The sequence below is a fragment of the Cohnella caldifontis genome (genome assembly GCF_029360585.1).
Lineage (GTDB): Bacteria > Bacillota > Bacilli > Paenibacillales > Paenibacillaceae > Cohnella > Cohnella caldifontis.
This window is the reverse complement of the sequence record NZ_JAQZSJ010000020.1, coordinates 1-57,671: the sequence shown is the minus strand read 5'-3', so window position 1 is coordinate 57,671 and position 57,671 is coordinate 1. Positions and strand designations below refer to the sequence as shown.

The following is a 57,671-nucleotide window of genomic DNA, read 5'->3' as shown; positions in this document are numbered from 1 at the left end:
AACCGTTCCGATTCTCGGTCAATTTTTGGATCAGAACAGGGTGTCCGTGAAATCTCTGCGTGATTTTAAACGGACTGCGCGCGATCTGATTAACGCGTGCAAGATCAAAAGCATCATTCACCCCCTCCTCGCGGATCATGTCTTTCGTGAAGCGGAAAGATTCCTTTTCATTATCGACATGTTCGAGCAGCATTTAACAGGCACTCCGGTTTCCATGCGTGATTTGGAGGAGCATTGAAAAAGCGATCTAAAAGTAAGTTGGCAACATCCTGAACAAAGGATGTTGCCTTTTTATGATCCATGAACGGAAGATTTGCTTAATCTCGCGATCGGCCGCCTGTTTACTTCTTCCCAAAAAATTCGAAAACCACCTGTGCGTTAGTCCTGTCCGTGCAAGTATCCTTGCCATATAGTGATGACGTGATGACAAATCACAATTCTTTGAAGGCGGTGATCTCATGGGCTTCGGAGTTGGCGGCGCTGGGTTTTCCTGTGCGGGTTTTGGCAGCGCATTTGCATTCGTGCTGGTTCTCTTCATACTGTTGGTCATCATTCTGTCCGCAGGGTTCTTTATCTAAAGCAGACGTGGGATCGAGTCGTGTAAATAGAGATAATCGTTCGATGGATTTTACAAATATCCTGAAATGGCGGTTAATACAACCGTCATTTTTTTATTGGAATTACACCCCGGTAATCCGGCAAATATTTGCCGCAGGTGCTTGGTTTAGTACATTTCCTGCCCCATCGATTTCGCGACCCTCCTTCGAACCTCATAAGCCAATTCCGAGGCACGTACGGTCGCCTCCCAGACATACGCATCTACAGCCGATTGGCTGATGGCTAAGGCTTGCCGCGTCGACGGCACCATATGCCGCAGCGTTTGTTCCGCTTGATCGACGGCAGCCGCGTAACGAGGACCCGCTGCTCTCCGCAGATTGGCTATGGCTTCGGGGAAGGTTTGCCAAAGCCGAATGATCGAGAGCATGCAGCCCACTGCCAATGGAAAATGGGGATATCGGCCCCGTCCGGCTGCGAGCAGCTCCGCCGCTCCCAAGGCGGAATAAAGATGGTAGCTCAAGGGGGTGAGATAACGGGAATGTACGATGTGCAATTCGGGAAGTCCCCAGGCTTCGGGAAGGTACCGAAATTCGGAGCTCATCCCGCAACCCAGGGCGAGCGCTCTGCTCACGACGTGAAGGTGTTGAAGGACGGTACCCATGGCTTGTCGAAAAGCGGGCGAAGTTAAGGGGATCCGTTGCAGAATGGGTTGCAATTTGCGCATTTCCGCGTTTTCGTCGCTTAAGTCAGGTTGAGGTCTGGTTTCCAATATATCGCGAACTTGCGAATCATTCCGTTGAGAAACGGTCATTTCGCCGCTCCTTTCCAAAAATTGTTTACCTCAGGATATGCGCCTACCCATTGATCAGGTGTCATACGTATGCGCATTTACTCAGAGGTGATTAAACGTTCGATTTTTTCATCAAGTACGTCCGGAACCACTGCAATATATGGTCGAAACGGACGACCCGGTGCCAAGGTTTTCCTTCGCGGGACAGCTCGTGCGTTTCGGTAAGAAACCGTAACATGCGAACGTCGCGCCGCAGAAACTTTAACGCGGTGTAGAACTGTTCCCCCTGTTCGATCGGCACGCGGAAGTCGCGGTCGCTATGAATGAGCAGCAACGGGGTTTGCACGTTGTCAACGAAGCTGATCGGGGATCGCTTCAGATAGCGTTGCGGATGCTCCCATGGCGGGCCGCCGAACTCTTCGGCATGCAAATATCCTCCGTCCGACGTTCCGAAAAAACTATACAAGTTACTGATCCCCCGCATGGAAACAGCCGCCTTGAATCTGTTGTTCTGGGTGATCATCCAGTCGGTCATGTACCCCCCATAGCTCCCCCCAGCGACACCCAATCGTTGCGGATCCAAAGCTCCCAGTTGCAAGGAGGCGTCCACGGCCGCCATCAGATCGGCATAATCATGGTTGCCCCAATCCCCCCGGATCGCGGCGGCAAACGGCTCGCCGTAACCCATGCTGCCGCGAGGATTCGTATAAATGACGGAAAAACCGTTCGATGCGAGCAGTTGAAACTCGAAGAAAAACACGTATCCGTACATGACCGTAGGACCGCCGTGAATTTGCAGAATCGCGGCTGTTTTCTCCGATCGCGCATAAGGGGGATACAGAATCCAGCCCTCACCCTCCGGGCCGCCGGGCGATTGGAAGGTAAACCGTGACGGCCGCGTTATCGCGACCCGGTCCAACCAATCGCGGTTTACATTCGTAATCTGCCGTTCGCGAACGGATGTTCCATCGATCTCGCCCACCCAAATATCGCTAGGCAGCGTGGGACTGGTTACGGCCATGGCAAACCTGACGGTCGCGACGGCGCCGGAACGGAAACTCAGGTTGAAAATGACCCGCTCGCCTTTCGTGAGCTGCCTTCCTTGCCCATCGGAGACGGCAAATCGCCAGAGGTTAACCGCTCCGTGCGCGCTGACTATCATCAAAACCGATTTCCCGTCCGGTGACCAGTGCGGCGATACGCCCGGCTGCTCGACTCCGAGAACATCCTTGATCGCATAATCGCCAACGGGAAAATCGAAATCGGCCGTCAGCTCCCTCGGCTCTCCCCCTTCGGACGGAACGATCCAGATTCCCCGGTTCGTATAATACCCCGAGTGCCGATCATGACCGGTATAGGCGATAAACCGCCCATCCGGCGACCAAACCGGATGGTCTGCCGGTCCCTTCTGTCGGGTCAACCGGCGAAGCTCCCCGCCGCCGGAAGGAACGACCCATATATCGTTGATTAAATCCAATTCCGTCTTCTCCGCGATCCGGTTGCCGGCAACCGCGATGAACCGACCGTCGGGGGACCATGCAGGAGAAGCGAAATGATAGTCCCCGTAAGTCAACTGTCGTGCGGTGCCTCTCTCCGGACCTACGGCCCGAACGGTGAACAAATGCCATCTCCGATCGGCGAGAAACCCTACGCTATCCAACTTGTAGCGGAGTTGATCGATCAACAGCACGTCCTTGGTGAATCGTTCCCTGGGGCTTAGCGAATGCTCCTCCTCCTTGTTCGTATCGTCCGTCTTCAGGCCAACGATACAAGCGATCGTTCGGCCATCGGGACTCCATACCGGCGGGCTGGCAACGTTTCGGATACGGGAAAGCGGCTGCGGCTCGCCTCCGTTCCCCGGCATGATCCACAATCGGCGGGATCCGGAGCGGGTGGAGACGAACGCGATCCATTTTCCATCAGGCGACCAACGGGGCGCATAATTCAGCTCGGATCCGGAAGTCAGGGGACGCGGTTGTTCTTGCCCGGAGGCGGAGGCGATCCAGATGCGGCTCTTGTATTGGTTCGTGTTGCGCTCCATGACCGTTTCTACGTAGGCAATTCTCGAACCGTCGGGAGAAATTTGCGGGTCGTTGACGATCTTCAAGTTGAACAGATCTTCGGAAATCAAGGGCCTCTTCATATTCATTGGAATCTCGAACCGATCCTTTATCGAGTGTTTCTTTCAGCATATGCCTATCGGAAGAATCGAGTTCTGAACGGATCCGGGCTTCCGGAAGGGATCCCGGAAATTCGGACCGTGGGTTATGTTGCGCATATTGGTATTCCATTCCAGGAATACTGAAGTCATCAATAACCGACAAATGGACAAGCGGACGGTGATCGCGTTGGGTTGGAACGGTTGGCCTCTTGACCGGGTGATGATTTTGGCGATGGGATTGCTGTTTCTGGTCATTTTCGTACAGGTTACGTTGTTTCATTACCGCCAGAACTTCCGGCATTGGTCGATGTGGATTCCCGTCATCGCCACACCGGTGTTCGGCCTCTGCTTAATCGTCTTTTCGTTTTGCAAGGCGACATGGCTGCTTAACTTGCTGACCGTATTATTGTCCGTCGGCATCTTGGCAGGCATCTTAGGGACCATAATGCACATTCGCGGCGTAGGCGAACGCGTGGGCGGTTACGAGCTGCGCAATTTCATGATCGGCCCGCCGCTTACGTTGCCCGCGATGGTCTCCGCCGTCAGCCTGTTAGGACTTATCGCGTTATATTGGGGGTAAAGAAGATGCCGGAATACGAGCCGCATTATCCTCGCTTTGACGTGATGCGCGAGGAAGAGAATTGGGACCCGCATACCCGGGAAATCGTCACCAAGCGATTAAAGAACGAATCGTTCTATCCGTATCGATATTTAACGCAGCATGAGGGCGATACGCTGTTTCGGTTATGCGCGATTCTGCTTGACGATGCTCGCTCCCCTGTCCTTGCTTATGTCGTGTTTCATTTCGATTCGACTTTGCAAGCCGGAATCGGCGAAGCCCAACGCAAAATCGGCGTGCCGAAGCAATCCGAACTCATTCGCGACGGATTGGCTTTGCTGGACCAAGTCTGCACTGAACGGCATGGCAATCGCTTCATTTCCATGGAGGAGTCGGATCAACGCCGTTTCGTCGGGCAACTCGTACGGGGAGAAATCGGTTTGTCGTCCGGCGGCCGACAGGTTCCGGTGCGGGAATGGATCAATAAAATCTTAACCGAGGCCGTGGCGGCGTATTATTCGCATCCGTCGATCTGGTCGGAAATCGGCTACGCCGGCCCGGCTTATCCGCGCGGATACGTTCGTTCGGAATTGGGGTTAACCGATCCGTGGGAGGCAAGACGAGATGGCAAATAGCAGGGATACGGTCACGCATCATGCGGTTCATTCCCAGGATCATCGTCATAACGATTTAAATCATCGGAAATATGAAGACGATGCCGACGTATGCATCGTAGGCGCCGGCGCGGCCGGAGGCGTATTGGCGTATGAGTTGAGTAAATCCGGACTGAAAGTGGTGATCATCGAAGCCGGTCCTTTCTGGAATCCCCAGACGGATTTTGCCAGCGACGAGCTTTCGATGACCCGCTTGGGCTGGCAAGACACGCGTCTGGTAAGCGGAAACGACCCGCTGCAGCTTGGCCATAATAATTCCGGCAAAGGCGTCGGCGGAGGAACGACGCATTTTACGGGCGTGTTTTTGCGTTTCCATGAAAGTGATTTTCGGACGCGATCGGAGGACGGCGTCGGGGAAGATTGGCCGATTCGCTACGAGGATCTCGCGCCGTATTACGACAAAATCGAGAAAGACATCGCCGTGTCCGGGCCGAAGCATTTTCCTTGGGGCTCCTTTCATGGCCCCTACCCGTATCCGGAGCGCGAACCGCTGAGCGCCAACGCCGAAATTTTTCGGATCGGCTGCGAGAAGCTCGGCATCCGCAGCGTCGTCGCTCCGCTCGCTATCAATTCCGCGCCTTTCGACGGCCGGCCCCCTTGCATCAACCGAGGGTTCTGCAATCAAGGGTGTTTGCCGAACGCGAAATTCAGCACCTTGATTCACCATATTCCGAAGGCGATCCAGCATGGCGCCGAAGTGATTTCGGATAGTATGGTGACGCAAATCCAGACGAACGAGGACGGCCGGGTGACCGGCGTGACGTTCGTGCATGAAGGGAAGACGTACAAACAAAAGGCGCGTATCGTCATCTTGGCGAACTTCGTGGTGGAAACGCCGCGTCTGCTTCTGCATTCTGCCAATGCCCGATTTCCCGACGGGCTGGCGAACTCGAGCGGCTGGGTGGGCAAAGCCATCATGCCGCACAGCAGTAACGATGTGTACGGCATATTCCCGGAAGAAATCCGCCTTTATAAAGGCACCCCTGTCTTGGCCACTACGCAGGATTTTTACGAAACGGATTCGACCCGCGGATTCGCGCGGGGATACACGCTGCACGCCCATGGATCGCGTCCCGTCGAAATGGCGAAAAGCATCTCCAAGGGCGCCAAGCTTTGGGGTTCCGATTTGCGCAAAGCCATGTTGGACTACAATTTCTACGGCCGAATCACGCTCGTCGGCGAAGTGCTGCCCGATCCGGCCAATCGCGTCACGCTTGCGGAGGAGAAGGATGAGTACGATATGCCCTTGGCGCACGTCTCCTTCTCTTATGGGGAAAATGACAAGCGGTTGATCAACCATGCCGTGGCGAAAATGAACGAAATCATTCAAGCGGCAGGCGGTATTCCGGCGTTCGTGACCGACGATACGGCCCATCTGATGGGCGGATGCCGCATGGGTAACGATCCTCAGACGTCCGTAACGAACGGCTATGGACAAACTCATGATATTCCGAACCTTTTTGTCGCGGGTGCCAGTCTCTTCGTGACTTCCGGCGGAGGCAACCCCACGAATACGGTAATGGCGCTTGCCGCGCGTACCGCCGACTATATCGTGGAGCAGTCGAAACGGCAGGAGCTATGACGTTTTGGCGGGCGAGCGCCTCGCAACGGCCGCCGGCTGCTTCATACGCCGCTCCATGCGAAGGCTCGCCGCAAACACGACGAGTGCGAAAGCGGTCATGGCGCCTGCGAAATAGCCAATTCCCCCGACATCGGCGAAGCGCACGACCGCTCCTCCCGCCGATGCGCCCAAGGCGCTTCCCACGTAAATGACGGATGCCTGCAGCGACAGGACGATGCCGGACGAAGGCCCAGACAGCCCGATCAGCCGATGTTGCTGCGCAGGATTGAACATGTAGCCGCTGAAGCCGTACAGCGCGAGCGCGGCAATCGCCGCGGCGAGAATGCCGGGATGGCCGGCAAATCCGTTCAGCGCCGACAGCAGCGCCAGCGCGGCCGTGAGCAGAGTCAGCGCCAGCGGTATTGCCCGGTTCGGTCCGATCCGGTCCGCGGCCAGGCCGCCCGTCCGCACCCCGATGAAACAGGCGATGCCGCAGAGGCACAACACGACGCTGATCGTCCGGCCTCCGGCCCCGTAACCGGAGAATAGTTCGGAAACGTACGTAAAAAGCGCGAAAATGCCGGTCGCCCAGGCGAGCGTCGTCAGCAAGGAGGCTAGCAGCTCGGGCCGCTTCAGATAGGACAGGCGCTCCCGCATCCCAACCGCCCCAGCCGGCGCGACTTGCGGGAACAGCAGCCGGATGGCAAGCGCGGCGAGCAGCGTCACTCCGCCGACGATCCAGAACGTCGCGCGCCAGTCGAACGTCAGGGCTACCCACGTCCCGAACGGGACGCCCAGGATGAGCGAGACGGTCTGCCCGGCAATGACGGTCGACACCGCGCGGCCCCGCTTTTCGGGTGAAGCCAGCGTAGAGGCGACGGCGACGGCTCCTGGCGAGAACAGGCCCGCCCCGAGCGCGGCGACGATCCGCCCGGCCAGCATCAGGCCGTATGAGGAAGCGAACCCGCACGCCACGTTGCCGACGGCGAGCAATAGCAGCGAACCGAACAAAAGTTTCCTGCGCTCCATCCTTCCGGTCGCTGTTGTCAGTAACGGCGACGATACGGCATAAACGAGCGAGAACGCCGTCACCAGCTGTCCGGCAATTGCCGTCGACACGTGCAGCGCCGCTGCCAGAATCGGCAGAAGCCCGCCGATCATGAACCCTTCTGTGCCGATTGCGAACGATCCGAGCGCCAACCAAAAAATCCGTTTGTCCATGCCTTCCCTCTCCTTATTTAAATTCCGGTTTTTCAATATAACTGAAGTAGTTACAATGGAGGTCATATAATCATGATATACGACTCTCAAACTCTCTCTTCCATAGGAGGCAAACTGTCGACTTCCGTTCAATGATACTGAAATAGTTACATTGAATGCCGCAGAAAACGCCGCTGCATCGGCATCACCGCTTCCCGTGCTCCAGCGACGAGGCGACCAGATCGGCGATCGACTCCTGCGCCAGCCGGCGCTTCAACGTTTCCTCGCTGTCCCCGTAAACCCGTTGCAGAGCCGGCTGAATGCCGTGGCCGATGACGCAGCCCGGGTTCGGCTGGCTGTGGTGCAGCTCGAACAGGGGCGTCTGTACAACGGCTTCGTACACATCCAGCAGGCTGATCTTTTCCGGACTCCGCGCCAGCCTCCAGCCGGCTCCTGTCCCGCCGTGCTGCACGAGTACCAGGCCCGCTTTCGCGAGCTGGCCGAGAATCCGCCTCAGAAAAACCGGGCTCGTTCCCACGCTCTTCGCGATTCGGTCGGAAGGGAAAAATTCGTCCTTCTCCACCCAATAGGCCAGCCAAGTCAATATATGAAGCGCAATCGTGTAGCGGCTGACAACGGCCATGCGCGACACCCCTTTTCAACCCTTTTCAATAATACCATTTTAGTTTCATTGAATCCCCCCGTCAACGGCTCCCTCGAATATGGTGTCCATGGTCATATAAAGCAAGGCAGCTTTGGAATTGAATCCAAAGCTGCCTTGCATGCCATTCATTTACTTTCCCTTTTGGGCAAGCATTTTCAGCAGAACGGTCACCGCCTCTGCTCTTGTCGTTTTTTCATGAGGAGCAAATGCGTTCGCATCTTTGCCTTTGATAATGCCCCGCTTTTTCATGGCCGCCACCGCGCCTTTCGCCCATTCCGGCAAGTCGGCATCGTCCGCGAAACCCGTTGCCGCCTTCGCCTCGATAGGCTGACCCAGAGCTTTGGCGATCATCGTCGCCATCTCCGCTCGGGTTATTTCGGCTTCCGGACGGAAAGTGCCATCCCTGTAGCCTGCAATGATACCCGCATTCACCGCTTGCGCAACCGATTCCCGCGCCCAGTCGCCGATCGTTGCCGTATCCGTGAATGTCATCGCGGCGCTATCTCCTTCCGGTTTGAGCGCATTCATCAACATAACGGCAAATTCCGCACGCGTAACGGTATGATCCGGCTTGAACGTGCCGTCCGAATAGCCGCTCACGATTCCTAGGCTTACCGCCTGCTTGATGTTCGCCTCCGCCCAGTGCTTGGAGATATCGCTGAAATTGGCCGCTTTCTTGTCTACCGCCGAGTCTTCTCCTTGTCCTGCTGCGAGTACCGCGTACTTGTTAAACTGGATGACCTTCACGGTGATGGTATTGCCGTTGACCGTGCCGCCGATTTCCACCCACGTTTTCTTTGCTTCGTCATAATAGAACACGGAAGGCCGTCGATCGTTCTTTAAGCTTTTAGGATCGAAGGTGAAGGTCAGCGCGACCTCCTTGTTGAAACTTTCCGGGAAGTTTTTCAGAATCTCGAATACCGAACTGGCCAAAACTTCGTTATTCAAGAACAGTTTTTGCGTATCCGCCACTTTGTTTATCGTAAGTTGCAGGTCTCTGCCGGCCGCATCGGCGGGAATCACGATCCTGACCTCATCACCCAAGGTGACGTCGCCCGATTGACCGATAGGAAGCGTTAGGGTACCGTCCTTTGAAGTAACGGTATTCGTCGGGGACGTGAAGAGTGAATCCCCTCCGCCTCCGCCGCCACCTCCGCTTCCGCCTTCGCTATCGCCTCCGCTTTCGCTTCCGTCTGAAGAACCGTCAGGAGGGCTGACCGTCCACTTTGCATACAGGATCGTATCCGCCGTAATCGGCGTAGAGAAATCGAACGATACGGTCAGGCCGCTGTCGCTGTACCACCCGCCGAACGTATACCCGTCTCTCGTCGGAGCGATCGGCTGGTTCGCCGCGTCTTTATATTTCACCGACTGACTGTCGATTGCCGAACCGCCGTTGCTATTAAAGCCGACTGTGTATGCGTTTATCGTCCAATTCGCGTATAGGATCACGTTGGACGAGCCCATACCGAACGTATCCCCCGCATGAAAATTCGTTCCTTCTCCATCCGCTTGCGTGTTCCAACCACCAAACGAGTAGCCCGGCTTCACCAGATTTCCCGTGTTGCCGTACACCGTCGCCATGACTCCCGGCCCTGGCGAATACGGGGTGCTGTCGATCGGTACGGTGCCGGACGCGGCGCCGTTGCCGTTATAAATCACTGAAAGGTAAGGTTCGGGCGTGTAGGCTTCGGGCGTTGCGGCCGCTTCGTTGGAGTAACCGCTGCTGTCTCCTTCATTGCTCGCCTTCACCGCGAAATAGTACGTGGTGCCGTTCGCCAAACCCGTTGCCGTATAGCTTGTCGAGCCGGTCACCGTTGCAGCGGGAGCCGTACCGTACGAACCGGAAGCCGTTCCCTCATAGACACTGTAGGTTACGGCACCTTGTACGGCGCTCCAGTTTAACGTGACTTGCCCATCTCCGGCTGTCGCCGTCAGGACCGGCGGGCTTAAATCGCTTGGATCATGACCGCCGCTTGCTGCCTCTTGTCGCGTAACCTCGATCGTATAGGTTTTGGCGGTTCCGTCTTGTGCCGTTACGGCGACCGTAATCGGATTGGGTCCTACCGATAAGCCAATCGGAGTAGTCGCTTGGCCGCTCCGCGCTTCCGTTCCATTTACCTTCACGACTGCATTTGAATTTGAAACCGTAGGAGTTACCGTAACCTGATATACGCTGTTCGTAACGGTAACCGTGTAAGAAGTCGTCGTACGGTTGAAAACAGGGTTTAAGATCCCATCTGATATTTCCAGATCGCTAAGATCATTATCGGAACTTAACGGCGGAGCCTCACGATTTACCGTTATGGTATACAACTTTGTCGTGTTTCCGTTCTGTGCGGTTGCGATCACGTGAATCCGATTCGTTCCAACTTCCAAAGGAACAGTCGATGAATTGCCGTCCGCGGTTACGTCTCCGTTGACCGTTACGGTTGCATGACGCTCTGCCGCAGACGGAGTAACTTGAATGCTGTCCACATCGTTCGTAACATTCACGGTGTAGCTAGTCGTATCGGAGTCAAATGCCGGATCTAGCGTCCCCTCGCTCAACGTTAGGTTATTCAAGTTTGCGTTGCTGGATAAGGGAACCTCGACGCTCGCGAAGCCCACAGCTTCATTCACCCTGCTGGACAGCGTATTGGGCACGGTTTGGATTGGATTCGATCCTGGCGAATAGCTTAACGTCACCTTGTCATCCGCCGGAATGGCTTGGGCGAGTACAAGTGTCACGGTAGAGCCCGTAATGGAAACCCCGATTACGGGAACGGATGTCTCATGATCAATTACGGAGAAATCGCTCGGCGACGGGATACTCCCCGTGTCGAGCGCACGGCTATATGCGAGTGCAAGCGATGCTCCTTGAACCGTCGCGGTTTGCAGTTCAGGCAACGCGGCGGTATAAACCCCGCCGGACCCTACGCCGACGAACTGTCCATTTCCGTAGGCGATGGAATTGATGAATTTCACTCTGAAGCTGGGAGGCAAGTAGCTCCAGTTCGCTCCGTCCGTGGAAGTGAGAATGACCCCCCAATCAGGGTCTATCGCCACGAATCGACCGCCTCCGAATGTCAGCCCCTTTAATTGTCCATAATTTCCGTTGATATTGGCAGTCTGGTACGACCAGTTCGCCCCATCCGACGAATAGAGGATGACCCCGTCTCCCACTGCAACGAATTTGCCGTTGCCGTAAACAAGCCCCCTGAAGTTTGCGCTGCCAGCGGTCGGCTGCGCATGAGGTGTCCAATTTGCGCCATCCGTGGACGTGAAATTGAAGCCGTTCCCTACGGTCGCGAAGGTCCCATTTCCATAAGCAATATTATATTGATAAACGGAATGAAGATCGTGAATCGTCCAGTCGACGCCATCCGGAGAACGATAGACATAGCCAGTGAGCGCTGTATGGCCTACCCATTGCCCATTCCCGTACGCAAGGTCCGTAATGCTTGGACCGGAGTATTGCGAATGGGCCTCCCAGTTCAACCCGTCTGTCGATATCAAGGCCACCTGGTATCGATTGTCAGCCCAACCTTCGATTACGAACTTGCCGTCACCGAACGCAATGGCCTGCAAAACCGTACTGGGTGGGATCATGTCTGAAGGCACTGGGGTCCAGTTTCGTCCATCCGTCGTAGAATAGATGGCATTATTGCCGATTGCGACGAACACTCCATTCCCGTAAACAATCTTATTGAGGGGCGTGCCGCCGGGACTGGAAATCGTGGCATTCACCCAATCTCCCAATCTCGCAAACCCATAGCTGGCCGCCATTGCGTATTGCGGCGCTGCGCCTGCTGCCAGACCCAAAACAAAGGCTGACATTAGAATATGATAAGTCATCCTGCGAATCGCTTTGCGAATCAACGGCGTAGTCCCCTTTCGGCATAACGGCTTCCGTGACGAAATCCCGCGGGTAGATTCAATCCATTCTCCCCTCCGATTCGTCACCGTACGAAAACAGTCTACTCGAGCACTCTCCCAAAATTCTCACAAAAAAAGATTCGGGTTTCGCGAAATCCATACGAAGTCTATTTCGATTCTCTGATCGTCATCGTCCCTCTACGAGAAAAAACTACCTCAATCCATGGATTGGGTAGTTTTTCGTTGCAATCCTTTATGTTTGTGCCTGGAATCCATAACATGAACTTATGGTCGCCTTAATTCGACGACGGTTTGCTCACCAGAACGGTTTTGCTGCTCTCGTACCAAGACACCTTGTAGCCGAAGCTTTCGTATACCCAGCGCATGGGCAAATAAGTAAGCCCTTCTCTTAGCTCGGCTTTGGTATCCATCGTAACTGTTTTCCCGTTTACGTCTAGGAATTCGCTTCCGATATGGATCTTGACCGTTGTATCTTCGAGAATCGCAGTGACCGTACGAGCGGCAGGATCGTAATCGATCTTTGCCCCGATGGTTTCCAGCGCTTTCCTTACCGGGAGCTGAATGCGATTCTGACCGTCCTTATAGGGCATCCCCAATTTCTCTTCCGGTGTATACAGCAATTCGCGATTGTCAACCACGATGAAAAAATCGTCGAGTTTATATTGTTCGTACCTTCGGATCATATCCCATGCGGCTTTCAACCCGCTGGTTTCGTCCCGGGTGTCTTCCTGGATGTCGAAAAACATGATGCCGCCGCCTTTGTTCAAAGAGAGCCTGGTTTTCTGGCGGATGGTGTTCAGACCGTTATAATAGGAGTCCAATTGATCGCCGGGCACATAATCGAGATAAGCGTTGGCTTTATCTAAAGCCACCAACTGCCTGTATGGCTTCCAGCTTGGTCTGGCATACAAGGGGATGCCGATAACGATACCGTCCTCGGGAAATCCCCTTTTCTTCCAATACTGAATGGATACATCCGCCAACCAATAGGGACTGTGCTGCCCTCCCGCCAAATCGTACGCCATAATATTGATCCAGTCCAAGTTCTCAAGGGCTTTATCCGTCACGGATCGTACCGATTCCGCTTTCGTATTGGCCGAGCCGGCTGCGGCCACGGCCGCGCTCAAGGTTTTGCCCATGGGGGACAACACTTCTTTCAGCGCCAATAGGAGACGTTCATACTCCGCCGAAGATTCGGCATCGGGATATTCCCAGTCGATCTCCACGCCGTCCAAGTTGTAGATTTCGACGAAGTCCCGCACTTCCCGGACAAACCTCCGAATGGTTTCGTCATTGCCGGCAAGCGCTTCAAAATGGCCGGACAGCGGTTCGTTCCCGTAGAACACCCCTCCGACGGCGATGACGACGTTCACGCCATGCGCATGACTTTTATCCACCAGCTCCTTTAATCTTTCGGGCTGGCCGATCGGATAGAGAGAGCCGTCCGAAGCGGGCTTCAAAAAACCGTAGATCAAGTGAGTCAGTCCGTCAAATGGAACCGCTTCGTCGATTGGGTCATTCAAATAGGGTGATTCGGTAAAGTATCCCATGACTTTAAAATTGCCGGTTTCCTCACCTAAGACACTTTGCCGAGGATAGAGGGACGCCGCGAGGATAAAGACCATGAAGGCTGCCAAAATCTTTCTTTTCATCGTCTTATCCCCTCCTTAAAGCCATAATCGCGATATGCATGTTATTTCTATTTCAATATTTTAAAATATTTCTCCTGCTTTATAAGATTATTCTTGACGATTCGGCCATTCATCCGGGAAAAGATTCCAGTCCAGTGCCATTTCCGCATCGCTAAGCAAGCATTGATCCAGACTCTGAATGAGCCTTGCCCGATCCATATCGATACCGATCATCACCAGTTTGTTGATCCGGTCTCCGAACCGAGGGTCCCAGCGTTCCATCAGCTCCGGTTCTTCTTGCAACAAAACTTGTTGCTCATCATCAGGAAGAGCGGCAATCCAATATCCGGAAGGTCCGAATTGGATCGAAGGGCCCGCTTGACTCAAGCTCTGCGCGAGCGAATGCCGAGTGGCGAGCCAGACGATTCCCTTCGCTCTCACCACCTCAGCCGGCCAGTTCTCCATCCACTCGATCAGTCTACCGGGGTGGAAAGGTCTCACGCGTTCATAGACGAATGACGAAATGCCGTATTCTTCGGTCTCCGGCGTATGCGCCGGCTTTTCCATTTCTTTGATCCAACCCGCGGACATGCTGGCTTCTTCGAAGTTGAACAATCCGGTATTCAGGATCTCGGACGGATCCACCCGGCCGTGCTCCGTGCGGATGATCTTGGCGCGCGGCTGCAGTTTCCTCAGTACTTGTTCCAGCTCCTGAAGCTCCGTTTCCTCCACCAGATCGCATTTGTTGAGCAGAAGTACATCGCAAAATTCGATCTGATCGATCAGCAAATCGACCACTTCGCGCGTGTCGTCATCCCCTGTCGCCTGGCTGCGTTCCAGCAGGGTCTCTCCGGATGAAAAATCATGCCAGAAGCGATACGCATCGACCACCGTCACCATGCAATCCAACCGGCAAAACCGGGAGAGATCGATCCCCTGTTCTTCATCGATATAAGTAAAGGTTTGCGCAACCGGTACCAGCTCTCCTACACCGGTAGATTCGCAGAATGTAATCGAACCGGTTTTCCTTCGCCAGTTTCTCGACTTCGCGCAGCAAATCATCGCGAAGGGTACAACAAATGCAGCCGTTCGACATTTCCACCAATTTCTCGTCCGTCCGCGATAACCCTCCGCCGTCCTTGACTAGCGAGGCGTCGATATTGACTTCGCTTAGATCGTTGACGATCACGGCGACTTTCAGCCCGCTGCGGTTATTCAGAACATGGTTCAGTACGGTGGTTTTGCCGGAGCCCAGATAGCCGCTTAAAACGGTAACCGGAATTTGATTGACCATGGCAGTTCCGCCCCTTTCGCATGAAGCGTTTATCTCATTCGTTCAAAGCTCTCTTCAGCGCCTCAAGGTTATTTTTCATGATCCCGATATAATCCAGCCCGTTCTTTTTGTCCTCATCGGTCAGACCCTCAAGGGGATTCAAAACGTCGGTCTTCGCGCCGATCTCGTCCGCTACCGTCCGCGCGACTTTCGGGTCGACCAGCGTTTCGAAGAAAATCGTCTTTACCTGATGGTCTTTGGCGAATTTCACGATCTCCGCCATTTGATCCGGAGAAGGCTCCTGATCGGGAGAGAGTCCGGCAATCGGAATCTGCGTCAATCCGTATTGTTTGGCCAAGTACGCGAACGCGGCGTGCTGGGTGACGAACGTTTTGCGTTTCGCGTTTTGAAGCCCCGATTGGTAATCGGCGTCCAACGCTTTCAGCTTGGCGATCAAATCGTCCGCGTTTTTCCTGTAATCCGCTTGGTTTGCGGGATCCGCCTTCTCGAAGGCAGCCTCGATCGCTTCGACTTCCTTTTGCGCGGTCACCGGATTTAACCAGACATGAGGGTCTGTCAAATGACCGTCCTCATGCGCTTCCTCTCCCCCTCCTTCTTCCTCTTCCGGAATGCCTTCCAGGTCCGCGATGCCTTTGCTTGCTTCTACCGCCAACCGTTTACCGTTCGCCGCGCTCTCCAGCGCTTGTTCCGCCCAGCCTTCTACGATGCCGTTGTAAACGAAGATGTCGGCTTCCTTGATCTGCCTCATGTCTTTGGCGCTCGGCTCCCAGTCATGCGGCTCGGCTCCCGGCGGAATCAACGCGACGACTTCCGCATGAGTGCCGCCGACTTGCTGAGTGAAGTAATACATCGGATAAAAGGTCGTCACGACCTTCAGTCTGCCGCCGTCCGCAACGGTTCGTCCGTTTGGAGTATTTCCGCCGCAGCCGGATAGAAACAGAAGCAGTACCGCAGCCGTTAACGTCGTTTTCACAAACTTTGCATCCATTTTTCATTCCTCCAAGTTCATGTAAGATTCCGGCCTATCCCTTGACATACGGGGGATTCGCGAGAAAGCGGGAACCTGATCTTCCGTCGCGGGCGCTTGACTTTTCTTGGCAAGCCAGAGAACCGCTTTCTTACTGCTGATCCCCGCAACCAAGAACAACAAGAGCACGAGCGCGATGGTTCCTCCAGGCGGCGTGCTCAACCCGTAAGAGGCGGAAAGTCCCGCAAACACCCCGCTCAATCCGATCGCCATGGACAGGATCAGGGCTGCGCTAAAGCTTGGCGCGATCCGGATCGCGAGCGCGGCGGGCAGCACGATCAGGGACGAGACCAACAGCACGCCTACGATCGGCATCGCCGCCGCAACGATCATCCCCGTAATGACGCTAAAACACAGGGAAATCCAGTTGACGGGCATTCCGTTCGTTTTGGCCGTTTCCTCATCGAAAGTCATCTGATAAAGCGGTCTGCGGAAAAGGGTGAAAAATACGCCGCCAACGGCAGCCGCCGCGAAAATCAGCCACAGTTCAGTCGGATTGACGGCCACGACCGATCCGAACAAATACGACGAGAAGCCTTGGTTGAGGCTATGATCGAGGCTCATCAATACGACTGCGCTCGACAAACCTCCGATCAAAATGATCGCGACGGAAATCTCGCTATACGATTTGAAGGACCTGCGCACATATTCAACAACCAAGGCACCGATCACGGCCAAAACAAACCCCATGATCGACGGATCGATATGTAAATAGGCGCCGCCCGCCACTCCCGCAAGCGATACGTGCGACATCATATCGGCCATGAGGGCCTGTCGGCGAAGCATCAAATACACGCCAAGGACGGATGCGATCAGTGCAATGATCCCGCCGGCGCAAAATGCCCGCTGCATGAAGTCGTAGTGCAGCATCTCCACCCGCCGTCCTCCTTTCTTTCCAACTCGATGATCCGATCCAAATATCCCTTTACTTCCGCAAGATTGTGCGTAACCATCACGACCGTCCGGCGATACGCCTGCACATGATGGTGCATCAAATCGTAAAACCCGAACCGGCTGTCCGGATCCATTCCGTTCGTCGGTTCGTCAAGTACGATCAGATCGGGTTCCTGCGCAAGCACCCGAGCGATGCATACCCGCTGCTTCTGCCCTCCCGACAATTCCCCGATTTTGCGGGACCGAAGCTCCCACATCCCGACTTGCCGCAGCGCGTCCTCCGTTCGTTGATGGTCGATCGGCCGAAGCGTTCGAAGCCAGGAACCTCTGCCGTATCGACCCGAACGAACGAATTCCAGAACGGTACTGGGAAAGCCGCCGTTAAAAGCGGCGAGTTGCTGAGGCACGTATCCGATGGAGAGCTTGTTGCCCTCGGCGTTGCGCGGAGCGCGCGTCACGGTTCCTTTCCAAGGCTGCAATAGACCTAGCGCAAGCTTTAGAAGCGTCGTCTTCGCGGCTCCGTTCGGTCCCGTTATCACAACGAACTCGCCCGACATAAAGTCAAGGCTTGCATCGACTAGACAGGGAACGTCGCGATAGCCGAAATCGACCTGCTTCATGGCAATGATCTGCATGAACCCACACTCTCCTTACCTGGCAGGACTTCCTGAAATGCGTAATCATTACGAATAGCAATGAAAAAAAATAAGAACTTACCATACCGATATGTTCGACTGGCTTGCCAACGCTTCGAGTCCACCCCCTTGCTTATTCGTAATATTTACGATCAAGATCCAATGTAATGCTTCCCCCTCCCTTTTGTCAACAGGACTAGAAGGAGAAAAAAAGGATGACTTTGACAATTCGAGGACAAACGGTTATGGTTAAATCGTAATTATTACGTTTTGAGGAAGGTCCGTTCAAGGAGTGAGCTTATGGCAAACGCGATATTTCGTTGGAGCCTGAATCTTGTAACGTTCGGATGCCTGATATGGCTTTACTTCCTCTTTTCGGGCCAACATCCTCCTTCATTATCCTTCTTGACCGGAATCACAGGTTCCGAGTGGCAGGGCTTGAAGACGGTATTCGTCAGTATATTCCTCGAAGCGCTTCCGTTTATTTTGCTGGGCGTACTCGTTTCCTCCTTCCTTCACCTCTTCGTTTCGGAAGATTCGATGCGGAAATTCATGCCGCGGAACCCGGTTCTCGGTGTCGTCTATGCCTGCTTGTTGGGCGTCTTCCTGCCGGTATGCGAGTGCGGCATGATTCCGATCGTCAGACGTTTGATCGGCAAAGGGATGCCCGTCTATATTGGGGTGACGTACGTTTTGGCGGCTCCGGTCATCAATCCCGTGACCTATGCGGCAACGGCAATGGCATTCCGCGCCGATCCGGAAATGGTGTATTCCCGGCTTGGACTTGCTTTTGCGGTCGCCTTGGCGGTCGGACTCGTTTTATACGCGGCCTTACGGGAGAATCCTCTGCGAACGACACGCCGTTCAGGGAGGCATGACCATTCTTACGATGACCATAACCACCATCATCACGACCATGAGCACCCACATCGAGGCAACCGTTATCTTGCGATTTTGACCCATGCTTCGGATGAGTTTTTTGAAATGGGCAAATATTTGCTGCTCGGCTCCTTCCTCACTGCCGTTATCCAAACTTTCGTGAGCAGGTCCGCTTTGGTTTCGTTTAGCGGCGACGCCTGGGGATCCCATCTGCTAATGATGGGTTTCGCCTACCTGATCTCGTTATGCTCCACGTCGGACGCATTTGTCGCGGCATCGTTCTCCGGTACTTTCTCTAAAGGCGCATTGCTTTCGTTCCTTGTGTTCGGACCCATGGTCGATTTCAAAAACACGCTCATGATGCTCTCCGTTTTCCGGTCCCGTTTCGTTCTGAAATTGATTGTCCTGATTGCTATATTGGTATTCTTGGGATCGATCGTCGCGGAACGACTGCTGCTCTACCCCTAACGAGGAAGGAGGTTACGAGATGGAAACGGCAACCGGCCGCCAAATCGCCCATCATGTGCTTCGCGCGCTCATACTGATCGGAATCGCGATGTATATCGTCTATTTACATAGAACGGACCATTTGGATTTATATATCGCACCCCGGATGACTCCTTACGTGAAGCTTGCCGCATGCGGACTCTACATCGTGGGCGCGGTTCAATTCTACATGGCATTCCAACTGTGGAACGGAAAGCCGGAGGATTGCGGCTGTTCTCCCCTGCCTGCTTCCGCTTCCAAGCTCCGGTCTTATCTGGTCTATGCTCTGTTCATCTTCCCGCTTGCGGTTTGTTTCATGACGGCGGATACGACGATCGGGAGCGCAATGGCCGCCAAGAAAGGAATGAACCTGAACGCATTCTCCGCCTTGCGAAGCAAGGGGATCGTCAGTAACGTTACGGTCGATACGCCCGTTAACCCCCCTGCACCCGCCATAACGGATGCGCCGGAAGCGTCCGTGGACTCCGGAAATCCGACTGACCGCGAGTTCGGTTCCGGGGCGCCTGTCGCGCAAGAGCAACCGGCAAATCCGCTCGAACGAATGTTTCCGCACGACGAATATACCGAAGCCTACGCCCGATACGGAATGAAAATCTACGACGACTCCGTCATCACGGTGACGGAAAAAGACTACATGGAAACTTTGAGTACTTTAGCGCTGTTCCTGAATAACTTCGTCGGCAAAAAACTGACGATCGAAGGATTCGTCTACCGCGAAGACGGGATGAAGGATGATCAGTTCGTGATTGGCCGATTCGCGATTCAATGCTGCACGGCAGACGCGATGCCATACGGCGTATTGGTTACATCCCCCGATGCCAAAGCGTACAAAGACGACACATGGCTCAAAATCACGGGAACCATTGACAAGACGCCGTACAACGGTCAAGACACGATTGAGCTCCATGCGGAGGAAATCCGGAAAATCAAGGCGGCGGAAGATCCTTACGTCTATCCCGATTACGATTTCGGAATGTAGCGGCCCGGCATTTTGACTGGACAACGGTGTTTGATTGGCATACACTTGACAAGAAGGTCTAAGTGAGATAACTTTTGATGTAATAATGAATAGGCGTTGAAAAGGAATAGTAAGGTTTTCTAAGCGCGCAGAGAGCTGTTGGACGGTGCGAAACAGCCGTGTAGAAAATCCGAACTCGCCTTGGAGCTGCTCGCTGAACCCGCTGAGTAGGCGTAGCCGGGACCTGACCGTTATTCAGGAGGATTCCGCGGGCTGTCCGTTTATTGAAGCCCCGTATCCGCAGAGTGCATGCCTGACGGCATGAATTCGGAGTGGTACCGCGTAAGACGTCAAGTCTTTCGTCTCTGTAAGAGGAGACGAAAGACTTTTTTGCATTTCAACCGATTTTCACTTCGAAAGGAAGAGCAACCATGAAAAATGTCGAAAAATACGCCAGAGGATATTTTATGCCGCCGGAGGCGAGCCTGAATTGGACCCGTAAGGAATACATCACGGAGGCGCCGATCTGGTGCAGTGTCGACCTTCGCGACGGGAATCAGGCATTAATCGTGCCGATGAACCTGGAGGAAAAACTCGAATACTTCAAGCTGCTTGTGGAAATCGGCTTCAAGGAGATCGAGGTCGGCTTCCCTGCCGCTTCGGAAACGGAATTCGCCTTTTTGCGCACGTTGATCGAACAGGATTTGATCCCGGACGACGTCACGATCCAAGTGCTGACCCAATCGAGGGAGCACATCATCCGCAAAACCTTCGAATCGCTGAAAGGCGCGAAAAAAGCCGTCGTCCATTTGTACAACTCGACTTCTTTGGCGCAGCGGGAACAAGTTTTCCGGAAATCCAAAGAAGAAATCATCGACATCGCTTTAAGCGGAGCCAAGTTGTTGAAGCAGTGCGCGGAAGAAACAGAAGGGAACTTCCAGTTCCAGTATTCGCCGGAAAGTTTTACGGGTACGGAAATCGACTTCGCGCTGGACATTTGCAATCGCGTGCTCGACGTATGGAAACCGACGGCGGAAAATCCGGTCATCATCAACCTTCCGGCCACGGTCTCCATGTCGCTGCCTCACGTTTACGCCAGCCAAATCGAGTACATGAGCAATCACTTGAATTTCCGCGAACACGTGATTCTGTCGCTGCATCCGCATAACGACAGAGGCACGGGCGTTGCTGACGCGGAATTGGGGATGCTGGCCGGCGCCCAGCGCGTCGAGGGCACCCTGTTCGGAAACGGGGAGCGTACGGGGAACGTGGACATTGTCACGCTGGCCTTGAACATGTTCTCGCACGGGGTTGACCCGAAGCTGAACTTCGAGAATATTCCGGCGATCGCTTCCGTTTATGAAAGGCTGACCAAGATGAAGGTCAGCGAAAGACATCCTTTCGCCGGCGAGCTCGTCTTCACCGCTTTCTCCGGGTCGCATCAGGACGCGATCGCGAAGGGGATGAAATATCGCGAGGAACAAAATCCCCCCCATTGGTCGGTCCCCTATCTGCTGATCGATCCGAAAGATATCGGCAGGCAATACGAAGGCGATATTATCCGGATTAACAGCCAATCCGGCAAAGGCGGAATCGGATACGTTCTGCAGCAAAAGTACGGGCTGGATCTTCCGCCGAAAATGCGCGAACACTTCGGATATTGCGTGAAGAACGTATCCGACCAGCAGCAAAAAGAGCTGATGCCGGATGAGATATACGATATTTTCGTCAAAGAATACGTGAATATCAAAACGCCCGTCGAGTTTATCAAATTCCGAATGCTTGACGATGAAGAGTTTCAGACCGTCGTCACCGTACGCTCAGGAAACGAAGTGAAGGAAATTACGGGCAATGGTAACGGCAGGCTCGACGCGATCAGCAATGCGTTGCAGGGCTATCTTGGGATCGACTATTCCGATTTGGTTTATACCGAGCATGCGCTGGAAACCGGCTCTAAATCGCAAGCCGTCTCCTATATCGGGATCAAGGCTGCTGACGGCGCCATGCATTGGGGATGCGGCATTGACGTCGATATCCTGAGTTCCTCCGTGAAGGCGCTGTTTAGCGCGGTGAATCAGCTGAGCCGTAATCGATAAGGAATGAACGTTCAATTGGGGAAACGGCGTAAGTTCTTGTCCGGGCTTATGGACAAGAACTTACATCTCCGATTGATATCCCCCTCCCTGCGACTTCGAACTCCATGCAAGATCCCCCCTCCCGACAATCTGCCATCCGAAATAAGGACAACTTCCCCCGCCAAAAACTTTACCGACGATCCCCATATCGAAAAGAATTTTTCCCAACACGCATCGAGATCCTTTCGCCTCGTTCGTCGTTTTTCATGAGAGCGAAAATCAATCCTTGAAAGGATGAGAGACGAATGGGAAAACTTGTCGTGCACATGTTCATGACGTTGGATGGCGTTATTCAAGCGCCCGGGGAGCCCGATGAAGATCGTGAAGGCGGTTTCGGCTATGGCGGATGGCAAGTACCGTATATCGATGCGGAGTCCGGCCAACTGATCGCGGCGGATTATGCGAGCGTAGACGCTCTGCTGTTCGGTCGGAAGACGTACGAAATCTTCGCGCCTTACTGGAAGCAGGCTCCGATCGAAAACCCGTTCACCAAGCTAATGAACGAGAAACCGAAATTTGTTGCTTCCCGGACGTTGACCAGCGTCGATTGGAACCAGGCAAAGCTGCTCGAAGCGGATGTGATCACGAGCGTACCTTCGTTGAAGGAACGGTATGCGGAAATTCACGTCGTCGGAAGCGGAGATCTCGTCCAGACCTTGCTTCGTCACGAGCTGATAGACCGAATGAACATCTGGCAGTATCCGCTTTTGCTCGGAAAGGGAAAACGGTTTTTCGGCGAGGGAACGATACCGACAGCCTTGCGTTTGGTTGAATCCAGAACGTTCTCCAACGGCACCGTTCTCCTGCGCTACGATGCTGCGGGGAAACCGTCTTTCGGCAACATGGCATGGGATGCCGACGGAACGAACAAATCGGACGAAATGTTTAACCAGTAACTCAAAAGGGCCGGGTTTCCGGCCCTTTTGAGTTTTCGGACAGAAAACATTCGTCCCACGAAAGGCAGGAACATCGCAGCCCCCGCTCGAGCGCCTCCTGCATCAGAACAAGCTCCCTTTGCTTCTCTTCGAGTTCTTCTCGTTTGATCCGTGCCATGGCCCGCCAACGTTCGGACGGCGGAACGTTGGAATCGAAGCCCTCCAGCAGCGTCAGGATTTCGCTCACCTGGAAACCGGCCTGCTGAGCCATCTTGATGACCCGGATCCGAAACAGGATGTCGGGCGAATAACGCCGCTGCCCGCCTTTGCGTTCAACGGGCGGCAGCAGCCCCTCTTTCTCGTAGTACCGCAGCGTACTTGCCGGAACGCCGCTCTGATCCGCTACATCGCCAATGGATAGCATAAGAATCGCCTGCCCTTGACTTAAAGTGAACTTTAAGTTTTATGCTTGCACTATACTCGAAATGGAGGTAAATGACAATGAAGATGTCCAGTTTAGGGCCGTTCACCGTTTGCGGCCCGTGTTGCTTGCATGCTCCCTGGATTGCGCTTGCAAAACCGAGCAAAGGGGTGATTCCACATGACGGAATTCTGCGACGTAGCTTGTTACAAACGGACTTTCTCAACGGATGAAATGAAAACGTACGATGCGTTACGCGAAGCGATATTCCGGGATCTCATCCATACGAACGAGTTGGTCGACGGATACGCATTCCGATTCCCCTTCGACGCTCATCTCCTGAGGCGTTTCGCCGAATGGATCCCTCTAGAGTTGAAGTGTTGCCCGTTCCTGAAGGCGGCCATTTCCATCACGTGCGATGACGGGATCATCCTTGCGCTGTCGGGCCCGGCGGAGATCAAGACGTTCCTGCTTCAGGAATTGAAATTGGCGTAACGGACACCACAGCCGTTATTGGAGCAATTTCAATGTTTTTCCAATCGTAACGGACAACACGGACCTTAAGCGCTACACATCGCGGCTAATCAGCGGTACTTTTGCCGAATAAGTGCCATCATGTCCGTTAGAACTCGATAGGTCGAGGAATGCCCCCGATAACGTCCGCTGAGTCCACTAGCCTGATGCAGACTGGGTATTTCTATGCGAAATGCCATTCGTCGAAAAAAAGAACGCTCTATTGCTCGCAATAGGCGTTCTTTTCTCTACTGAAGTTGCTCTTTGCCCATGATCCGATCCTTGCGCGGACATACGGAGCAGCACGTTTTATGATCCGAAGCCCTATAAGCCAGGCAGCAGGTTTGGCGGATCCGAACCGGTCGATCGGATTCGGCCGTCTCGATTTTGGGAAAATCGAACCTGGCGAGCGGGTTGGCATCCAGGCCGAAGCAGCTTCCCTTTGCAACCTTCAGCAAATAGTCATAATCCTCCCGGATGCGATCCTTCTCCCGTTCCCCTGCGTCTTGCCCTACTCTTCTCTCATACAGCCAGTAAACGTAGACGCTCGTATTTTCCCACAGCACCGTTTCCGAAATGGAAGCGACTTTCGAAAGTACATGCCATACCTTCGCGAGATGATCGGCGAATATCGTCGTTACGATCTTCTCCCTCCACTCGCCGCGCCTCTCTTCGCTGACCTGCGACATCCGCCAGTCATCCAACCGCAGTCCCGGCAGCCATGTTCCGTTTCGGTATCCGGATTCCACCCTGCAGTTCTCGATCGACCAATCCAACGACCGATCGAACATCGTCATCGCGTACAGGCTGGAGGTCGTGATCAGGTAACTGTACCTTTTGGCGAACAAGGAAGCACGCACGGGTTTGGCAGCCGCAGGAAAGATCCGGTCCAGCCGGCTTACGTATTCTTCGCATTTGGCGGGATCGAGCAAGTCCGAAGCGGCAATCGATAACGCCCGTTCCTCCGCCGGCATAGCCGCGAGACGGAAGTTCTCGGCGAGGTAAGCAAGCTCTTCGCGTTCAAACGGAGACGGCGTGCGTGCGGTCATGGCTAATCGTTCTGCCCCTTCCGTAAGGAATGCACATGGGCGTGCCGAACAGAGGATCTGCCGAGATCTCGCAGTCCATTCCGAACACTTCCCTGACCATCGAACGGGTCAGGATTTCCTCCGGTTTCCCTTCCGCGCAGATCGATTTATCGCGGATCGCGACCATATGATGGGCGTAACGGCAAGCCAAGTTCAAATCATGGAGAACCATGACGATCGTGCGCCCCTCCCGTTCGTTCAGCTCGAACAGCAGATCGAGAATTTCGATCTGGTACGTCAAATCCAGGTAGGTCGTCGGTTCGTCCAAAAGAATGACGTCGGTCCCCTGCGCGAGCGTCATCGCGATCCAAGCGCGTTGACGTTGGCCGCCCGACAGCGAATCCACCGTGCGATCGGCGAAGACGAGCATATTCGTATCCGCTAGAGCTTTCATGACCATCCGTTCGTCTTCGGACGACCATTGGCGCAACCAACTTTGATGCGGATATCTGCCCTGCTTCACCAGTTGAAGGACCGTCAGCCCTTCCGGCGCGATCGGACCTTGCGGCAGGATCGCCATCTTTTTCGCCAGCTCCTTGGTCGGTTGGTCGAAGATCGCCTTGCCGTCCAATACGACCGTACCGCTAAGCGGCTTGAGCAGACGCGCCATGGAACGCAGCAACGTCGATTTCCCGCAGCCGTTGCTCCCGACGAAAACGGTAATTTTCCCTTCCGGAATGGAGAGGTTGAGGTTTTCGATAATGGATCCGCTGCCGTATGACAGGGTAAGCGATTGGGCTTCCAAAACGGTCATCGGTATTCCCTCGCTTTGCTTATTGATGTCGGTTGCGGTATAGGAGATAGATGAAGAAGGGAGCTCCGATCCCCGAGACGAATACGCCCGCGGGAAGGTCGAGCGGCAGGAAAAGGGTCCGTGCCGCCGTATCGGCCATGAACACGATCATGCCGCCGATCAGCGCGGTAACGGGAACCAGGGAGCCGAATGACCGTCCCGCCAGCATTCTGGAAATATGCGGAGCCATCAACCCGACGAAGCCGATCGCTCCGGCGAACGCAACGGCTGAGCCGGCCAAGGCGACGCTTATCAGCAACAGCGCGAAGCGGTTGCGCTGAACCTTCGCTCCCAGACCAAGCGCCACGCCGTCGCCCAATTCCTGCACGTTCAATTTGCGCGACAGTACGAAGGTCAACGGCACGAAAATAACCACCCATGGCAGCAGCGACATCACATGGTTCCAATTGGCGCCATATACGCTGCCGGTCAGCCATATATAAGCTTCGCTCGTCGAGTAGGTGGGGCTGAGGACGATCATCAGCGTCACGGCTGCGCTTGTAAGAGATTGGATTCCGATCCCGATGAGCACGAGCCGGATGGGCGTAACCCCATTGTTTCGGGCCAGCGCGTACATGAGCAGAGATACGACGCAGGCGCCCGAGATGGCCGCTAGCGGAACCCACTTGAGACTGATTTCCGAATGGAATGTAATTACGTACACGGCTGCCGCGGAAGCCCCTCCGGTAATGCCGACGATATCGGGCGAAGCAAGCGGATTTCGCACGATGCCCTGCAGGATGAGGCCGGCCACGCCAAGCGCCATGCCGGCCAGCATGGACAGCACCATCCTCGGGAGCCGAAGCGTGCCGATAACGAACGCGTGCTCCTCCCCATTCGTCCCGATCAGATGCTTCATGACCGCGATCGGGTGAATGAAAGTCGACCCGACGGACAGTCCCGTCAGAAATAGCAGTGCCGTTAAGCCTAGCAAGATAAGCAACATGCGAATCGTCCGGTTTTCCACGATAAACGAGAAAGATTCGGACCGCGAGCGCAGAACCGTATGCTTCCTCACGCTTTCCTGAACCCCCTCCGCGCGATCGCAATAAAGAAAGGCGCCCCGATCAAAGCGGTTACGATGCCGATCGGCATTTCCTCCGGCCGGATCACGAACCGGGCCGCGATATCGGCCATCAACAGGAGACTGGCGCCGAGCACCGCGGAATAAGGAATAATCCAGCGGTAGTCGATCCCGACCAGAGAACGGACCAGATGCGGCACCACCAGCCCGATAAAACCGATCAAGCCGCCGACGGCGACCGATCCTCCGGCCAGCACGACGATGATCGCGCCCATGAGCAGCTTGACGGCGATGACCTTCTGTCCCAGCCCCTTGGCGATATCGTCGCCGGAGGTCAGGATATTGACGGCGGGCCCCAGACACAGGGCCAGTATCCCCGCGGCGATCACGACCGGAAATACGGGGTACGCCATGTCCAGCGTCCGGCCGGACACGGAACCGCCGATCCAGAACAAGACGCCCTCCAAATTTTGTTCGTTCACGACCAGCAAGCCCGAGGTGAACGAACTGAACAACGCCGTAAGGGCGGCGCCTGCCAGCACGATCTTGATCGGCGACAGCGCGTCCCGGCCGACGGAGCCGAGCAGGAATACCAGCAAGGCGGCGACGGTTGCTCCGAGAAAGGCGAACCACATGAGATGGGCCAGCGAGTTGAACGAGAGAAAGACGGCGCCGAACACGACGAAAAATAGCGCGCCCGCATTAATGCCGAATAAATCGGTCGAAGCCAGCGGATTTCGGGTCAATGCCTGCATCAACGCCCCGGCTACCGCCAGGCTCGCGCCGATCATGCAGGCGATTACCGCCCTGGAGAGGCGGGTCGTCCGGATGATGACCTGTTCGGCCGAATCCCGATCGTAATGAAGGAACGCGGACGCCGCCGTGGCAAGCGGCGTCCGCGTCTGACCCCATAGAATGCTCGCGGCGAAGGATACGAGCAAGAGAGCGAAACAGGCCCAAAGTCCGAGTGCTTTCATAAGCGATTACTTCTCTAACTGATAATGATCGTAAATTTGATCCAGCATCATGTTGGCCGCGAGGATTCCGCCGCCCATGTTCCACGGCACCTCGTCGACGATGGTAACCTGGTTGTTTTTGACGGCGTCGAGGGTTTTCCACAACGGATGGCCGGTCCACTCCGCATACGTCTTCTTGATCAATTCCGCGTCGGCGTTGTGGCCGTCCGCGTTAAAGATGAAGAATACGTCCGCGTTCATGCTCGGAATGCTCTCCATGCTGGTGAGCTGGAGGACGACGTCGCCTTTATCCGCCGCTTTCTGCTGCGATTCCGGTCTGACGAAGCCGAGCTCGGTCAGGATGTCGCCGGCAAACCCGGATACGTAAATCCGCGCATGGTCCGTTCGGAAGTTCAGCACGGACACTTCAACCGGCCACTCGCTGCCCAGCTTGGCGGTTACTTTCGATTTGAAATCTGCCACTCTGCGGTCCCAATCCGCCAGCAGCTGATTGGCCTGCACTTCGCGATTGGCGGCCTGCCCGATCAGATTGACCGTATCTTTGAATTTGAACACCGTATCGTGCGTGACGGTAGGCGCGATTTTGGACAGTTGATCGTAGACCTTCTCATGGCGAAGCTTGGAGGCAATGATCAAGTCCGGCTTCAGTTTCTCGATTTCCTCCAAGTTCGGCTGAGTTTCCACCCCGACGATCGGCACGTCCTTCAGATCGTCCCGCAAGTATTCGTAGACGGGCTGCTGCGTCCAGGATTCCACGATGCCGACCGGCTTGATACCCAAGGCAACCGCGACGTCCGTAGCTCCTTGATACAGCGTAACGACGCGCTGCGGCGTGCCTTTCACCTTCGTTTCTCCCATCGCGTGTTTGATCGTGCGTTCATCGGATTCAGCCGCGGCCTGCGTCTCCGGCGCCGCGGAAGAAGTCGAAACGTTGCTAGCCGTACTATCCTTGGCCGTCGGACTTCCGCACCCGACAACGGCCAACATCAACATGAGCATCAAGCTGAAAACAGAAACCGATTTCTTCATCGTGAACATTCACCCAGCCCTATGTATGTAATGAGAATGAGAATGATTATCACTCCAAATTAAATGATAATCATTCTCAGTGGCATTGTCAACCAATTCGCCTAAAAAAGAAAAGCCCCTCTGCGGGGCTAGTCATCCAATCCTTTACCATCCAAGATCTGCGGGATGTATTTTTCGATCCTCGATTCCCGAGTCTTGGATTGTTTCGCCTGGGAGAAGTAATAAAGATACCCTCTCTGCCGTCCCGGCGTCAACGATTCGAAAGCCGTTTTCAAGTCCGGGAGTTCAACGAACTTATTTTGCAATTCTTCGGGTATCTCATAGTCCGCGGTCTTTTTCATTTCCACTTGTAGACCGGCTTTCTCGATTTCGATGGCTTCGTCGATATAGGTTTTCAAAATCAGCTGCATCTCGTCGATTTGCCGGGCGCTGGCGAACCGAATCTGACGCGCCGCCTGGACATTCTCCGTTTGCTGGATCAGGATGCCATGGGGATCTTTCAACAGAGCGCCTTTGTGGAACAGAAGCGCGCAGTAATCTTTGAACCCGTGGATCAGCACGACGTTTTTATTCTCATATGTGTAGCAAGGGTGCATCCACTTGAAATCTTCGGTCAGTTCGCAGTCCAGTACGATCTCTCTCAGCTTCTCGAATTCTTCCTTCCACTGCTTCGCTTTTCTAAAAAACGGGTCGATTTTCGGGTTCCGTACCCCTGCGGCCATCAAAGAACGCTCCTTTCCTTTTTTTACTTCAAGTATCTGCCCGTGATCGACTGCTCCGCATGGATGATTTGCGTTGGCGTCCCCTCGAATACCACCTGGCCGCCCTTGCTGCCTCCGTCCGGTCCCATATCGATGATCCAATCCGCTTGGCCGATGACCTCAAGGTTGTGCTCGATGACGATCACCGTATTGCCGGCGTCCACCAGACGGTTCATGATCTCAAGCAGGTGACCGATATCGGACATGTGCAAGCCCGTCGTCGGCTCGTCCATCACGTAAATGCTGCCCTTCTTGTGCAGCTCGCTCGCCAGCTTGATGCGTTGGCACTCTCCGCCCGAGAGCGTGCTGAGCGGCTGGCCGAGCGTAATATAGTTCAAGCCGACGTCGCACATCGCCTGGAGCTTGCGCACCACGTCTTTGAGCTCGAAAAAGTCCAACGCTTGCTCAACCGTCATTTCCAGCACGTCCGCAATCGATTTGCCGTTCAGCTTGTACGCCAGCACTTCTTCCTTGAACCTTCTGCCCCCGCAAACTTCGCAGGGCAGTTTCACGCTGTCGAGATAGGCAAGGTCCGTATACACGACGCCCAACCCTTGGCAGTTCTCGCAAGCTCCTTTAGAGTTGAAGCTGAACAAGCCCTGATCGACCTTGTTCGCGGAAGCGAACGCCTTGCGCACGTCGTCCATGATGCCGGTGTAGGTAGCGGGATTCGAACGCGTGGACACGCTCACCGCCGATTGGTCGATGACGATCGCATCCGGATGCTGGCTGAGGAATACTTCGTTAATCAACGTACTCTTGCCCGAGCCGGCGACACCCGTCACGACGGTCAGCACGCCGGTCGGAATGTCTACGTTCACGTTCCGCAAATTATGCAGCGTGGCATTCCGGATGGGCAGCTTGCCCGAAGGCTTCCGGCAGTGCGCCTTCAGTTGGAGCGGCCGTTTCATATGGGTGCCCGTCAGCGTATCGGCCTCCAGCAAGCCTTGGAAGCTTCCTTCGTACACGATCGTGCCTCCGCGGCTGCCGGCATGCGGGCCGACATCGACGATATGATCCGCCACTTTGATCACATCGGGATCATGCTCGACGACAATGACCGTATTGCCTTTGTCGCGCAGCTTCACCAGCAGCTCGTTGAGACGGTGAACGTCACGGGGATGCAAACCTACGCTGGGTTCATCGAAAATGTAAGTGACGTCCACGAGACTGCCGCTTAAGTGCTTCACCATTTTAACCCGCTGCGACTCGCCTCCGGACAAGGTGTCCGTCTCTCGGTCGAGCGTCAAATAATCGAGTCCGATATCCACCAGATGCTGCAACCGCTCCGATAACGACTTCACGATCGGCGCGGCGACAGGATCGTTGATCTCCCGAATGACGCGGATGAGCTGTCCGACCTCCATGGCCGACATGTCCGCGATGTTAAGTCCATTGATTCTGCAGCTGAGCGCGGCCTGGCTGAGTCTCGCGCCGTGGCAGCTGGTACAAGGCCCCTCGGTGATGTACGGCGCGACCGATTGTTGCGTGCGCTCGGACATCGCCTTCAGATCCCGCTTGATGTACTTATTGGTGAATTTCTCGATGAAGCCTTCCACCGTGATGTTCATGGTTTTCCCGCCGAACTGCGTCGCCACTTTCCTCGCCTTGCCGTACAGCAGCTGATCCCGTTCCGCTTCGGTAAATTCGTTCAGCTTCTTATCCGGATCGAACGACCCCGACTGCACGATCATCGCCCAATCGAAGCTGTCGACGGAAAAGCCCGGGAGCTGGACCGCTCCTTCTCTCAACGACTTGGACATGTCCACGGCCTTATTCATGTCGACGCCCAGGCTGCGGCCGATCCCGTTGCATTCGGGACACATGCCTTGCGGATCGTTAAACGAGAACATGTATACGGGTCCGACGTAGGGTTGACCCACTCGGGAGAAAAGCAAACGGAGAAGCGGCGAAATATCGGTAATCGTGCCCATCGTCGAATGGGAGCCGCCGCCCAGCCTTTTCTGATCCACGATCACCGCCATGCTCAGGTTCTCGATGGCGTCTGCGTCCGGTTGCGGAATGCGAGGCAGAAAATTGCGGACGAACATGCTGAAGTTCTCGTTCAGCAGACGCTGGGATTCCGCGGCGATCGTATCGAAGACGATCGATGACTTGCCGGATCCGGATACCCCGGTAAAGATCGTGATTTTCCGCTTGGGAATGCGCAGGGATACGTTCTTGAGATTATTCTCCCTCGCACCCGAGAGTACGATAAATTCCTCATTCGATTGGGTCATGCGTAACTCCCTTCCGATTTTTGTATATTCACATTGTAACATTCTTCCGGAAATCGGGTTGCCAGTTGGTCCGAAAAAGACTTAAAACCGGCTGCTTGTGACATGCAGCCGGTGCAAGAATGATTTAGGCTAACGGATTCGGCAGATCGCCCGCAAACAATAACAGGACGGCAACGGCCAACGCAAGCGTGACGATTGCGGGTGCCGTTTTGCCCACGGGATGTTTGACTCGGATATGCGACAGGATCGCGATCGCCATCGTAACGCCGAGCCAAACGCCGGCCCACGCAGCCGTTCCCGGATACCAATACCCGACGACGAGAGCTGCTGCGCCGATTAACTGGACGATGCCGGTTACGACGCGAAACCATTGAGGCAGTCTGATCGATTCGAACAGCTCGACCTGTTGTTTAGCCCCCGCGATCTTGCTTCCGCCTTGAAAGGCGATCCAGAGAAGCAGCCAACTTTGAATCACGATGGACAGGATATGCAAGGATCATCACCTCCCGCTGCATAATTACCGATTCTTTTCAAAAACTCGTCGTACGTCCTCTTTAAGCTTCCAGCGCCTTTTCCAGATTGCCGCACATGTTGCTCCAGCCATATTTCGCACCATTCAGCGCTTGAGGGTTCGAAATTCCGGTCTGTTCGAGATGCAGGTTGACCTTGCCGTCGCCTAACTCCTGCAAAGTCCAGGTGACCGTATGCTTCTCGCCTCCGCTCCCCCAAGTATAGGACAACCGGTTCGGAGCCTCGACGACCAGCACTTCCCCTTCCACCAGTCCATCCCACCCGTTGACCGGCTGCGTGCGGAATTGGAACCGGTGTCCGACGACGGGCTTGAAGTCATTGTCCATCACCCACTGGGCCAGTTTGCCGGAATCGGTTAAAGCGGACCACAGCTTCTCGATGGTTGTTTTGTACTCGAAATCCAAAGTCAACGTTAAGCTCATTCTTCTTCTTCCTCCTCCAAAAGTCGGTTCAAGCGCAACAGATTCGTACTCCAGAACTTGCTGTAGAAAGCCAGCCAATCTTGAACTTCTCTGAGAGGCGTCGCGTTAAGCCGATAACGCGTTTCCCTGCCGACTTTACGGTCCAGCACCAGTCCGGCTTCTTTCAGGATGGCGAGATGCTTGGATACCGCCGTACGGCCCATCGGAAACTGCGCCGTCAATTCATGGAGCGGGAGCTCCTCTGCCTCGGCTAATAGTCGAATCAACCTGCGCCTTGTAGGATCTGCGATCGCGTCGAACACATCCCTTAACGGATTGTTCTCGGTCACAACACCCTCTCCTAGTTTTTTTGGATTTTCAAATTGGACACCTTTTGGTGACACTTTGATTATAGGACACCATTTAGTGTCGTGTCAACGAGCTTTCGGAAAAATAAAAAAGGCGCCTCCCCGGTCTGTAGGACCGTGAGACGCCCTTTGCGATACTGCCGTTATTTCAAGTCGAAGCGATCCGCGTTCATGACCTTGACCCATGCCGCGATAAAGTCGCGGACGAACTTCTCTTGGTTATCGTCTTGGGCATAAACTTCCGCGATGGCACGCAGGACGGAGTTCGAGCCGAACACGAGATCCACCAAGGTTGCGGTACGCACGACCTCGCCCGTCTTGCGGTTGCGTCCTTCATATACGCCGCCTTCTACGGGTTTCCACTCCACGCCCATATCGAGCAAGTTCACGAAGAAATCGTTCGTGAGCACGCCTACGCGATCGGTGAACACGCCATGTTTCGTGCCGCCGTAGTTGGTGCCGAGCACGCGCATGCCGCCGATCAGCACCGTCATTTCCGGAGCCGTAAGCGTAAGCAGCTGAGCCTTGTCTACGAGAAGATCGGCCGGGCTGACGCGATACTGCTGCTTCTGATAGTTGCGGAATCCGTCCGCGACCGGCTCCAGCACGGCAAAGCTTTCCGCGTCGGTTTGCTCTTGCGTGGCATCGCCCCGACCGGGAGTGAAAGGAACGGTCACGTCAAAGCCTGCATCCCGTGCGGCCTTTTCGACTGCGGCGCTGCCGCCGAGTACGATCAGATCGGCCAAGCTGACCGGTTTGCCGAAGTCTTCCCGAATGACCTCGAGAATTTTCAGCACTTTGGCGAGTTGTGCCGGCTGGTTCGCTTCCCAATCCTTCTGCGGAGCCAGACGGATGCGGGCGCCGTTCGCGCCGCCGCGCATATCCGAACCGCGGAAGGTGCTGGCGGAAGCCCAAGCCGTCGTTACGAGCTCGCCGATCGTAAGGCCGGAATCCAGGATCTTCGTTTTCAGTTCCTCGGCTTCCGCATCGGTAATGACATAAGCGGGAGCCGGGATCGGGTCTTGCCAGATGAATTCTTCCGCCGGAACTTCAGGGCCGAGATATCTGGCGCGGGGACCCATGTCGCGGTGCGTAAGCTTAAACCAGGCGCGGGCGAACGCGTCGGCAAATTCTTCGGGATTTTCCATGAAGCGGCGGGAAATCTTCTCGTACGCCGGATCCACGCGCAATGCCATATCCGCGGTCGTCATCATCGTCGGAACGCGAACGGACGCGTCTTCCGCGTCGGGAGCAAGATGTTCCGGCGCAGGATTGACGGGGGCCCATTGGTACGCCCCAGCCGGACTCTTCGTCAGCTCCCATTCAGATCCGAACAAGTTCTGGAAGTACCCATTATCCCATTTCGTCGGGTTCGACGTCCAAGCGCCTTCGATGCCGCTGCCGATCGTGTCGCGGCCTTTGCCGGAGCCGTGCGTGCTGATCCAGCCTAGCCCCATCGCTTCAACGGGAGCGGCTTCCGGCTCCGGACCTACGTGCGAAGGATCTCCCGCGCCATGCGCCTTGCCGAACGTATGGCCGCCCGCCACGAGCGCGACGGTTTCCTCGTCGTTCATGCCCATGCGCTTGAACGTCTCGCGAATGTCGCGCGCGCTGGCCAGCGGATCCGGCTTCCCGTTCGGACCTTCCGGATTGACATAGATGAGGCCCATTTGCACGGCTGCAAGCGGATTCTCGAGATCGCGGTCGCCGGTGTAACGATTATCCCCCAGCCATTCCTTCTCCGCGCCCCAGTAAATGTCTTCTTCCGGATGCCAGACGTCCGCGCGGCCGCCGCCGAAACCGATCGTCTTCCCGCCCATGGATTCGATTGCGGCATTGCCCGCCAGAATGAACAGGTCGGCCCAAGAGATTTTATTGCCGTACTTTTGCTTAATCGGCCAAAGCAGCCTGCGGGCTTTATCCAAGCTCACGTTGTCCGGCCAGCTGTTCAACGGAGCGAAACGCTGCGTGCCGGTTCCGGCTCCGCCGCGGCCGTCTCCCGTCCGATACGTTCCGGCGGAGTGCCAGGCCATACGGATAAATAATGGACCATAGTGACCGTAGTCGGCAGGCCACCAATCTTGGCTGTCCGTCATCAGTTCGTACAGATCCTGCTTCAGCGCCTGGTAGTCCAGTTTCTTGAAAGTTTCCGCATAATCGAAGTCGTCGCCCATCGGGTTCGATTTTCTGTCATGCTGGTAAAGAATATTCAAGTTCAACTGGTTCGGCCACCAATGCTTATTGGATGTCGCCGTCGGGTTGTGATTCGTTACACTGCCATGCGAGAAGGGGCACTTTCCTGTGCTGGCTGCAGCCGTTGGATCCATTTCTACCTCTCCTGTCTTTTATAATTTGTTTTAATTTATAATTATTCTAATCTAGATGCGCAACCGAAATCAATACCTTTTTAAAACCTATGAAAGACATTCGAGGAATAGTAACGCAACTCCTGCTCGGATATGAAAGAAAAGGCCGCTGTTACGCGGCCTTCGTCGTTCACGCACTGTCAACTTTGGAGTTGTCTGCCCGCTTTCACGTGCTTGAGCTGCGCGACGATGATGACGCTGATGATAACCAGAAGAAACCAGGAACTGATTTTGCCGAAGCCGACCATCTTCCAAGCCTGATGCTGATCGGGATACTTCCAAGCGTTGAAGAACGTCGCGATATTTTCGGCTAACCAGATGAAAAAACCGACGAGGAAGAACGCAAGCGTGAGCGGCATTCGATAAGTCACGGCTCGTACCCGATAGATGATCCTTGTTTTCCGGAAAACGACAACCACGAGCGCCGTCAGCCACCAGCGAAAATCGGGGATAAAATGATGCGTGAAGAAGTTCAGATAGATGGCGCCTCCCAGCAAAGCCGCCGGTATGAGCCCCGGCCATCCGGTCATGTCCATCTTCAGTCTGCGCCATATTTGGCACATGTAGCTGGCTACGCTCGCATACATGAATCCGCTATAAAGCGGCACGCCGAATAGTTTCGTAAACCCGGGTTCAGGATAAGACCAGGATCCCATTTTGACTTTATAGAGTTCCAGCATTAACCCGATGATATGGAAGACGCAGATGACTTTGATTTCGTCAAAGGTTTCCAATCCGCTGCGGTACATCGCGTATTGAACGCCGAGCAGTACGAGCAGGATGGCGTCGTAACGATAGATGACGGGCACTTCGATTGCGCTCGATAGCGCTAACGTCCCGAAAATCGCGACGGGAAACAAGCAGCTCATCGCCTGGTGGTAGCCGAAATGCAGCAGTTGTACGGTAGGTTTCATCATGATGTCCGGCTGCTTAGTTACGTTCCCTGAGCGTGATCGTCGTCTTGATATTCCAAAATATCGCCTGGCTGGCAATTCAAAGCCTTGCAAATCGCCTCTAAAGTGGAAATCCGGATCGCTTTCGCCTTGCCGTTCTTCAAGATCGAGAGGTTGGCCATGGTGATGCCGACTCTCTCCGAAAGCTCCGTCACGCTCATTTTCCGTTTCGCCAGCATCACGTCGATATTAATGATAATCGCCATGTTGTTCACCTCAGACCGTTAAATCGTTTTCCGATTTGATTTCGATGGCGTTGTTCAACAGGTTCTGCAGGACGGCTGCGAAGACCGCGATCACCAAAGAACCGAAAATCACGATCAGCCCAATCGCCATTAAACCGGGAGCATCGTCTTTCTCCGCCATGAGGTAGAGCAATGGAGCGATGGCCGCGTACAAGATGCAAATCGCGAATGCGCAGTATTTAATGACCTTAAGCGCCCGTACGGATAAGTCGGAAAATGCATCGTTCTTATCGATCAAGTTCAAAAGCCGGAAAGCCTGGTACAGCGCGATGAAAAACGGGATCGCCGATCCGTACATCCCCGTTAAGGCGGGATAGAGCCAAAGCGCCGGAAAATGTCCCTTCGCGTCAATGGCAAACGAAGGCAGCCCCCATACGCACAAAGCAAGCACCGGAACTCCCATCAAACAAACCGCTGCTTTCAAAAAGAGCGTCTCGCGTTTCATTCAAAGCACCTCTCGCTTCGTAATGGTCAATTTGAATTTACCACGTCGTTTATCGTAAATCAATAAATATTTATTTATTTGGAATGCACATTTATTGTACAAAACAAAAAAAGCTTGATTTCTCAAGCTTTTGCGTCTTCAGATCCCTATCCTTTTTTATCCATGCTTGCCCTGGATCGTTATGCGGTTCGCGTCTTCACGGAATCCACGGTTTCATTGACGATTCGCACCATGGCGTCGACGGCTGCGATCGGACTGCGATATCCGATCCCTCTATCCTTCAAAAAAAAGCCTGCAACTTACGCAGGCTGATCGTCGAATCTTCTCTAGCGGTATTCCTTCGGAATCCGTCTCGCCACGCCGGTCGCGATCGCCGCTTGGGTCACGCGGTCGCGGATCCGCTCGACGACGGTCTGGTCGAAGACGCTGGGAACGATGTAGTATTTGCTTAGTTTGTCCTCGGTAATCACCGAAGCGATCGCTTCGGCCGCCGCCAGCTTCATCTCCTCGTTGATCGCGGAAGCCCGGCAGTCCAGCGCCGCACGGAAGATGCCGGGAAAGCAGAGGACGTTGTTGATCTGGTTCGGATAATCCGATCGCCCCGTCGCGGCCACGGCGACGATGTCGTCGATTTCCCCCGGCAGGATCTCCGGCTGGGGATTCGCCATGGCGAACACGACGGGATTCGGCGCCATCGACATCACGTCTTCCCGATTCAAGAGTCCGCCTCCGGACACGCCGATGAATACGTCCGCTCCCCGCAAGGCATCGCGGAGGGATCCGGTCCTCCGGCTCGGGTTCGTGTATCGGGCATAATTCTCCTTGACCGCATTGGAGTAGGCTCCTCCCTCCACGAGAATCCCTTCCTTGTCGACGCCGATCAACTCTTTGACCCCGGCCGATAACAGGATGTTGCTGATGGCGACGCCGGCCGCTCCGATTCCGCAAACCACGACCGTGACGTCGGAAATCGACTTGCCGGCGATTTTCAGCGCGTTGATCAGACCGGCGTAGGTGACCACCGCGGTTCCGTGCTGATCGTCGTGGAAGACGGGGATGTCCAACTCTTCCCGGAGACGCGCCTCGATTTCGAAACACCGCGGAGAAGAGATGTCTTCCAGGTTGATGCCTCCGAAGGCGGGCGCGATCGCCTTGATCGTGCGGATGATTTCTTCGGTATCCGAAGTTTCCAGGCAAATCGGAAACGCGTCCACGCCCGCGAACTGCTTGAACAGCATGGCTTTTCCTTCCATGACCGGCATGGCGGCATGTGGACCGATGTCGCCGAGTCCAAGTACGGCGGTTCCGTCCGAAACGACGGCTACCGTATTCCGTTTGATCGTCAGCGAGAACGCCTTGTTCGGATCCTCCCGTATCGCCGTGCAAACCCGGGCGACGTCGGGCGTATACACGCGGGACAAATCGTCGCGGTTCTGGATATTCACCTTCGGAGCGACCTCGATTTTCCCGCCCAGATGAAGAAGGAACGTGCGGTCGGACGTATTGACGACGCGGATGCCGGGGATTTTCCCGATCGCCTCCGTGATCCTGACGATGCCGGCCGCATCCACCAGGTTCACCGTCATGTCGCGGATGCTGCTGTCGGGGCCTATATGGATCGTATCGATCGCGATAATGTCCCCGCCCATGCCGGAGACCATATTCGCCACCAAGCCGAAGTTCATCCGGTCTCCGCTGATCTCCAGCCGGATGATCACGCTCTGTCCGCCAAGCTCCGTATGCTGCTTCAGCCCCAAGAGACTTCCCTCCGATCTGCCTAAGTGCGCCTTGCCAGAAATCCTCCATGGAAAACCTTCGGTTCATAGCTGACGATGAACGCGTTCGGGTCTTCCGCCAGCACGTCCTGGAACAATTGCGGCTGCCGCTTGCGGGGAAGCACCACGGTATGCACCCAGCGCAATCCTTCTTTCCCCTCCCCGGCCCAGCGGGTCACGCCGTACCCTTTGCTTCTCAGCACGGCCGCGAGCTCCCCCCGCTCCTCTTTGGTGATGACTTGCACCGTGATGTAGCCGAGCGCCAAGCGCTCCTCGATCTTCACGCCAAGCAGAACGCCGGCCCCGTAGCTGAGACAATAGATCACCAGATTCAGCGGGTTGTCGAGGTTATCGAGCACGAGCTTGAAGCCGACCACGTAAATGCCGATTTCGACCGCGCTCATCAACGCCGCCACGTAGCGGAATCCCTTGACCATCAAGATGAAACGGACGGACAGCATCGTGACGTAAGTAATCTGAAGAATCACGATGGACAATAGGACGGACATGCCTCACCACCTGTCTGACAAAAGAACGTCAAAGTCCATCTTCCATGCTCTCATCGGAGTCTACCGGAGCAAGAGACTTGCGAAGCGCGCCAACTCGTCATCCGAGGCATAACGGCAGTTATTATTGCGCATAGGCGCATTCTCGGCCGAAGCCATCGTCGCGGCAAGCCTTTCCGCATCCGCTGCCGTTAACCCATCATCGGCAAGCGAAAGCTTCAGTCCCGAGTCTTCCACGAGCTTGCGGTAGAAAGCCGCGCCCGCGCGGGCCAACGTCTCGCTGCTCTCCGATTCTGCCGGCACCGCGCCCATCGCTTTCGCGATCGCCGCATGGATGGCTTCGTTGCCTTCGACGTTCCACTCGTAAACGCGGTAGAGGGAAACCGCGACCGCGCGTCCATGGTGGATGCGGGCCAACGTGCCAAGCGCATGGCCCATGCAATGCGCGATGCCGGTGCCTCCCTGCTCAATCGCCATTCCCCCGAGCATCGAGCCGATGCTCAGCTTTCCCCTTGCCGTCAGGTCCTGCGGATACTCGATCGCACGGAGCAAGCTGCCCGAAATCAGCCGAATCGCTTGAAGGCCGACGGCCTCGATCATCGCGTTGCTTCGCTTGCCGGCGACGGCTTCCAAGGCATGAATCAGCGCGTCCAGCCCGGTGGCCGCCGTCAGGTGCGGCGGCAACGCGACCGTCAGCGCCGGGTCGAGCACCGCCAGGTCCGGCGCGAGATCGTAATCCCAGCCCCACACTTTCACTTTGGCCGCATTGGAAAAGACGACCGTGCTCGTCACTTCGGCGCCCGTGCCCGACGTCGTCGGAATCATGATCGTCTTGATCCGCTTAGGTTGGAACGGATTTGCCATCAGCGCATAATGCTCCGTCGGATGCTCCGCCCCCGCCACCAAAGCCGCCAGCTTGGCGACGTCCATCGCCGATCCGCCGCCGAGCCCGATCACGCAGTCCGTGTTCGACTTCCGGATCACGTCCGCAGCCTGATCGATCGACGCGCTCGTCGGATCGCTCTGCACGTCGGAGAACAGCGTCACTTCCACGCTGTGTGCCCGCAGGGCGGAGACGATTTCTTCCGCCGTTCCGAGTTTCACCAACCCGGGGTCGGTCACGAGCACGGCATGACGGCTTCCGCTCAGCGATTTCACGTCTTCCCCGATACGCTTTGACCTTCCGATTCCGTACGCCACGCGGGTACGCATGCCGAAGTCGAAATCATTCATGCCGACTCACCTCCGAACTCGATGACCGTGCGGCCGACATTGACGCAGCAAGGATCGTGGAACGCATCCATCGCTTTGTTGATGTCCGGCAACGCGATCCGGTCCAGCACCAATTCGTCCAGTTTGAATTGGCCGTCCAAGTAAAGCTGCGCGATGATCGGGAAATCGCGGAAAGGATGCACGTCCCCATAGAAACTTCCCTTGAGCACTTTGCCGACACGGTGAAAACCGCCCGCCGGCAGCGACAGCTCCTTCTTCGGGTTGAACGCGCCCACGACGACCGTCGTGCCGCCTTTGCGCGTTCCTAACCATGCCGACTGGGCGGCCGTCGGATTGCCGGAGCAATCGATGGCATAATGGACGCCGTAACCCCCGGTCAGTTCTTTAAGCGCCCCTGCCGCATTGACCTCTCCGACGTTCACGACGTCGGTCGCGCCGAATTTGCGGGCCATCTCCAGGTTTTGCGGCTTCACGTCGCAAGCGATGATGCGGGAAGCGCCGGCGACGCGCGCGCCTTGGATCGCGTTGACGCCGACGCCGCCGATGCCGAACACGGCGACCGTCGAACCGGGTTTCACCTGCGCGGCACGGACCGCCGCCCCGAATCCGGTGGCCACTCCGCAGCCGATCAGCGAAGCTTGCGCCATCGGCATGCCGTTCGGCATTTTGATGCAACTCATTTCCGGAACCACCGCATACTCGGCGAAAGTGCTGAGCAAGGAGTTATGGTAAACCAACTTTCCGTTCTGGCTGAGCCTCGACGTGCCGTCCAGCAGCGTGCCGGCGAACATGGGACCGAATGCGGATTCGCACATATTCACTTGCCCCGTTCGGCAGAACTCGCACGTTCCGCAGAAAGGCACCCAACTTAGGGCGACCTTGTCCCCTGCCTTCACCGTATTCACGTTCGCGCCGACTTCGACGACGATGCCCGCTCCTTCGTGGCCGAGAATCGTCGGCAAGGGCGTGGATTCGTCCTCTATGGCGTTCAGGTCGCTGTGGCATACGCCCGTCGCCATGATTTTCACGAGCACTTCGCCCGCTTTCGGGGGCGCGAGCTCGACCTTCTCGATCGCGAGAGGCTGATTCGTCCCTTTCATGACCGCCGCTAACATTTCCATTGTCCGGTTCCTCCCGCCTCAGTGGGCAATCCAAATCGCCTTCATTTTCGTGTAGGAAGCCAAGCTGTGGATGGCGTATTCCTTGCCCCATCCGGATTGTTTGAAACCGCCGAACGGACTGGCGAAATCGTAGCAGCCGTAACGGTTCACGAACACTTGGCCCGCCTGCAGCCGCTTGGCGACCCGATGGGCGCGCGCGACATCGTTGGTCCATAACCCCGCGGCTAACCCGTAAATCGTGTCGTTCGCCATCCGCACGGCTTCCTCCTCGGTATCGAAAGGAATGACGCACAGCACCGGTCCGAAAATTTCTTCCTGCGCGATCGTCATGTCGTTGCTGACGTCCGCGAAAATCGTCGGACGGACGTAATAGCCGTCCGCGTTCGAGCCGTCCGTATCGCGATAGCCCCCGGCGACGAGTCGGGCGCCTTGCTGCTTGCCGATCTCGATGTACCGGAGAATGCTCTCCATATGAGCCTGCGACACCTGCGGCCCCTGGTCGCTGGCCGGATCGAACGGGTCGCCCAGCTTGTAGCTCTCGGCATAACGGACGAGTCCGGACACGACTTGATCGTAAACCGGACGCTGGACGAACAAACGGGTCGGGGCGCTGCATTTTTCCGCTTTATGCGTAAACAGCGCGTAGAAGGAACGCTCGATGGCCCCTTCGAGATTCGGCGCGTCGGCGAAAATGATGTTCGGCGACTTGCCTCCGAGCTCCAACGTGACGGGTTTCAGGTTCGAATCGGCGGAATCGTGGACGAGCTTTTTGCCCACCTGCGTGCTTCCCGTGAACGAAACTTTATCGACGTCCATGTGCGTCGTAATGTACGTCCCGACCCGTCCTTCGCCGAGGATCAAGTTGATGACGCCCTTCGGCAATACGCCGGCTTCGTGGATGATCTCGAACAGCCGGATGGCCGACAGCGAAGTGACGCTGGAAGGCTTCAGCACGACGGTATTCCCCATGGCGAGCGCGGGCGCGAGCTTCCAAACCGCCATGTCGATCGGGAAATTCCAAGGCACGATCTGTCCGCAGACGCCGACCGGGTCTCGGGTGGTCCAGCTCGTGAAGTTCCCCTCGACCGGATTCACTTCCCCGTAATACTTGTCGGTCCAGCCGGCGTAATATTCGAACAGGTCGGCGGACTCTTCCACGTCGTCGAGGTAGGCTTCTTTATATAGCTTGCCGTTGTCCAGCGACTCCAGGGTCGCCAGCTCGGCCTGATGTTCGCGGATCAGCGCGGAGATGCGGTGCAGCCGTCTGCCTCTTTCCTTGCGGCTCATCTCTTTCCACTCGCCGGATTCGAACGCCGAACGGGCGGCACGGACCGCCGCATCCACGTCTTCTTTGGAAGCGCCGGTAAACGACCCGATCGCTTTGCCGTTCGCGGGATTGACCGTCTCCACCGTCGTCCCGGATGCGCCGGGTACCCACGCTCCGTCGATATACAGGGTTTTCTTCTCTTTCAGCCATTCGGCCGCCCATTCCAATTGAGGTGCTTTCATTTTCTATCAACCTCGCTTTCGTATCTTGCGATGATCTCATCCTTGGACGACTCTTTCAGCCAGCGGCTGACTTGCGCGTAGCCATGCTTCTCCTTCAATTGGACCACGGCAGGGATAAACGTGCGGGACAAAACGCGGCAGCGCGCCTCGTCCGCCTCGATGCCGGCGATGCATTTATCCGTGAACAGCGCAACGGCATGGGCCAGCATGCGCATGGCGTCCAATACGTTGAACCCGGCCAATCCTTCCCAGACGTTCAAGTTCAATTCCCCATGCTCCAGCGAAGCTTGCACGGAACGGTCCAGCCCGATGACCTGGAAACAGCACTGGACCATCGTCTCCGGCACGACCGGATTGATTTTCCCCGGGAAGAAGGACGAGCCCGCCTGCACCGCCGGCAGCCTGAGCTCCCCGAATCCGGCTTCGGGCCCGGACGACAACAGCCGCAGATCCTTGGAGATCTTGATCAACACGCCGGAAAGCAGGCTCAGCTCGGCCGACACGGCGGCCAAGTCGTCCATGTTCTGCGAAGCGTCGTACAGATTGTCCCGGCAGCGAAGCGCGATGCCCGTCACCTCATGCAGCGCGCCCAGCGCATGTTCCCGATACGCGGGAGAAGCGCCTACGCCCGAACCGATGACCGTGCCGCCCAGGTTCACCGCATGAAGCGATTCCAAGGCGTTGACCAGCTTGCCCGTCCGGCGGCGCAGCGCTTGCGCGTAACCGGCGAACAGGTTGCCGAGCGTATCCGGCATCCCGTCCTGCAGGCAGGTACGGGTAATCGTAACGACTTCCCGCATTTCGCCGGATTTGAGCTCCAACGCCTCGGCGTGGCGATTCAGGGCATCCGTCAATCGCCGGCCCGCGCGGATCACGGAGATGCGGAGCGCCGTGTGGCAGGCATCGGAAGTCGACTGCGAAGCGTTGACGTGATCCGACGGCGAGACGGGCGCGTATTCGCCCCAATTGCCGCCCAGCATTTCGTTCGCCAAATTCGCGACGACTTCGTTCATGTTCATGTTGCTGCCGATGCTGCCGCCGCCGTGATAGGCATCGACGATGAAGTGATGATCGTGGACGCCTGATTGGATCTCCTCGCAAGCCTGCTCGATGGCCTGCCCGATCCGCCTCGGCAGCACGGCCGCCCGAGCATTGGCTCTCGCCGCTGCGCGTTTCACGTCCGCCAGCGCATGGATGAACTCCGGATAGGACCGCAGGGTCCTGCCGGAGAACGACATGTTCTCCGCGCTGCGCAACGTTTGAATCCCGTATAGGGCATCATCCGGCAGCTCCGCTTGGCCGAACGCGTCTTCTTCGATTCGCGGCACGCCTCTCGCCCCTTAATTCGCCAATTTCGTTAAGATCAGATCCATCGTCACGAACCCGACGCGGCGGTTGTTCGCATCGACGACGGGATATTCCCTCACGCGCTCTTCCACCATCCGGTTGAAAACGAGCTTGAGATCGTCGTTCAGCGACACGCCCTCGGATGCGGCCGCGGCTTCGTCCCCTGACGCGTAAACGTCTTCCACCTTCAAGAAGCCCATCTTCCGGTAGACGTCGCGTTCTCCGACCAACTGCCGGATGAAATCGTTCGCCGGTTGCATCAGGATGTCGTAAGGAGCCGCGAATTGCACGACTTTGCCCGCTTGCATGATGATGATCCGATCCGCCAGGCGGAACGCCTCTTCGACGTCATGCGTCACGAACAGGATCGTTTTCTTGGTCAGCCGCTGGATCCGCTGGAGCTCCTCCTGAAGGCTGCTTCGCGTGATCGCGTCGATCGCGCCGAACGGTTCGTCCATCAGCATGACCTTCGGATCCGCGGCGAGCGCCCGCGCGATGCCGACGCGCTGCTGCTGGCCTCCGGACAGCTGGCTCGGACGGCGCTTGCGGAAGACTTTCGGGTCCAGATGAACCAGTTCGAGCAGTTCGTCGATCCGCTTGTCGATCTTGGCCTCGTCCCAATTCAGCAGCCGCGGCACGACGGCGATATTCGCTTCGATCGTCATATGCGGGAACAAGCCGTTCTGCTGGATGACGTAGCCGATGCCCCGCCGCAGCTGTTCCGCCTGAACGTGGCGGATATCGACGCCGTCGATCGAGATGGTGCCGGACGTCGGGTCGTACAGGCGGTTGACCATTTTGAGCAGCGTCGTTTTGCCGCAGCCCGAGGGACCCAGGAAGACGATGAACTCGCCTTCCTTGATCTCCAGGGAAACGTCGTCTACCGCCGGGGAGGCCGTATTCGGGTATTGCTTCACGACGTTGTTGAACACGATGCCCATTGCCGGTTCCCCCCTCGTCAGAAATTCACGTTCAAATATTTGTATTCCAGGAAGTCGTCCACGCCGTGCCGGCCGCCTTCGCGTCCCATCCCGCTTTGCTTGATGCCGCCGAACGGCGCCTGGACATACCCGAGCGCGGATTCGTTGATGCCGATCATCCCGTATTCGAGGCGGTCGGACACGCGCATCGTCGTGGCCAAATCCGTCGTGTAGAAATAAGCGGCCAGCCCGTACGGCGTATCGTTGGCCATCCGGATGACCTCGTCTTCCGTCCGGAAGGGGATGAACGGAGCGACGGGACCGAACGTTTCTTCGCGGAAAATGTCCATGTCGGCGGTCACGTCCGTCAACACGGTCGGCGCGTAATAGCAACCCTGCGCATACTCCCCGTCCATCAGCCGGAAGCCGCCCGCCATCACTTTCGCGCCTTTCGCGACCGCGTCCTTCACGTGGTTGTCGACCTTGGCCAACGCCCGTTCATGGATCAGCGGTCCAACGTTCACGTCGTTCATGCCGTTGCCGACCGTCACTTGCTTGACCTTCTCCAGGAATTTAGCGGTAAACGTCTCTTGAACGGAGGCATGGACGAAAACCCGGTTCGCGCAAATGCACGTCTGTCCGTTGTTCTGGAACTTGTTGTACAGGAGTCCTTCGGCCGCGGCATCCAGATCGGCGTCCGGGAACACGATGAACGGAGCGTGGCCGCCGAGCTCCAGGGACACCTTCTTCACTTGCTTGGCGGATTGCTCGAGCAAGTATTTGCCGACGGCCGTGGAACCGGTGAAGCTGATTTTACGAACCTTCTCGTTCTCGAGGAATTCTTGGCCGATCTCCAACGCGTTGCCGGTGACGAGATTGACGACGCCCGCCGGCAAACCGGCCTGCTGGAAAATGTCGAACAGCGCGATGGCCGAGAGCGGCGTCTCCGGCGCCGGCTTCAGCACGGCCGTGCAGCCGGCGGCGAGCGCCGGGGCCAGCTTGCGGGTGATCATCGAAGACGGGAAGTTCCAAGGCGTGATCGCGGCGACGACGCCGATCGGCTGCCGCTGCACCAGGATCCGCTGGGTCGTGCGCGAGGACGGAATGACCTCACCGTAGATGCGCTTCGCTTCTTCGGAGTACCAGAGGAAGAAATCCGCTCCCCACAGCACCTCCCCTTTGGCTTCCTTCACCGGCTTGCCTTGCTCGAGCGTCATGATTTCCGCCAGCCGGTCCGCGTTCGCGACGATCAAGTCGTAAATCCTGCGCAAGCAGACGGAGCGTTCTTCCGCCGCCGTCTGCGACCATGCCGGGAAGGCCGCGTAAGCCGCTTCGACCGCGGCGCGGGCGTCCTCCCGCCCGCCGCTCGGGACCGTCGTGATCCGCTCGCCGGTCGCCGGGTTGAAAAGAGCGGACCGAAGGCTCGATCGCGCCTCGGTCCAATGGCCGTTAATGAACAGCTGGTTTCTGATCTCTGTCATGGAGTCCTCCGGTTATTCCTTGATCAGCTTGTTGTCGATCAAGAATTGTTTGGCTACGTCTTCGATTTCGGCTTTATCCGGGCCGTCGACTTTCCAATTCAGCGTCTGCACGGCGGCGTCGGTCAGCAGCGGCGCCAAGGCGTTCAGCTTGTCTTTGATCTCGGGCGCGGCGTCGAGCTTTTCCTTGCGGATCAGCGGAGCGACGTTGTAAACCGGGAAGAAGCCGACGTCGTCTTTGAGCAGCTGCAAGCCCATGCCGGCGATTTGGCCGTCCGTTCCGACCGATACCGTCACGTCGGACTCGTTGTTTTCCAGCGGCTTGTATCTCAGGCTGTAATCGATCTGGAACTGCTTCTTGAATTTGAAACCGCCCTTGTCGGCGAAAATTTTCTGCAAGCCCGGCAGTCCGTCCTCGCGGACGTCGAATTCCTGCGGATAGGACAGCACGAGTTCGGAGCTGTGGGCCGCCAGGTCGGTGAACGTCTTGATCCCGTATTTGTCGGCCGTTTCCTTCTTCATCGCGAAGCCGTACGTCGCGTTCTCCGACGCCGGATCCAGCCATTCGAGGTTCCATTGCTTGAAGCCTTCGCGCACTTTCTCCAGCGCTTTCGCCGGGTCTTTCTCCGGTTCCTTCTGTTCCATCATGACGGTCAGGCCCGTGCCGGTGTATTCCGGGTAGATGTCCAGATCGCCTTTCTTCAGCGCTTCGTAAGTCGGCGCCGTACCGCCGAGGCTCAGCTGCCGCTTGACTTTGATGCCCATGTCTTCCAGAAGCAGCGCGTACATTTCCCCGATCAGATGGTTCTCCGTGTTGTCCTTCGAACCGACCGTCATGGTCAAGTCCGACTTGCCGCCGTTTCCGCCCGCCTTATCGCCGCAAGCCGCGAGAGAACCCGCGAGTGTTACGACCGCAAGCAGGGAAAGCCAAGAACGTTTCTTCATCCGATAACCTCTCCTTTGTCAATGTGAGTAGCTGGTTTTTCGCTGCATGAAGCTGAAAACGATCTCGCTCAGGACAGCCAGAGCGGCAACGGGGACGGCTCCGATCAGCAGATAGCTTTTCGACATCATGCTGACTCCGTTGATGATGTAATTGCCCAGCCCTCCGCCGCCGATCAGGACGGCCAACGTCGCGCTGGCGATGATCTCGACCGAGGCGGTGCGGATGCCCGCCAGCATGACCGGCAAGGCCAGCGGCAGTTCCACTTTCCAGATCGTTTGCGTCGGCGACATGCCCATCCCTTTGGCCGCTTCCCTGATCGCGGGGTTGATTTCCCGGAACGCGACATAGGTGTTGATCAGGATGGGCGGGCATGCCAGCAGCGTAAGCGCCGCCGCCGCCGGAAGGAACCCGACGCCGAGCAGCGGCATCGCGAGGGCCAGGATCGCGAGGCTCGGTATCACGCGGAAAATGTTAACCGCGTTAATAATATAGTTCGCGACGTGCAGCCTTCTGGAGATCCAGATGCCGAGCGGGATGCAGATCAGCATGGCCGCGACCATCGAGGACGTGCTCAGCCAGACATGGGTCTTCATGTTCGCGAAGAAGACCGGGGTGTTCTCCGCGAAATATTCGCGGATTTGGTCCATTACGCTCACGTTCACACCTCCGTCAGTGCGTTCTCGGACTCAGGATTTTCTCGATCGCGCGGAACAGCAGGTCGGCTGCGATCGCCAGGATCGCGATGGTGACCGTGCCGGCGACGATTTTCCCGGTGTGGTCGTGATTCAAGCCTTGGTAGATCAATCGGCCCAAGCCGCCTGCGCCGATCCACGCGGCCACGGTGCCGATGGAGATGATCGAGACCGTGGCGACGCGGATGCCGGCGATCACCACCGGCACCGCCAGCGGGAGCTCGATTTTGGCGACGATCTGTCCTTTGCTCATGCCCATGCCCTTCGCCGCTTCGATCATCATCGGATCGATTCCCTTGATCGCCGCCGCGATGTTGCGGACCAGAATCATCTGGGCGTACGCGACGAGCCCGATCATGGCGGTCGTCGTTCCGAGGCCGGTGTACGGAATGAGCGCGGCATACAACGCCATGCTGGGTATCGTGTAGATGATGCCGAGCACTCCGGTAATCGGCGTCTGCAGCTTGCGGAACTTGGCGGTCAGGAAGCCGAGCGGGAGCGCGATGCACAGCGCGATCAGCAAGGAGGTGAACGTGAGCGACAAGTGTTCCCAGAAGAACGGCATCACTTTGTCGAAATTGCGGAACAGGTAACTCATGTCGCCTCACCTACGTACACCGTGTCGTACGCGTACCGCTCCATCGCCTCCAAATCCAGCTCGATGCCGAGTCCGGGCTTCTGAGGTAGCGCCAGATATCCTTCGGAATCGATCGTCAGTTTGTCTTGCTGGATGTAATCCCGGCGTTCGGGCGTCCAGGAAGGCGGATCGTACGGAAGCTCGAGATACGGGCAAAGGCTGACGGCTGCGGCCAAGTGTAGATTCGCCATCACGCCGATGCCGTTGGTCCACGTGTGGGGACTGAACCAAGCCCCGCCCGCTTGCACCATGTCGGCGATTTTGCGAACCTGCGTGATGCCGCCCGTCAACGCGACGTCGGGTTGGTACACGTCCAGCGAACCGAGGAAGTTCATTTCGCGGAAGTCGTGCATCCGCCGGTTCATCTCGCCGCCCGCGATACGGATGCCGCCGGCCATTTCGCGCAGCTTCGCGAGTCCGCGGAAATCGTGGCTGGGCAGCGGCTCTTCGAGCCAGTACACGCCGAGCTGTTCCAGTTCTTTCGCGACTTGGAACGCTTTCTTGAGATCCCATGTCGCCTCGGTGTCCCACGGCATTTTCCAGCCTTGGTTGGCGTCCACCATGATGTCCATCCGGTCTCCCACCGCAAGGCGAACCGCCTCCACGACTTTGATGTCGTCGCGGACGTCCCGGTGGTGGAACCGGATTTTCATCGCTTTGAAGCCCTGCGCCAGCAGCAGCTTCGCGCGTTCTGCCCGCGTTTCCGGCGTCACCATCTCGCCCGTCGAGGCGTAGGCGAGGATCTTGTCATTCCGTCCGCCCAGCAGCTTGTAGACCGGCTGGCCGGCCGCCTTCCCCATGAGATCCCACAGCGCCAAATCCAGCGGCCAGCATCGTCCGTAATGGAAATCGATGTTGTCGATGATTTGCGAATGCCGCTCGATGGCGAATGGGTCCTGGCCGATGAACAGGTGCTCATGCCCTGCGAAGCCGGTCATCAGATCGCCCGAACCGATTCCCGTAAAGCCTGCGTCGGTATGCACGAACACGACGGTCGCCGCGAACTTCCGGCGAGGGTTCGGATCCCAGGCCGCCTTGAACGGCGGATTCAGCGGAAGCAGGTAATGCTTGATTTCAATTCCCGTGATCTTCATGCGTTCACCTCGCTGCAAGCGTTTTCGAGATTCATTATGCAAGACTCGCGAACGCCTGCACAGACGGCGGCCTGCGCAAAAAATGGGCAAAACGGTGTAAAATAATTGTGCAATCCGCCCCCTTTACGAAAGCGCATTCATTTGGTAAGGAGACATGAAAAAGCCCCGGATCCGGCGATCCGAGGCTTCCTGTTTTTTAGGGTTCCAACAGCTTGTGCTTCACGAGGAAATCCCGAGACGTTTTCGTAACGTCCTTCTGCAAAATGTCCACCTGGTACATCAAATCGAGCATGTTCTCGTTCGTGATATAAGGCGTCAGCGATTCGAGCGTCTCCCGGATGTCCGGATACCGCTCCAGCGTCTTGTTCAAGATTACGGGCGCCGCATCGTACGGCGGAAACACCTTGCGGTCGTCCTGAAGAACGACCAGGTTGTTCTTCTTGATGCGCGGGTCGGACGCCATGCCGACCGCGACGTCTACCCGACCGTCCTTCACCGTCTGCGTCAGCAGGTCGGATTCGATGGCGACGACTTGATTGCGGGGAAGCGAGAAATCGTAGATTTTCATGAGCCGTTCCCAACCGTCTTCCCGCTCCAGGTATTCGTTGTTCGTGGCGAACTTCATTTTCGAATTACTCCGCCGGATATATTCGGCCAGATCGCTGATCTCGTAAATATGCAGCTGTTCCGAGATATCCTTGCGCATGAGAAGCGCCCAGCTGCTGTTGAATTGGCTCTTCGGCAGCCAGACGATTCCCTTGGCGGCATCTTCGCGCGACACTTGCTGATAAGCTTCTTCCGGATCGTACAAAGCCGTCCGTTTATGATAATAGATTCTCGCCGTCGTGGTATATTCCCAATACAGGTCCGCCACGCCCGCCTCCATCGCGCTTCTGACGGCTTGGCTGTCGAGGAAGACCATTTCGTTCACTTTGTATCCCTTGTCTCTCAGAAGCAGCGCGCTCATCTTCATCAGCAAATACTGCTCGGTGATCGATTTGGAACCGACCGTCACTTCGCCGCGCGGCTCGACCGCCGGCGGGATCTTCTTCCCTTCCGCTTTCGTTCCGCAGCCCGCCGCCATCAGAACGATCACGAGAGTCAGCAGCAGCCGTTTCATCGCCCGATTCTCTTCATTTTGTAGATCAAGGCATTGCGGGAGATGCCCAGTCGTTCGGCGGCTTTGCTTTGATTGCCTCCGGTTTGGTCCAAAGCGTCCAAAATCATCCGCGCTTCCACGTCCTCCAGCACGTCGTACAAACGGCCCTGCAGCCGCACGCCGTCTTTCGACCTCGACCCGCTTCCGGCATGCGAATCCGGAAGGTCTTCCGCGTCCAGGACGCCGCCTATTTTCAGCAGATGCATCCGTTCGACCATGTTCATCAGTTCGCTGATGTTTCCCTGCCACGGCAATTCCGTCATGGTCTGAAGCAGTCGATCCGACATCGTCAACGATTTCCCGTATCTCGCGTTCAACTGGTCCAGAATCTGTCCGATCAACAGCGGAATGTCCTCTTTGCGGTCGCGAAGCGCGGGGATCTCGACCTCCACGAGGTTCAGCCGATAATAGAGGTCGTCCCGGAACTTGCCTTCTTTCACGAGCGCCGGCAAGGATTGCGTCGTGGAGGTGATGAGCCGGATCTGGATCGGCAGGGATTCCCCGGTATCCGGAGCATACAGCCGGTTCTCCTCGAGCAATCTCAGCAGTTGAGCCTGCAACAGCGGAGTGAGGCTGGAGACTTCGTCCAGAAACAGCGTTCCTCCGTTTGCCGCCGCCGCTTTTCCGGAGGAACCGAACAGTTCCCGTTCCAGCAAGGATTCCGGCAGAGAGGCGCAGTTCACGGTCAGGAACGGCTGATCGCGCCGTCGGCTGTTCTCGTGGATCCATTTGGCCAGCGTCGTTTTGCCGGAGCCTCTCTCCCCGTTCAGCAGCACCGGAGCGTCGGTCGTCGCGATCCGGTCGAGTATGCCTCGCACCGCCTGCATTTTGGGGCTTTTGAAGACGGTTTGTCCGGATACGTCATCGAAAGACCGGTACGCTTCCGCCACGATATCGGCTAACTGCTTCAGGTCGAACGGTTTGTTCAAATAGTCCGAGGCGCCCCATTTCATCGCCAGCACCGCATTTTCCACGTTTCCATAGGCCGTAAGCATATATACCCGCGTGCGGGGAGACAGTTCTTTGATTTTCTTCAGCACTTCGAGGCCGATCATATCGGTCAGCATGTAGTCGAGAATGACGACGCGAACCGGATATTGCTGGATTTTCTTCAACGCCGCCTTGCCGTCGTACGCTTCGTAGGTCACGAATCCTTCCCGCTTCAGTTTCAACGCGATGTTCCTGCACAGCTTGATTTCGTCGTCCACGATCAGTACGCCTGGGGTCGTCATGCGGTTTCCTCCTTCTGCCTGAACGGAAAACGGCACCTGACCGCCGTTCCCTTGTTGCGTTCGCTGTTGATTTCCAGGCTGCCACCATGCTCCGCCATAATGTCGCGCGCGATGGACAGCCCGAGCCCGTTGCCGCTTTCCTTCGTCGAGAAGAACGGGTTGAACAGCCATTGCTGATGCTCTTCCATGATCCCTTGTCCTTCGTCGACGATCTCGACCCAGATTCCCGATTCGCCAATGCCGATCCGGACATGCAAAGCTCCTCCGTCCGGCATCGCTTCCATGCTGTTGACGAGCAAATTCAGGAACACCTGGACGAGCTTGTTCGCTTTGCCCTCGATCATCGGGATGTCCGAGGCGTATTCCTTATGGACCGCGATCCCGACTTCGTTGAATTTGATCCGGAGAAGATGGAGGACTCGGTCCACCAAATCGTCCAACCGGACGTTGACGGTCTGGTCCTGCTTCGTCCGGGCCATGGTGAGGAACTCGTTCACGATGAGGGACATGCGCCGGATTTCGCCGTCGATGTCCTGTACGAGCGTCGGCACCCATTCGGAATCGGGTTCCCGTTCCATTTCTTCGATGAGCAATTGAGAGGAACTCGCCAGCACCGCGAGCGGGTTTTTGAGCTCATGGGCAATGCCGGTGGTGATCTGTCCGATGATCGCGAGTTGTTCGCTCTGCTTGAAGTGGGACTCCATCATGCGGATTTGGGAAATATCCTGGATGACCGCGAGCACCCCGTCGTAAAACGGCGCGGTCACGACCTTCAAAATGCGGGTCACGCCTTGGCCGTCCGTCCAGCTCGTTTCCATGTCCTCATTCGGGGAGACGAGGAAGCCGAATTCGGGCAAATCCGTGACCTTCTTTCCTTCCCACTCCTTACCGGAGGATCCGAACAGTTCGACCCAGTTTCGGTTCACGCGCGTGATCACGCCTTGTTCATTGACGGTGACCAGCGCATAGGGAATGCCCTCGATAATGTCATGCAGGAAGCGATGGCTGTCCACGACCCTGTCGTTCATCTCCATGAGCGCGCGGATGAGTTCCCCGATCTCGTCCTTGCGCGTCATGAAAGCCTCGGGCAGCGGAGTCGGCGCTTTCTCGCTCTGGATGCGCTGCGCGAACTTCGTCAGCTTGAGGACGGGAATGAGCAGCTGCCGGCCCCCGAAGAGGATCAGGAAAATGATGAGCGCGAAAATGAGCGAGAAGCTGAGCGTGAGCGCCTTCGAAAGCGTTTGCACCGGCGCGAAAGCGACTTGTTCCGGAACGCCGAGCGCAAGCCCCCAATTCTCCCGCATGGTTTGATAGGTCATGACGCTTCTCGTTCCCCGGTAAGATTCCTGGATGGAGCCGGAGTCGCCGTTAAGGAGCAGCCGGACGATCGGTTCATTCGCGAAATCGAGGTTCCAATCCGCTTCCTCGGTGGAGGCGATGACGCGCCCTTCGTCGTCGATGATAAAGCTGAACCCCTCGCGGGACTCGCTCGTGCTTCTCAGGATATTCGAGAGGAAGTTTCGGCTGAGCTCCGCCACCAATACCCCGACGATCCGCCGATCGTCATAGAATACGGGGATCGCGACGGTTACCGTTTTTTCCGCCCTCACGTTGGAGATAATCCCCGAGACTACGTAGGTGTAGCTCCACTGGACATGATCGAACTTGGGATAATCGAAGATGACGTCCTGAATTTCCGGGCGGAACGGCGCCTCGAACTTCATCCGGCGGTCGGGATCGAGAAAATAGAGCGATTGGATGATCGTGCTTTTGGAGATGGCCTGCTTCGCTCTGGCATACATCGTCGGAAGATTCAGCGAATGTTGGTCCGAAACGCCGGCCACGAGCTGCAGCTGCGAGACGACGTCATTGATCTCGCTGTTCATCCGGTTGACGATGAGCTCGGCCATGATCTCGTTATTCTCGATGATATTCTTCTGCATGACGCGTTCGGAATATCGTACGATGACCTGGTGAATCGTCAGCGTCGGAAAGATGAGGATCAGGATGACGACGAGCAGGTATTTGCGGGTGATTTTCATTCGGGCAAGGATGCACCCCCGGGGGCACGCCGACAAAGGCTGCGCAGGTTCGAAGTAAGCGTATTCACATCATAGCAGGAAACCGGAAATACATGAAGAGCCATAACCGAATGGGGTCATGGCTCTTCGTGTGCACGGACACCTCTTCATGCGTGCCGCGAATCATGAACGATCGTTTGCTTTATCGGATCTGAATGTTTCGAGGTTCTTCCAGTTCTTAACCCCATTGTCTTCGATGATGCCGATCGTGACGTCGTTAATGTCCGCGTCCAGCAACAGGCTGTCCCGGATTTTGAATTTCATGTCGTCGGCGTCGGCAAGCGTCAAGCCCGGCTTGAGCTCAATCAGCCCGTCGACGTGGTAATAGCGGCCTTCCTGCAGGATTCTCAATTGGTAAATATCCGTGACGTTCGGATTAGAGAAGATGATCTTCGCCACTTTCTCCTCGACGTCAGGCGGCGCGGACACCCCGATTAATCCCACCATGTTATCGTATCCGACCCTGAAAGCGACGAGCAGCATCAGAAAACCGATCAAAATCGTACAGATCCCGTCAAGCAGCGTAAAGCTGGTCAGCGCGGTTACGACCACGGCAATCAGTGCCAATAAAGCTCCGGTCGTCGCCACCAAATCCTCGTAAAACACCAGCCGGGTCGGCGGCGCGGCTCGTCCGACGTTCCGGAACGCAGCCCCGAAGATTTGCAGGCCTTTCGCGTTCACGCGGGATTCATGAACGATTTCTTTCATGGCTTTCACCAGAATGAATCCGTCGACTGCAGTCGAGAGCAACAGAACCGCCAAGTTCAACCAGAAGCCGTGCGATTCCGTCGGGTGAGACATCAGATGAATGCCTTCCCGGACCGTTTCGTAAGCCATGATCGTGACGACGAGCACGGCGACCATGCAAAACAGATTGATGACCCGACCGAAACCGGTCGGAAACCGTCGGGTCGGTTTCTTCTCGGCCAATACGCTTCCCGTAAAGACGAATGCCTGATTGACCGCGTCCGCAATGGAATGCATCGTGGAGGCGAACATCGCTCCGCTCCCGGTTAATGCCGCCGCAATGCCTTTGACGATCGCGATACCGGCGTTGCCGACCGCTGCCGAAGCGGATGAGGTGTTCCCTTTTTTGAGAAGTTGAATAAAGGTCTGTTGACTGTCACTGTCTGCCGTCATTTAAAAAACGTTCCTCCCGGAGTCGTTGATGGAAAATAATACGCGACTCGGATCGATCCGTTTCAACATGTTGCAAGTTTGGCGATCTCGTCGGACTCCAGTATTTCGTGAGCCGGTTCTTTACGGCGTGCCGCTTTGATCATTGCTCGGGCGACATCCCGGCCCTCGATGGCTCTGTATTTGGCAAGCGGCCCGATCAACAAGCCGCCAAGCAGACGGAACAGAACAATGGCGGCTCGTTCACCGAACCGTTTCTCCGGGCGATCTCCGAGCAGCAACGAGGGACGCAGCACGACAAGTCGGGGCAACCCGAGGGCGGCCAAATCACGCTCCGTTTCCCCTTTCACGCGGCTGTAGAAAAACATCGAACGCTCGGAGGCGCCCATCGCCGTTACGATCACATAACCGGCAGCACCATACCGGCGGGCAATACGCCCCAATGCCATCGGGTAGGCATAATCGACCTGGCGGAATGCCGCCTGGCTACCCGCCTGTCTGATCGTCGTGCCGAGCGCGCAGAAGACTTCGGCGCCTTGCCATCGTTCGGCGTTCGCCTCCTCCTCCTCCAGACGGTCGAAGGAAACGATACGCTCCTCCAATTTCGGATGAGCCAAGCCGAGCTCCCGACGCACAAGCGCCGTCACGCGGCTATACGCCGGATCCTCCAGCAATTGACGCACAAGCTCGCGGCCGACCATTCCCGTCGCTCCCGCGACGACGGCTTTCATCCCGTGAGGTTGGGACATATTCCACAAACGATTGATAGACGTTTCTTCCCCATTCCTAAAAACAAGCTCATAGACATCCGGATTCGAAAGTTGTCTCCACTCGTCGAACCCATAAGAGCGATCATAATGTTTCAAGATCAAGGACATCAGGTTGCCATGTGTCACCACGGCAATATTTTTCTCGGGCAGCTTTACGATTTCTTCGATGACAGCGACACCTCTGGCCATCGCCTCGCGCGAAGATTCTCCACCTGGTAACTTCAAATCCAGATCAACAAAGGTCTTACGAAGATCGTTCATCCAGTCAGACAACGCTTCGGTAGACAAAGTCCTCTCGCGTAGCCGATCGTCAGTATGTATAGTCAAATCTAATCTCTGAGCTAGCGGTTGAATCGTCGAAATGGCTCTGTTAAAAGGACTGGAAACAACGTAATCAATAGGCTTATCATCGAAAAATCGAGCTAACCGACGAGCCTGTGCCTGTCCTTCCTCTGTTAACTCAGCCGAGGATTCTTGCCCGTTTGCCTTACAGTGCCTGATAAGGTATATACGCTTCAGGAGATCCCCTCCCCAGATATTTATTTAACGGGGTTACTTATTTTTCTAGAATAACGAGCGACATGGAAGCATTACTCTGGCTGCCGCTCATTGGTTCCTGACTGACGACTCTCCAGCCTTCGGAAAGCAATTGATTTAATTCATCAAGATTGTTTTTCTTTTCCGTTAAGAAGTATACGACTATTGCTCTTTGCATTGATTCCATCTCCTAAGTTGTAAGAGTTATAATGACTATTTCATACGCCTTGCGATAGGATGGTCTTCGTTCAGCTGCAACAAATCCCATAGGTTCCCATATAGATCTTTGAATACTGCGACGATTCCATAGGGTTGTTCTTTGGGTTCTCTAACAAATTCAATGCCGTTGGAAACCATATCGTTATAGTCTCTCCAGAAATCGTCTGTGTTCAGAAATAAGAAAACCCGCCCGCCAGATTGATATGCTCCCCTTGCAGTAGACAGTTGAAATAATGAAACTG

General features: G+C 56.0%; 54 protein-coding genes, 1 pseudogene and 1 other annotated feature (1 of these 56 running past the window's edge). Of the genes and pseudogenes, 10 read left to right on the top strand and 45 right to left on the bottom strand.

Annotation, left to right across the window (positions count from 1 at the left end):
* Together PTZ19_RS21280 and PTZ19_RS25480 are read left to right on the top strand one after the other, a co-directional pair.
* Positions 1–238, top strand: the 3' end of a protein-coding gene (locus PTZ19_RS21280) for a DUF2935 domain-containing protein (RefSeq protein ID WP_276357644.1). It extends 584 nt beyond the left edge of the window; the window shows 238 of its 822 coding nt (coding positions 585–822); the start codon falls outside the window, past its left edge; the stop codon is at positions 236–238.
* A gap of 220 nt (positions 239–458) precedes the next feature.
* Positions 459–578 carry a YjcZ family sporulation protein gene (locus tag PTZ19_RS25480; protein WP_422615027.1) on the top strand — a complete coding sequence of 40 codons (120 nt, stop codon included), beginning with the start codon at positions 459–461 and terminating at the stop codon, positions 576–578.
* A gap of 146 nt (positions 579–724) precedes the next feature.
* On the opposite strand, the gene PTZ19_RS21275 is transcribed toward PTZ19_RS25480, so the two are convergent.
* Both PTZ19_RS21275 and PTZ19_RS21270 read right to left on the bottom strand, forming a co-directional pair.
* Positions 725–1,111, bottom strand: a complete 387-nt coding sequence (locus PTZ19_RS21275; RefSeq protein ID WP_276357643.1) for a hypothetical protein — start codon at positions 1,109–1,111, stop codon at positions 725–727.
* A gap of 349 nt (positions 1,112–1,460) precedes the next feature.
* The gene (locus PTZ19_RS21270) at positions 1,461–3,497 is read right to left on the bottom strand and encodes a S9 family peptidase (RefSeq protein WP_276357642.1); all 2,037 of its coding nucleotides are present in this window, start codon (positions 3,495–3,497) and stop codon (positions 1,461–1,463) included.
* A gap of 118 nt (positions 3,498–3,615) precedes the next feature.
* On the opposite strand from PTZ19_RS21270, the gene PTZ19_RS21265 reads away from it, so the two are divergent.
* From PTZ19_RS21265 to PTZ19_RS21255, 3 genes are read left to right on the top strand one after another with little or no spacing between them, the layout of a single operon-like run.
* The gene (locus PTZ19_RS21265; RefSeq protein WP_339329349.1) at positions 3,616–4,089 is read left to right on the top strand and encodes a hypothetical protein; all 474 of its coding nucleotides are present in this window, start codon (positions 3,616–3,618) and stop codon (positions 4,087–4,089) included.
* A gap of 5 nt (positions 4,090–4,094) precedes the next feature.
* The gene (locus PTZ19_RS21260; RefSeq protein WP_276357641.1) at positions 4,095–4,703 is read left to right on the top strand and encodes a gluconate 2-dehydrogenase subunit 3 family protein; all 609 of its coding nucleotides are present in this window, start codon (positions 4,095–4,097) and stop codon (positions 4,701–4,703) included.
* The gene (locus tag PTZ19_RS21255) at positions 4,693–6,324 is read left to right on the top strand and encodes a GMC family oxidoreductase (protein WP_276357640.1); all 1,632 of its coding nucleotides are present in this window, start codon (positions 4,693–4,695) and stop codon (positions 6,322–6,324) included. Before PTZ19_RS21260 ends, PTZ19_RS21255 begins: the two co-directional genes overlap by 11 nt.
* On the opposite strand, the gene PTZ19_RS21250 is transcribed toward PTZ19_RS21255, so the two are convergent.
* The 9 genes and pseudogenes from PTZ19_RS21250 to PTZ19_RS21210 form a co-directional block, all read right to left on the bottom strand.
* Entirely contained in the window at positions 6,319–7,524 is a 1,206-nt protein-coding gene (locus PTZ19_RS21250; protein ID WP_276357639.1) for an MFS transporter, read from the bottom strand. The genes PTZ19_RS21255 and PTZ19_RS21250 overlap by 6 nt on opposite strands.
* A gap of 184 nt (positions 7,525–7,708) precedes the next feature.
* A complete protein-coding gene (locus PTZ19_RS21245; RefSeq protein WP_276357638.1) occupies positions 7,709–8,146 on the bottom strand; it encodes an Rrf2 family transcriptional regulator in 438 nt (145 codons plus the stop codon).
* Between the two features lie 150 nt (positions 8,147–8,296).
* Positions 8,297–12,028, bottom strand: coding sequence for an S-layer homology domain-containing protein (locus PTZ19_RS21240; protein ID WP_276357637.1), 3,732 nt, complete (start codon positions 12,026–12,028; stop codon positions 8,297–8,299).
* A 293-nt stretch (positions 12,029–12,321) separates the two neighbouring features.
* A complete protein-coding gene (locus PTZ19_RS21235) occupies positions 12,322–13,698 on the bottom strand; it encodes a glycosyl hydrolase family 18 protein (protein WP_276357636.1) in 1,377 nt (458 codons plus the stop codon).
* A gap of 87 nt (positions 13,699–13,785) precedes the next feature.
* The gene (locus PTZ19_RS21230) at positions 13,786–14,142 is read right to left on the bottom strand and encodes a CobW C-terminal domain-containing protein (protein WP_276357691.1); all 357 of its coding nucleotides are present in this window, start codon (positions 14,140–14,142) and stop codon (positions 13,786–13,788) included.
* A gap of 258 nt (positions 14,143–14,400) precedes the next feature.
* Positions 14,401–14,971 (bottom strand): annotated as a pseudogene (locus tag PTZ19_RS21225) (GTP-binding protein); the annotation flags it as partial.
* 34 nt (positions 14,972–15,005) lie between these two features.
* The gene (locus PTZ19_RS21220) at positions 15,006–15,959 is read right to left on the bottom strand and encodes a metal ABC transporter substrate-binding protein (protein ID WP_276357635.1); all 954 of its coding nucleotides are present in this window, start codon (positions 15,957–15,959) and stop codon (positions 15,006–15,008) included.
* A 3-nt stretch (positions 15,960–15,962) separates the two neighbouring features.
* A complete protein-coding gene (locus PTZ19_RS21215) occupies positions 15,963–16,874 on the bottom strand; it encodes a metal ABC transporter permease (protein ID WP_276357634.1) in 912 nt (303 codons plus the stop codon).
* Positions 16,811–17,527: a metal ABC transporter ATP-binding protein gene (locus PTZ19_RS21210; RefSeq protein ID WP_276357633.1), complete on the bottom strand. Its 717-nt coding sequence runs from the start codon at positions 17,525–17,527 to the stop codon at positions 16,811–16,813. The genes PTZ19_RS21215 and PTZ19_RS21210 overlap by 64 nt, the downstream gene beginning before the upstream one ends.
* A 300-nt stretch (positions 17,528–17,827) precedes the next feature.
* Here PTZ19_RS21210 and PTZ19_RS21205 point away from each other — a divergent pair, with 300 nt between their 5' ends.
* The 4 genes from PTZ19_RS21205 (at position 17,828) to PTZ19_RS21190 (ending at position 22,902) form a co-directional block, all read left to right on the top strand.
* Positions 17,828–18,874, top strand: a complete 1,047-nt coding sequence (locus PTZ19_RS21205) for a permease (protein ID WP_276357690.1) — start codon at positions 17,828–17,830, stop codon at positions 18,872–18,874.
* Positions 18,875–18,893: 19 nt separating this feature from the next.
* Positions 18,894–19,892 carry a TIGR03943 family putative permease subunit gene (locus tag PTZ19_RS21200; RefSeq protein ID WP_276357632.1) on the top strand — a complete coding sequence of 333 codons (999 nt, stop codon included), beginning with the start codon at positions 18,894–18,896 and terminating at the stop codon, positions 19,890–19,892.
* Positions 19,893–19,979: 87 nt separating this feature from the next.
* Positions 19,980–20,241: a binding site (T-box leader), on the top strand.
* 61 nt (positions 20,242–20,302) lie between these two features.
* On the top strand, positions 20,303–21,967 hold the full coding sequence (gene leuA, locus PTZ19_RS21195) for a 2-isopropylmalate synthase (protein ID WP_276357631.1): 1,665 nt from the start codon (positions 20,303–20,305) through the stop codon (positions 21,965–21,967).
* A 284-nt stretch (positions 21,968–22,251) separates the two neighbouring features.
* Entirely contained in the window at positions 22,252–22,902 is a 651-nt protein-coding gene (locus tag PTZ19_RS21190; protein WP_276357630.1) for a dihydrofolate reductase family protein, read from the top strand.
* Between the two features lies 1 nt (position 22,903).
* Here PTZ19_RS21190 and PTZ19_RS21185 read toward each other — a convergent pair whose 3' ends face one another.
* Positions 22,904–23,305, bottom strand: coding sequence for a MerR family transcriptional regulator (locus PTZ19_RS21185; RefSeq protein ID WP_276357629.1), 402 nt, complete (start codon positions 23,303–23,305; stop codon positions 22,904–22,906).
* 177 nt (positions 23,306–23,482) lie between these two features.
* Between PTZ19_RS21185 and PTZ19_RS21180 the strand changes: the two genes are divergently transcribed.
* Positions 23,483–23,797 carry a hypothetical protein gene (locus tag PTZ19_RS21180; RefSeq protein ID WP_276357628.1) on the top strand — a complete coding sequence of 105 codons (315 nt, stop codon included), beginning with the start codon at positions 23,483–23,485 and terminating at the stop codon, positions 23,795–23,797.
* A 266-nt stretch (positions 23,798–24,063) separates the two neighbouring features.
* Here the strand turns inward: PTZ19_RS21180 and PTZ19_RS21175 are convergent, their stop codons facing one another.
* From PTZ19_RS21175 to PTZ19_RS21010, 33 genes are all read right to left on the bottom strand, one after another.
* Complete coding sequence (locus PTZ19_RS21175; protein ID WP_276357627.1) at positions 24,064–24,864, bottom strand: IucA/IucC family C-terminal-domain containing protein; 801 nt, start codon at positions 24,862–24,864, stop codon at positions 24,064–24,066.
* Positions 24,836–25,657, bottom strand: coding sequence for an ABC transporter ATP-binding protein (locus tag PTZ19_RS21170; RefSeq protein ID WP_276357626.1), 822 nt, complete (start codon positions 25,655–25,657; stop codon positions 24,836–24,838). Before PTZ19_RS21170 ends, PTZ19_RS21175 begins: the two co-directional genes overlap by 29 nt.
* Before the next feature lie 19 nt (positions 25,658–25,676).
* Complete coding sequence (locus PTZ19_RS21165) at positions 25,677–26,714, bottom strand: FecCD family ABC transporter permease (protein ID WP_276357625.1); 1,038 nt, start codon at positions 26,712–26,714, stop codon at positions 25,677–25,679.
* Positions 26,711–27,697 carry a FecCD family ABC transporter permease gene (locus PTZ19_RS21160; protein WP_276357624.1) on the bottom strand — a complete coding sequence of 329 codons (987 nt, stop codon included), beginning with the start codon at positions 27,695–27,697 and terminating at the stop codon, positions 26,711–26,713. Before PTZ19_RS21160 ends, PTZ19_RS21165 begins: the two co-directional genes overlap by 4 nt.
* A 6-nt stretch (positions 27,698–27,703) precedes the next feature.
* On the bottom strand, positions 27,704–28,726 hold the full coding sequence (locus PTZ19_RS21155; RefSeq protein WP_276357623.1) for an ABC transporter substrate-binding protein: 1,023 nt from the start codon (positions 28,724–28,726) through the stop codon (positions 27,704–27,706).
* Positions 28,727–28,854: 128 nt separating this feature from the next.
* On the bottom strand, positions 28,855–29,448 hold the full coding sequence (locus tag PTZ19_RS21150; protein ID WP_276357622.1) for a YdeI/OmpD-associated family protein: 594 nt from the start codon (positions 29,446–29,448) through the stop codon (positions 28,855–28,857).
* A 23-nt stretch (positions 29,449–29,471) separates the two neighbouring features.
* Complete coding sequence (locus PTZ19_RS21145) at positions 29,472–31,727, bottom strand: excinuclease ABC subunit UvrA (protein ID WP_276357621.1); 2,256 nt, start codon at positions 31,725–31,727, stop codon at positions 29,472–29,474.
* 124 nt (positions 31,728–31,851) lie between these two features.
* Positions 31,852–32,220, bottom strand: a complete 369-nt coding sequence (locus tag PTZ19_RS21140; RefSeq protein WP_276357620.1) for a DoxX family protein — start codon at positions 32,218–32,220, stop codon at positions 31,852–31,854.
* Positions 32,221–32,281: 61 nt separating this feature from the next.
* The gene (locus PTZ19_RS21135) at positions 32,282–32,680 is read right to left on the bottom strand and encodes an SRPBCC family protein (protein WP_276357619.1); all 399 of its coding nucleotides are present in this window, start codon (positions 32,678–32,680) and stop codon (positions 32,282–32,284) included.
* Entirely contained in the window at positions 32,677–33,009 is a 333-nt protein-coding gene (locus tag PTZ19_RS21130; RefSeq protein ID WP_276357617.1) for an ArsR/SmtB family transcription factor, read from the bottom strand. Before PTZ19_RS21130 ends, PTZ19_RS21135 begins: the two co-directional genes overlap by 4 nt.
* A gap of 161 nt (positions 33,010–33,170) precedes the next feature.
* Positions 33,171–35,354 carry a catalase/peroxidase HPI gene (katG, locus tag PTZ19_RS21125; RefSeq protein ID WP_276357616.1) on the bottom strand — a complete coding sequence of 728 codons (2,184 nt, stop codon included), beginning with the start codon at positions 35,352–35,354 and terminating at the stop codon, positions 33,171–33,173.
* 179 nt (positions 35,355–35,533) lie between these two features.
* Entirely contained in the window at positions 35,534–36,307 is a 774-nt protein-coding gene (locus PTZ19_RS21120) for a DUF817 domain-containing protein (protein WP_276357689.1), read from the bottom strand.
* 20 nt (positions 36,308–36,327) lie between these two features.
* Positions 36,328–36,552, bottom strand: coding sequence for a helix-turn-helix domain-containing protein (locus PTZ19_RS21115; RefSeq protein WP_276357613.1), 225 nt, complete (start codon positions 36,550–36,552; stop codon positions 36,328–36,330).
* A gap of 10 nt (positions 36,553–36,562) precedes the next feature.
* Entirely contained in the window at positions 36,563–37,036 is a 474-nt protein-coding gene (locus tag PTZ19_RS21110; protein WP_276357612.1) for a DUF2975 domain-containing protein, read from the bottom strand.
* A 326-nt stretch (positions 37,037–37,362) separates the two neighbouring features.
* Positions 37,363–38,721 (bottom strand): NAD-dependent malic enzyme, encoded by a 1,359-nt coding sequence (locus tag PTZ19_RS21105; RefSeq protein ID WP_276357688.1) that lies wholly within the window; start codon positions 38,719–38,721, stop codon positions 37,363–37,365.
* Positions 38,722–38,813: 92 nt separating this feature from the next.
* Complete coding sequence (locus PTZ19_RS21100; protein WP_276357610.1) at positions 38,814–39,320, bottom strand: DUF2179 domain-containing protein; 507 nt, start codon at positions 39,318–39,320, stop codon at positions 38,814–38,816.
* Between the two features lie 60 nt (positions 39,321–39,380).
* Positions 39,381–40,550 carry an iron-containing alcohol dehydrogenase gene (locus PTZ19_RS21095; protein WP_276357609.1) on the bottom strand — a complete coding sequence of 390 codons (1,170 nt, stop codon included), beginning with the start codon at positions 40,548–40,550 and terminating at the stop codon, positions 39,381–39,383.
* Positions 40,547–41,671, bottom strand: a complete 1,125-nt coding sequence (locus PTZ19_RS21090) for a Zn-dependent alcohol dehydrogenase (protein WP_276357608.1) — start codon at positions 41,669–41,671, stop codon at positions 40,547–40,549. The genes PTZ19_RS21095 and PTZ19_RS21090 overlap by 4 nt, the downstream gene beginning before the upstream one ends.
* An 18-nt stretch (positions 41,672–41,689) precedes the next feature.
* The gene (locus PTZ19_RS21085) at positions 41,690–43,180 is read right to left on the bottom strand and encodes an aldehyde dehydrogenase family protein (RefSeq protein WP_276357607.1); all 1,491 of its coding nucleotides are present in this window, start codon (positions 43,178–43,180) and stop codon (positions 41,690–41,692) included.
* Positions 43,177–44,508, bottom strand: a complete 1,332-nt coding sequence (locus tag PTZ19_RS21080) for a lyase family protein (RefSeq protein ID WP_276357606.1) — start codon at positions 44,506–44,508, stop codon at positions 43,177–43,179. The genes PTZ19_RS21085 and PTZ19_RS21080 overlap by 4 nt, the downstream gene beginning before the upstream one ends.
* Before the next feature lie 12 nt (positions 44,509–44,520).
* Positions 44,521–45,468 carry an ABC transporter ATP-binding protein gene (locus tag PTZ19_RS21075; protein ID WP_276357605.1) on the bottom strand — a complete coding sequence of 316 codons (948 nt, stop codon included), beginning with the start codon at positions 45,466–45,468 and terminating at the stop codon, positions 44,521–44,523.
* Positions 45,469–45,485: 17 nt separating this feature from the next.
* The gene (locus tag PTZ19_RS21070; protein ID WP_276357604.1) at positions 45,486–46,928 is read right to left on the bottom strand and encodes an NAD-dependent succinate-semialdehyde dehydrogenase; all 1,443 of its coding nucleotides are present in this window, start codon (positions 46,926–46,928) and stop codon (positions 45,486–45,488) included.
* Positions 46,929–46,940: 12 nt separating this feature from the next.
* Positions 46,941–47,870 carry an ABC transporter substrate-binding protein gene (locus PTZ19_RS21065; protein WP_276357603.1) on the bottom strand — a complete coding sequence of 310 codons (930 nt, stop codon included), beginning with the start codon at positions 47,868–47,870 and terminating at the stop codon, positions 46,941–46,943.
* A gap of 18 nt (positions 47,871–47,888) precedes the next feature.
* Positions 47,889–48,518, bottom strand: a complete 630-nt coding sequence (locus tag PTZ19_RS21060) for an ABC transporter permease (RefSeq protein WP_276357687.1) — start codon at positions 48,516–48,518, stop codon at positions 47,889–47,891.
* Positions 48,519–48,540: 22 nt separating this feature from the next.
* The gene (locus tag PTZ19_RS21055) at positions 48,541–49,161 is read right to left on the bottom strand and encodes an ABC transporter permease (RefSeq protein WP_276357602.1); all 621 of its coding nucleotides are present in this window, start codon (positions 49,159–49,161) and stop codon (positions 48,541–48,543) included.
* A complete protein-coding gene (locus tag PTZ19_RS21050) occupies positions 49,158–50,294 on the bottom strand; it encodes a mandelate racemase/muconate lactonizing enzyme family protein (protein WP_276357600.1) in 1,137 nt (378 codons plus the stop codon). Before PTZ19_RS21050 ends, PTZ19_RS21055 begins: the two co-directional genes overlap by 4 nt.
* Positions 50,295–50,490: 196 nt before the next feature.
* Positions 50,491–51,414, bottom strand: coding sequence for an ABC transporter substrate-binding protein (locus PTZ19_RS21045; RefSeq protein ID WP_276357598.1), 924 nt, complete (start codon positions 51,412–51,414; stop codon positions 50,491–50,493).
* The gene (locus tag PTZ19_RS21040; protein WP_276357596.1) at positions 51,411–52,685 is read right to left on the bottom strand and encodes a sigma-54-dependent transcriptional regulator; all 1,275 of its coding nucleotides are present in this window, start codon (positions 52,683–52,685) and stop codon (positions 51,411–51,413) included. The genes PTZ19_RS21045 and PTZ19_RS21040 overlap by 4 nt, the downstream gene beginning before the upstream one ends.
* Positions 52,682–54,727 (bottom strand): PAS domain-containing sensor histidine kinase, encoded by a 2,046-nt coding sequence (locus PTZ19_RS21035; protein ID WP_276357594.1) that lies wholly within the window; start codon positions 54,725–54,727, stop codon positions 52,682–52,684. Before PTZ19_RS21035 ends, PTZ19_RS21040 begins: the two co-directional genes overlap by 4 nt.
* A gap of 162 nt (positions 54,728–54,889) precedes the next feature.
* Entirely contained in the window at positions 54,890–55,906 is a 1,017-nt protein-coding gene (locus PTZ19_RS21030) for a cation diffusion facilitator family transporter (RefSeq protein WP_276357593.1), read from the bottom strand.
* Positions 55,907–55,968: 62 nt separating this feature from the next.
* Entirely contained in the window at positions 55,969–57,174 is a 1,206-nt protein-coding gene (locus tag PTZ19_RS25325) for a histidine phosphatase family protein (RefSeq protein ID WP_339329351.1), read from the bottom strand.
* 55 nt (positions 57,175–57,229) lie between these two features.
* Positions 57,230–57,388, bottom strand: a complete 159-nt coding sequence (locus PTZ19_RS21015) for a DUF4177 domain-containing protein (protein ID WP_276357591.1) — start codon at positions 57,386–57,388, stop codon at positions 57,230–57,232.
* Positions 57,389–57,423: 35 nt separating this feature from the next.
* On the bottom strand, positions 57,424–57,671 hold a 248-nt coding region (locus PTZ19_RS21010; RefSeq protein ID WP_276357588.1), incomplete at its 5' end, for a VOC family protein.

Excerpts from the sequence above, each read along its gene's own strand:
- PTZ19_RS21235 (WP_276357636.1), bottom strand. The coding sequence starts at position 13,698 with ATGAAAAGAAAGATTTTGGCAGCCTTCATGGTCTTTATCCTCGCGGCG.
- PTZ19_RS21210 (WP_276357633.1), bottom strand. The coding sequence starts at position 17,527 with ATGCAGATCATTGCCATGAAGCAGGTCGATTTCGGCTATCGCGACGTT.
- katG (WP_276357616.1), bottom strand. The coding sequence starts at position 35,354 with ATGGATCCAACGGCTGCAGCCAGCACAGGAAAGTGCCCCTTCTCGCAT.
- PTZ19_RS21035 (WP_276357594.1), bottom strand. The coding sequence starts at position 54,727 with ATGAAAATCACCCGCAAATACCTGCTCGTCGTCATCCTGATCCTCATC.
- PTZ19_RS21120 (WP_276357689.1), bottom strand. The coding sequence starts at position 36,307 with ATGAAACCTACCGTACAACTGCTGCATTTCGGCTACCACCAGGCGATG.
- PTZ19_RS21065 (WP_276357603.1), bottom strand. The coding sequence starts at position 47,870 with ATGAAGAAACGTTCTTGGCTTTCCCTGCTTGCGGTCGTAACACTCGCG.
- PTZ19_RS21095 (WP_276357609.1), bottom strand. The coding sequence starts at position 40,550 with ATGAATGATTTCGACTTCGGCATGCGTACCCGCGTGGCGTACGGAATC.
- PTZ19_RS21070 (WP_276357604.1), bottom strand. The coding sequence starts at position 46,928 with ATGACAGAGATCAGAAACCAGCTGTTCATTAACGGCCATTGGACCGAG.
- PTZ19_RS21015 (WP_276357591.1), bottom strand. The coding sequence starts at position 57,388 with ATGCAAAGAGCAATAGTCGTATACTTCTTAACGGAAAAGAAAAACAAT.
- PTZ19_RS21110 (WP_276357612.1), bottom strand. The coding sequence starts at position 37,036 with ATGAAACGCGAGACGCTCTTTTTGAAAGCAGCGGTTTGTTTGATGGGA.
- PTZ19_RS21220 (WP_276357635.1), bottom strand. The coding sequence starts at position 15,959 with ATGGATGCAAAGTTTGTGAAAACGACGTTAACGGCTGCGGTACTGCTT.
- PTZ19_RS21155 (WP_276357623.1), bottom strand. The coding sequence starts at position 28,726 with ATGAAGAAATCGGTTTCTGTTTTCAGCTTGATGCTCATGTTGATGTTG.
- PTZ19_RS25480 (WP_422615027.1), top strand. The coding sequence starts at position 459 with ATGGGCTTCGGAGTTGGCGGCGCTGGGTTTTCCTGTGCGGGTTTTGGC.
- PTZ19_RS21185 (WP_276357629.1), bottom strand. The coding sequence starts at position 23,305 with ATGCTATCCATTGGCGATGTAGCGGATCAGAGCGGCGTTCCGGCAAGT.
- PTZ19_RS21055 (WP_276357602.1), bottom strand. The coding sequence starts at position 49,161 with ATGAGTTACCTGTTCCGCAATTTCGACAAAGTGATGCCGTTCTTCTGG.
- PTZ19_RS21145 (WP_276357621.1), bottom strand. The coding sequence starts at position 31,727 with ATGACCCAATCGAATGAGGAATTTATCGTACTCTCGGGTGCGAGGGAG.
- PTZ19_RS21115 (WP_276357613.1), bottom strand. The coding sequence starts at position 36,552 with ATGGCGATTATCATTAATATCGACGTGATGCTGGCGAAACGGAAAATG.
- PTZ19_RS21090 (WP_276357608.1), bottom strand. The coding sequence starts at position 41,671 with ATGGAAATGTTAGCGGCGGTCATGAAAGGGACGAATCAGCCTCTCGCG.
- PTZ19_RS21160 (WP_276357624.1), bottom strand. The coding sequence starts at position 27,697 with ATGAAAGCACTCGGACTTTGGGCCTGTTTCGCTCTCTTGCTCGTATCC.
- PTZ19_RS21170 (WP_276357626.1), bottom strand. The coding sequence starts at position 25,657 with ATGACCGTTTTGGAAGCCCAATCGCTTACCCTGTCATACGGCAGCGGA.
- PTZ19_RS21075 (WP_276357605.1), bottom strand. The coding sequence starts at position 45,468 with ATGGGCATCGTGTTCAACAACGTCGTGAAGCAATACCCGAATACGGCC.
- PTZ19_RS21180 (WP_276357628.1), top strand. The coding sequence starts at position 23,483 with ATGACGGAATTCTGCGACGTAGCTTGTTACAAACGGACTTTCTCAACG.
- PTZ19_RS21245 (WP_276357638.1), bottom strand. The coding sequence starts at position 8,146 with ATGGCCGTTGTCAGCCGCTACACGATTGCGCTTCATATATTGACTTGG.
- PTZ19_RS21230 (WP_276357691.1), bottom strand. The coding sequence starts at position 14,142 with ATGGAGAACTGGCCGGCTGAGGTGGTGAGAGCGAAGGGAATCGTCTGG.
- PTZ19_RS21045 (WP_276357598.1), bottom strand. The coding sequence starts at position 51,414 with ATGAAACGGCTGCTGCTGACTCTCGTGATCGTTCTGATGGCGGCGGGC.
- PTZ19_RS21190 (WP_276357630.1), top strand. The coding sequence starts at position 22,252 with ATGGGAAAACTTGTCGTGCACATGTTCATGACGTTGGATGGCGTTATT.
- PTZ19_RS21100 (WP_276357610.1), bottom strand. The coding sequence starts at position 39,320 with ATGTCCGTCCTATTGTCCATCGTGATTCTTCAGATTACTTACGTCACG.
- PTZ19_RS21085 (WP_276357607.1), bottom strand. The coding sequence starts at position 43,180 with ATGAAAGCACCTCAATTGGAATGGGCGGCCGAATGGCTGAAAGAGAAG.
- PTZ19_RS21135 (WP_276357619.1), bottom strand. The coding sequence starts at position 32,680 with ATGAGCTTAACGTTGACTTTGGATTTCGAGTACAAAACAACCATCGAG.
- PTZ19_RS21060 (WP_276357687.1), bottom strand. The coding sequence starts at position 48,518 with ATGGACCAAATCCGCGAATATTTCGCGGAGAACACCCCGGTCTTCTTC.
- PTZ19_RS21265 (WP_339329349.1), top strand. The coding sequence starts at position 3,616 with ATGTTGCGCATATTGGTATTCCATTCCAGGAATACTGAAGTCATCAAT.
- PTZ19_RS21105 (WP_276357688.1), bottom strand. The coding sequence starts at position 38,721 with ATGAACTTCGGCTTGGTGGCGAATATGGTCTCCGGCATGGGCGGGGAC.
- PTZ19_RS21030 (WP_276357593.1), bottom strand. The coding sequence starts at position 55,906 with ATGACGGCAGACAGTGACAGTCAACAGACCTTTATTCAACTTCTCAAA.
- PTZ19_RS21270 (WP_276357642.1), bottom strand. The coding sequence starts at position 3,497 with ATGAATATGAAGAGGCCCTTGATTTCCGAAGATCTGTTCAACTTGAAG.
- PTZ19_RS21150 (WP_276357622.1), bottom strand. The coding sequence starts at position 29,448 with ATGGCCGCAGGGGTACGGAACCCGAAAATCGACCCGTTTTTTAGAAAA.
- PTZ19_RS21200 (WP_276357632.1), top strand. The coding sequence starts at position 18,894 with ATGGAAACGGCAACCGGCCGCCAAATCGCCCATCATGTGCTTCGCGCG.
- PTZ19_RS21260 (WP_276357641.1), top strand. The coding sequence starts at position 4,095 with ATGCCGGAATACGAGCCGCATTATCCTCGCTTTGACGTGATGCGCGAG.
- PTZ19_RS21175 (WP_276357627.1), bottom strand. The coding sequence starts at position 24,864 with ATGACCGCACGCACGCCGTCTCCGTTTGAACGCGAAGAGCTTGCTTAC.
- PTZ19_RS21205 (WP_276357690.1), top strand. The coding sequence starts at position 17,828 with ATGGCAAACGCGATATTTCGTTGGAGCCTGAATCTTGTAACGTTCGGA.
- PTZ19_RS21050 (WP_276357600.1), bottom strand. The coding sequence starts at position 50,294 with ATGAAGATCACGGGAATTGAAATCAAGCATTACCTGCTTCCGCTGAAT.
- PTZ19_RS21255 (WP_276357640.1), top strand. The coding sequence starts at position 4,693 with ATGGCAAATAGCAGGGATACGGTCACGCATCATGCGGTTCATTCCCAG.
- PTZ19_RS21040 (WP_276357596.1), bottom strand. The coding sequence starts at position 52,685 with ATGACGACCCCAGGCGTACTGATCGTGGACGACGAAATCAAGCTGTGC.
- leuA (WP_276357631.1), top strand. The coding sequence starts at position 20,303 with ATGAAAAATGTCGAAAAATACGCCAGAGGATATTTTATGCCGCCGGAG.
- PTZ19_RS21250 (WP_276357639.1), bottom strand. The coding sequence starts at position 7,524 with ATGGACAAACGGATTTTTTGGTTGGCGCTCGGATCGTTCGCAATCGGC.